A 57,671-nucleotide genomic window follows, 5' to 3' on the forward strand; every position below is an offset into this window, starting at 1 on the left:
CTTGATTGCCTTGGCTGCACCCGTCTGACGTGTCTGCGATTTCTGTCTCATCTTCGTTCCCTTCGGTCACTACGATGAGCTAAAAATCCTCTCTTATGCAATCCCGCTAATTTGTTCCATAGGCGCTGACGTTAGACAGTTGTTCGCCCTGCCCGTTTCTGCGGCGACGCTTGAGGAGGGGCAGGAAGCATTTTTTATTGGCGATTCTAAAAAGGCCGTCAAAATATTGCGGCCTCTAGCGGAAGCTGGAAATGCGGTGGCCAGCTTCAGTCTAGGAACAACTTACGCCTACGCCCTAGACAGCTTCCACAACCGAAAAGAAGCCATCAAATGGTTGCGGTTGGCAGCAGCACGGGGGCATACAGATGCGTTGACGACACTAGGAAGTATGTATCACAACAAGTACGGCGGTTCCCACGACGTTAAGACGGCATATGACTTTTATCAACGTGCAGCAAACAAAGGCGATGACCGCGCTTTCGTTGAACTTGGGGAAATGTACCTTAATGGCGATGGCCGCGCAGTGGATTACGCCCGCGCTCGCGAGTATTTTATACTGGCCAGTGATTTCGGCAATACATGGGGTGAGTACTATTTAGCGCTCATGTTCCATAAAGGTTTCGGCACCGCACCCGATTATAAAATGGCGCACGCACTTTACTTAACAGATGCCAGGGCCGAATCAGAGGCCGCAGCCGAAGGCATCGCCGAGCTTTATGAAAGTGGATTGATCCCCAGCAAAACGCCCGCCGTTGAAGGAACCGCTTGGCGCATCGCCGGATTACTCTTTATGTCATATTGCCTAGATGAAGAAATATTAGAACACCTCAGTATTTTACCCTCCAAACAAAATCGACGGATGGCAGGCGAAAGAGCACACACACTCCTAGCCCAATTGCTCGAAGACCGCCTCTTCAAGAATGTATCAGTTGATCATTTTCTATCCTTTTATGTGGATCAAAAAAACCACTCGTTCCTGAAGTCCATTGCACAGGGGAATAAATTTGTATCGCCTCCTTTACCTAACAATATTCATCCTTCTTGGCGGCTGTGCAGCAGAGACCGAGTTCCAGCGTTTGGAGCGTGGATTTAATGAAGGTCGCACGGTATTTGCTGAAGACTTGGGTGATTTGTACCGCGCAGGAACGGGAGTCAACGTCGATAAGTTGGAGGCTTATAAATTCTATACTCTTGCTGCCCGGGACGGAAATCTTTGGGTGAATACCAAGCTTGGTGAAATGAACCTATACGGCGAAGGCCGACGGATTAACCTGACCGCCGCCCGAAAATTCTTCCTTATAGCGGCAGCAAGCTCGCATGGAGGGGGCCATGGAGATGGTATGGCAATGGTTCACCTTGGACGACTTTATCATTATGGAATGGGCGTTCCCATCGACAAACAAATGGCGTTTCAATGGTATGAACGCGCCGCACACGCAAGAGCCCCCCAGTCGTACTACGCCATCGTTCAAATGTATCTCGATGGCGAATTGGAAAGCGATAGTATCCAGGCGGATGTCATGGCGTGGACGATGATTGAGCACCTGAGGGGCGCTTACACCTGCAAAGACTCCCGCGATGCGAAAAAGGTCTATTATAGCCTTTCCCGCCAGCAGCAATTAGCTGCTGCAAAAAATGCAACGACGTTCTTTTTTGCTGAGCCAGACAGACAATACCTCACCTTCAAGTCTGCGAAAGAACTCCTCGAAAATACCTTCGACGGGTTCTTCGCGCAGAACTTTGAGTGTCGGGAGTCAGATCATGAACACCCAGGCGCTTTGGATTGCTGTGTGTAGTTGCTGTAATCTGTACCACCCCGAGGCGAGATAGGTCCGCCGCGAGGCGCGTTTTTAATAGATTGATTAGCTGCTCTAAGAGGCCAATCGAATTTTCTAAGTTCCCTATTAATATTATTTTGCTCAGTAGAAGTGGCGCACCCCTTACGCAACCACCCTTTCAATCGCCTAACAATAGGATCAAGTCGTTTCTTGTTGGCTTTGTGAAACGCTAAGTCTTTCTTCTGAGTTTCGTTTAACCCAGATTTCTGAGAATACTTCGTCACCACCGTCAGTCCATTAACGTCATTCGCTCGGTCGCGGGCGTCGTCTTCTTTGGTTTGAATACGAACGAGGGGATTTGGTTTGTTTCTTTGCATGGAATTTCTCCATTTGCTCATTATGTTGAGGATCGGAGCGGGCTGCAAAGTGCCCGGACCAGTCCGATCCGAGCCTTTTAATTAGAGGTATTTTGAGTCCCGGTGCAAAGAAAATTATGTTCGCGAACATAATAGTTTTGAGTGTCTAGTTTCAGAATTTGGATAGAGCGCTGATATCAAAAAAGTAAGTCTGAATTGGAGTGTCCACCTTCACCCCCTTATTTGTTCGCGAACAAAAAAAGTGTCTAGTGTCTAGTTTCAGGGGGTGATGGTGTGCCGCTGGGGATCCTTCGAGACGCGCTCTTTGAACGCTCCTCAGGATGAGGGTGTTGGTTGTTTTATGATTACTTTCGACACCTTACTTAACATCCTCATCCTGAGGAGCGTGGGCACCACGCGTCTCGAAGGACGCTCAGCGGCACGGTCTCACCCGCCTACCCCCCAAACATCCCATGCAGCACCCGGTCGCCGACTTTGATCCTTAGCCGTGCCGCCGTGCCTGCGTTTACTTCCAGCACGCCCCGAACAGGGCGACCGGGAGAGATGTGGCGCAGCGATTGGGGTTGGGTGTTGCGAGCGATGTGGACGATGATGCCGGCACGATCAAGGAACAGCATGTCGAGCGAGATAAAGGTGTTTTTCATCCACATGGTAATCGGCTCTGTGCGCTCAAAATCGAATAACATGCCTGCCGCCAAGGGCATATCCTTTCGACCCATCAGGCCAAGCGAGCGTTGTTCGGGCGTCGTCGCCATTTCAACAGACACATTATAAGTGCCGCCTGCGGTCACAATGGAGACCCGGCTGGTCTCAAATTTGACCTGGGCCTGAGATAAATCTGGCACCAAGCCGATGACCCCGCACAGCAATGCCAATAAGATAAAACGCCGTAAAACCATGAATTTCCTCAATTCCGTCAACCTGTTAGAGTCTATCAGATTTTCCCGACAACACCATAGATTGCGCCCTAGATTGGCTTTTTAAAGGCAGCAAACAAATTATTAGGATTTTCAAATGTAAAATTTTCCCCATTGCATGCTGGACAAACCAAAAATCGTCCGCCAAAAAAGATCGCGTAAAATTAAGATTTAGGGTGTTTTTGGTTTTGATCTTAAGGGGAAGTTGGGACTCTTGTTACATTCGTTAAGTTTAGGGGTGGTGTTGGCGGCGCTGTGGTTCCTGCTATCGGGCCACACGGAACCCCTATTGCTATGGCTCGGCGGCGGATCAATCGTGGTTGTGGTGCTGATCGCCAATCGCATGGACCTGATCGACCGCGAAGGCCATCCCATTCACCTGAGCTGGCGCGCAATTGGCTATTTCCCGTGGTTGCTTATAGAAATCGCCAAAGCCAACATCGACGTCGCCAAGGTGATCATTCAGCCCGAAATGCCGATCCAGCCTAAATTCTTCCGCGTGAAGGCATCCCAGCTAGACGAACTGGGCCACGCCATCTACGCCAATTCCATTACCCTGACCCCTGGCACGGTAACCGTCGACCTACACGAAGGCATGGTCGAAGTCCACGCCCTGACCAAAGCCGCCCGCGAAGGTGTTGAGACCGGCGAGATGGATGCCAAGGTCGTCGACATGGAAGGCATCACGCCGCCTGACAACAAGGGAGACGCATAATGCTGTATTCCCTGACCACGGCGGCCCTGCTGTTCGTTATGTTCCTGACCATCATCCGCGCGCTTAAAGGCCCGACGGTGTATGACAGAATCCTGGCGGTGAATTCATTTGGCACCCTGACGGTCGCGATGATCGCAGTGCATGGTTTCCTGGCCGACCGACCTGAGTTTTTAGACATCGCCATGTTGTATGCGCTGATCAACTTCATCGGCACAATTGCCGCGGTGAAGTATGTGAAGTTCAATAATCTCGGCTTCCCCACCAGCGACGAACAGAAGGACATGTGATGGAGCTGGCGTTGGAAATCATCAGCTGGGTTTGCCTGATCAGCGGCGCGATCTTTTGCCTAATCGGCGCGATTGGCATCATTCGTTTGCCGGATGTTTATTGCCGCATGCACGGCGGCGGCATCATCGACACGTTAGGCATTGGCCTGATTTTCATCGGCCTGCTGCTGCAAGTGCCTGATTGGATCACCGGGGTAAAGCTGGTTCTGATCTTGGTCTTTATCTTCTTCACCTCCCCGGCGACGACGTATGCCCTGGCGCGGGCGGCGATTTATGGCGGGGTTGAGCCTCTACAAGAAGAAGACTTGGCTAAGGGAAAAACGGAAGGAGTGGACCCATCGAACAACTAATCCACTTCGCCTTACTTTCGTTCATGGCTGTTGCCGCAATTGCGTTGGTGCGACTGCGCAACCTGTTTGCTGTCGTCATGTTTTCCGGCATCTATAGTTTATTGGCGGCGGTACTGTACGTGGTCATGGACGCGGTTGATGTTGCCTTTACCGAAGCCGCCGTTGGCGCGGGCATCGCGACCGTGTTGATGCTCGGCACCCTGGCACTGACAACGGAGAAGAGCGAGCAGAGCCACAAACTTTCATTGAGTTCTTTAGCCGTCGTGACGATTACCGGGGCGGCGCTGATGTATGCGACGTTGGACATGCCGCGCTACGGCGAGACAACAGCCCCGATCCACCACCATGTCGCGCCGCGCTATATAGAAAAATCCAAAAAAGAAGTCGGCATGCCGAACATTGTTACGTCCGTTCTGGCGAGTTACCGAGGTTTTGATACGTTAGGCGAAGTGACGGTGATCTTCACCGCAGCGGTTGGTGTAATGGCCTTGATCGGTCGGCGCCGGGAGAAGAAGAAGTCCCGCAAGAAATCAAAAAAGGCGGCAGCGTGATGGCAAAAAAAGTTGTGCGCAAAAGACCGGAACCGCCGCGTCGTGAGATGGAACACACCTCTATCTTACGGGTGACATCGAAGCTGTTGATCCCGATGATCTTGCTGTTCGCGCTCTATGTGCAGTTCCACGGTGACTTTGGCCCCGGCGGTGGATTCCAAGCCGGCGTTATCTTTGCCAGTGCGTTTATTCTGTATGCGATGTTGTTCGGTATGAGCGCCGCGCGAAAAGTTGTCCCCGCCTGGGTGACGCGAATTGGTCTGGCAACGGGCCTGCTTTTATATGCAGGCGTCGGCGTTGTTGGAATGTTTAAAGGCGGCAACTACTTGAACTATTCGGTCCTGGCCCACGACCCTGTGCATGGCCAGCACATCGGCATCACGCTCATTGAATTCGGTGTCGGCACGACGGTGTGCTTCGCGATGATTACGATCTTCTTTGTTTACGCGAATAGGAACAGCTGAGCCATGGAATTGAGCGGCCTATTCCCCTATTGGATTGTGATCGTGCTGATGATGGTGGGTTTCTACATCGTCATCGCGCAGACGAACCTTATAAAGAAAGTCGTCGGCCTGAACGTGTTCCAAGTATCGGTGTTTGTCTTTTATATCACTATGGGCAAAGTCACCGGCGGCACTGCGCCTATTTTAGACGACAAGATCGAAATCTATTCCAACCCCCTGCCCCATGTGTTGATCCTGACCGCCATTGTGGTTGGTGTCGCGACAACGGCGCTGGCGTTGGCACTGGTAGTGCGCATTCAGGAATCCTACGGCACGATTGAGGAAGATCAGATCGAAGCCCTTGAGAATGAGATGGAGCGGGAGTCTTGATCGAACAACACCTTCCCGTGCTGCAAGTTGTTATTCCTCTGATCGCAGCCCCCATCACGATAATCCTCTGGTACCCGCGCCTCGCGTGGGCCTGGGCCACGGTGATCACCTGGATTACTTTTTTCATTGCGCACGGCTTGCTGCAACAGGTCGGCACTGACGGCACGATTACCTATTCATTAGGCGACTGGGCGGCCCCTTGGGGGATTGAATACAAAGTCGATTGGATCAGCGCTCTGGTCCTTGTGATTGTTTCCGGCATTGGCTCTGTGGTGATGCCGTTCGCCTATGAGAGCGTGCGCAAAGAAATCGCAGAGGAACGCATTTATCTTTTCTACTGCATGTACCTGCTGGCCCTTTGTGGACTGCTGGGCATTGCGATTACCGGCGATGCGTTCAACCTGTTCGTGTTCTTGGAAATCTCAAGCTTGTCCAGCTATGTCCTGATCGCGCTCGGCAGTGACAAGCGCGCCCTGACCGCGGCTTATCGTTACCTGGTCATGGGCACCATCGGGGCGACGTTCTACATCATCGGCGTAGGCCTGATGTACATGATGACCGGATCGTTGAACATCGGCGATCTCGCGACATTAATGCCAGCGGTTATTGAGACCCGCACAGTCTTAGCCGCCCTCGCCTTCCTGGTCGTCGGGCTTAGCTTGAAGCTGGCCCTGTTCCCGCTGCACATGTGGCTGCCGAATGCGTATGCGTATGCACCGTCTGTGGTAACCGCGTTCCTGGCAGCGACGGCCACCAAGGTCGCGATCTACGCATTGATCCGAATTCTGTTCACGGTGTTTGGCGGAGCCGACATTTTCGAAGCCATGCGAATTGAACAAGTGCTGATGGCCCTGGCCTTGGCGGCAATGTTCTTCGCCAGTGCCCTCGCCGTGTTCCAGAACAACGTCAAACGCATGCTGGCCTATTCTTCGTTGGCGCAAATTGGCTATATGGTCTTAGGGATCAGCTTTGTCTCGACCATTGGATTAACCGGCGGCATCATCCATCTGTTCAACCATGCCCTCGTCAAGTGCGCGTTGTTCATGGCGATGGGATGTATCTTCTTTAAAATCAATTCGGTGAACATCAACGACATGGCCGGGATCGCGAAAAAAATGCCAGTGACCATGGCGGCGTTTGTGATTGCCGGGCTGGGTTTGGTTGGTGTCCCCTTAACTGTTGGTTTTGTTTCCAAGTGGTACCTGATCCAGGCGTCTTTGGAAAAAGGCTCTTGGTTGATCGCAGCGTTGATTGTCGGCAGCTCCCTGCTGGCAGTCGTTTATATATGGCGGGTAGTCGAAGTCGCGTACTTTAAGAAACCTTTGGGTCGCCCCAAGAAAGGCATCGCCGAAGCCCCTGCCAGCATGTTGGTGCCGTTGTGGGTCATGACCGCAGCATCGGTTTATTTCGGAATTAATGCGACGACCACGGCGAATGTCGCGGGGGCTGCGGCCAAGGCGTTGTTAGGGGGCACACCGTGATGTCACCAGAAACCGCCATCCTGACCGCCGTCGCCCTGCCGCTTATCGGCAGCGCTGGAATTTTGCTAACGGGCAAAGCTCCAAACCTGCGCGAAGCGGTGACGCTGATCACCGGCGTCGTGCTTACCTACATCGTTGTTGGCGTGTTGTTGCCTGTCGTCATGGCGGGCGGACGGCCTGAAGTTAGCTTAGGTGAAATTCTGCCAGGGCTGAGCATCGCCTTTGCGTTGGAACCCTTGGGCATGATCTTCGCCTGCGTCGCCAGTTTCCTTTGGGTGGTGACATCGATCTATTCCATCGGCTACATGCGTGGCCATCACGAAACCAACCAGACGCGGTTTTATTTCTTCTTCGCCGTCGCCATTTTCGCCGCTATGGGGCTGACGTTCTCCGGCAACATGCTGACGCTGTTTATTTTCTACGAAGTGCTGACGTTGAGCACTTTCCCGCTGGTCACCCATGCGGGCACCGAAGATGCCAAGAAAGGCGGGCGGGTTTATTTAGGAATTCTCATTGGCTCCTCCATCGGCTTCTTGCTGGTCGCCATTATCTGGACCTATGTCGCGGTTGGCACCTTGGACTTCAGCAAAGGTGGCATCTTGGAAAGCCATGTCAGCGATACGGTCGCGGGCGTTCTGCTGGCGCTCTACGTCTTCGGCATTGGCAAGGCAGCCTTGATGCCGTTGCACCGTTGGTTGCCCGCCGCCATGGTCGCACCGACACCGGTCAGCGCGTTGCTACATGCGGTGGCCGTCGTGAAGGCGGGCGTGTTCACGGTTCTAAAAGTCACGATCTACATCTTCGGCATTGATTACCTGAAGGACATCGGCGTCAGTGAATGGCTGCAATATATGGCAGCGGCGACGATTATCTTGGCGTCCTTAGTCGCCATGACCAAAGACAATCTAAAAGCCCGGCTCGCCTATTCAACCGTATCGCAGCTGTCCTACATCGTGCTGGCGGCGATGTTGGTGACAGAGACCAGCATCATTGGCGGCGGCATGCACATTGTTACGCACGCATTCGGTAAGATCACCTTGTTCTTCTGTGCGGGTGCGATCTTGGTTGCTGCCCACAAATCTGAAATCAGCACGATGCGGGGACTGGGCCGGGTTATGCCGCTGACGTTTATTGCGTTCTTTATCGGCAGTCTATCGATCATCGGCCTGCCACCGTTCGGCGGACTATGGAGCAAGTGGTACATCGCCATCGGCGCGATGGAAGCGCAGCAGATTTTCTTCGTCGGCGTGCTGATGCTGAGTTCGCTATTGAATGTTGGTTATTTGCTGCCAATCCCCATCAGGGCCTTCTTTGGGCCGAAAGCGGTTATCAAGAATGCGAAGTATAAGGAAGCGCCGGTGGCGTGTTTAATTGCGATTGGAATTTCATCGATTGGGTGTGTGCTGCTGTTCTTCTACCCCAGTCAAATTTATGCCCTGTTAAAAACCATTATGGTGCCGTAGTGGAGACCGACGCATGAGCAATGCAAAAGAAAAGCACTGGCTTGTCCGACCGAAGACCATCCGTGGGTTGTGGATCGTTGGCCTCTTGGTATTGGCGGCACTGGCAATGGCGGACAAGTACATGCACGGCCACCCCAGCTTCGGGATCGACGGCACGTTTGGTTTTTATTCTTGGTACGGTCTCGTGGTTTGTGCGGCCATGGTCGTCTTCGCCAAGCTTCTCGGTTTCTTATTAAAGCGCCAGGACACTTATTATGATGAGCGGTGATTTCCCCCCTGGCATTGTTCTGATCCTCGGCGCGTTCTTGCTGCCGTTTGTGGGGAAGACTCTGCGACCTGTCCTCATCCTCGGGCTGCCGCTGATTACGCTGGCACTGGTGTGGCGTCTGACGGATGGTGCCTCGGTTGTTGTGTCCCTGTTGCAATACGAACTCATCCTGGTACGAAGTGATTCACTCAGTCGACTTTTCGCGACGATTTTTTCCATCATGGCATTCGGCGGCGGGCTGTTCGCGCTTAAGCAAGAAAAGGTCTTGGAGTTGGTGGCGGCCTTCGTTTACGCCGGGTGCGCGATCAGTGTCGCCTTGGCTGGTGACCTAATAAGCCTGTTCGTCTATTGGGAAATTATGGCGGTGGCCTCCACCATGGTTGTGATTTCAGTTGGGGCGGCGAATTCAAACCGGACCGCGATGCGCTATTTCCTCGTCCATATGTTCGGCGGTGCGCTTCTGATGACCGGCATTGTGATTCATATTGTTGATACCGGATCGACCGCGTTCGCCGCCATGGAACCAACCAGCATCGGCACCATGCTGATCTTGGCTGGGTTCTTGATCAACGCTGCAGCACCGCCGCTGTCGGCTTGGCTAGCCGACGCCTACCCTGAGGCCTCTTACAGCGGCACCGTCTTCCTTTCGGCCTTCACAACCAAGGCCGCGGTGTATGTCTTAATTCGCGGCTTCCCGGGCGCTGAGATTCTGATTTACGTTGGCGTGTTCATGATTTTCTACGGCATCATTTATGCCCTGCTGGAAAACGACATGCGGCGCATCCTCGCCTACAGCATTGTGAACCAGGTCGGCTTCATGGTGACGGCTGTAGGGATTGGGACGGAGATGGCGCTGAACGGTGCTGCCGCCCATGCCTTCACCCACATCATATATAAGGCGTTGTTGCTGATGTCGGCGGGGGCGGTGCTGTATCAAACCGGCAAGCGAAAATGTACCGACCTCGGTGGGTTGTTCCAGAGCATGCCGCTGACGATGATCTGTGGCGTCGTCGGCGCGCTTTCGATTTCATCCTTCCCGTTAACGTCCGGCTTTATCAGCAAGTCGATGATCAGTCAGGCGGCCTCCGATGAAAAGATGTTCCTCGTTTGGATGCTGTTGATGGCGGCTTCTGCAGGCGTGTTCCTGCATGCCGGCATTAAGTTTCCGTGGTTCGTCTTTTTCCAGAAAGATTCTGGATTACGTCCAAAAGACCCGCCCTGGAACATGCGCTTAGCGATGATCTTATTCTCAGGATTGTGCATCGGTCTCGGCATTTGGCCGGAGCCGCTTTATGCGATCCTGCCGTTCACGGTGAACTACGTTCCCTATACGGTGCCGCATGTGGTCAATATGTTGCAGCTCTTGCTGTTCTCAGGCTTGGCGTTCTTCCTGATGCTGCCGATGATGAAACGAACGCTGACCATTTCGCTGGATGTTGATTGGCTCTATCGGAAGCTCTTGCCGGTGACGGCGCGGGAATTCGTGCGGATTTTCTCACCCTTGGACCGCTTTCTCCGCGACACGTTCAAGGGCTGGATCAAAATCATCATCCAAGGCGTGCAACGCCAAAACGGCCCCGAAGGCCTCCTCGCCCAAACAGAACACGCCGGACACATGGCACAGTGGATGGTGGTGCTGCTGGCGGTGTATTTGGTGCTGAACTTTTTGTAGGGGCTTCCCTCCGCCGCCGTTCAATCTGGACATACCAACGTAAGTACGCTAACCGAGAAGGTGTTTCAAAGAGGCATAGTCGGGGTGGTATCTGTGAGCGACCGTTTGGCGGGGAAATCCATTGTGGTGACGGGGGGCGAAAGCGGGATTGGCCGTTCTATTGTCCTGCGTTGTCTGAGCGAAGGTGCGTCCGTTGTCATCGCGGGCCTTGATGAAGCTCAGATGTCAGAGACCTTAGCCGATTGCAAAGCAGCAGGTGCGGACGAACGCGTGCTGGGCGTGCCGACTGATGTGACGGACTCAGCACAGGTTCAAACCGCCATCGACAGCGCGGTCGAAAGCTTCGGCAGGCTAGACGCCGCAATCGCCAACGCGGGTGTATTCACCACAGAAACAGCCTTCGGGGATTGGGACATCAAGGAACTAGAGCGCGTGATCGCGGTCAACCTGACGGGCGTGTTCTATGTTCTGCAATCCGCAGCCAAAGTGCTGATCGCGCAGGGCGAAGGCGGTAGCTTGATGGCGACGGGGTCGTCGACGGCGCTTCGTCCAGTCGCTGGTTTAATGCCTTATGTCATGAGCAAAGGTGGCGTTCATAATATGCTGCGCGGACTTGCCGTCGAACTGGCCCCGCACAAAATTAAAGTCAACACCATCGTGCCTGGTCTGGCGGAAACGAAGCCGGTGACCAGCGTGGAGGGTTATGTCGAGACCATGCTAAAAGCCATCCCGATGAATAAGATCGTCCAACCCGACGAGCTGGCCGCCTTCGTTGCCTTCGCCTTAAGTGACGAGGCCCCACACATGACCGGCACGTTGCTTAAAGTCGACGCTGGCCGGACATCGGCATAAGGGGAACACAGCATGGGAACCTACGATCTTTCAGGCAAGACAGTCCTGGTCACCGGCGGCGAAACCGGGATCGGTCGGGCGATTGTTTTACGCACCCTCACCGACGGGGCTAACGTCGCTGCGGCTGGGATCAATACGGAATTGCTGGATGAGACAGTAACCTTAGCGCGTGATGTTGGTCCGGCGGATCGGATGGCGGCACTGCCCGTTGATATTCGTGATGTAGACCAAGTGCAAAAGATGATCGACGATACGGTTGCGAAATTTGGCCGTCTTGATGCGGTCATCGCCAATGCCGGTGTCATGGTGATGCGCCGCCCGTTTATCGAATTAACGCACGAGGAATGGCACAACGTCGTAGCGGTGAATCTATTGGGGACATTCCACACACTGCAGGCCGCAACCCGCGTTATGAAGGCACAAGGCGACGGCGGTGATCTGCTGGTGACAACATCATCGAACGCGGTCAGGGCGGGTCCCATGGCGTCGGCCTACGTCGCAACAAAAGGTGCCATTCAACATATGGTCCGCGCACTGGCCGTAGAGTTGGCCCCCGAGATGATCCGCGTCAACGCCATCGTCCCAGGGTTAACACAAACCCCAGGCACCCTCTCCCGCCCCGGTCATATTGAACGCAGCAAGAAGAACATACCGATGGGTGAAGTGATGATGCCGGAAGAACACGCCGCCCTGGTCGCTTTTGCCTTGAGTGGAGAAGCCCCCCACATGACCGGCACTGATTTGAAAATTGACGGTGGGCGCACGTCTGGTTGAGCGTGTGTTGAACCAAGTCAGAGCCAATAATGGAAGACAGCCCTATGCAGCCACTTCGCGGCCTGAAGGTTATTGACCTCAGCAAGATTTTTGCCGGTCCTCACTGTGCACAGTATTTAGGTGACCTCGGCGCTGATGTCATCAAGATAGAACCCGTGGTCGGCGGTGACGACATACGGCACTGGGCACCGCAGAAAGACGGACAGTCTGCAACCTTCCTGGCCTTCAACAGAAACAAGCGGTCTCTCGCGGTTGATCTGAAAACCGACGAAGGCCGCGCCATCGTGCAAGCGCTCATCAAAGATGCTGACATCGTGCTTCAAAGTTTTAAAGGCGGCACGGCCAAGAAGCTTGGCGTCGACTATGAAAGCCTAAGCGCCCTCAACCCAAAGCTGATCTATTGTGAAATTTCCGGCTTTGGTCAAGAAGGCCCCTTGGGCGGGCAGCCGGGATACGATGTCATGTTGCAAGCCTTTAGCGGCATGATCAGCACCATGGGCGAAGCCGATGGCCCCTACGCACGGGTCAGCTTTTCACCGGTCGATATGAGCACCGGCCTCATGGGTGTCATCGGCATTCTGGCTGCACTTCAAGAACGCAATTTAACCGGCAAGGGCAGCCATGTTGAGCTTTCGCTGTTGGATACGTCGATGTCGATGCTGGGGTATCTCGCGCAGAATTACTGGACCACGGGCAAGGCCCCGGAACGCATGGGCACGGCCCACCCTTCCCTCGCCCCCTATCAGGCCTTTAAGGCATCAGACGGCAGCCTGATGGTTGGCGCTGGGAATGATGCGCAATGGCGGCGGCTGTGTTCCTTGCTCGGGCTGGAGGCGTATGCGGACGATCCACGCTTTGCCACAAATCAATCCCGCGTGAAGAATCTCGGCGAAACCGCAAAGCTGGTTCAGGATGCGTTACGCGACAACCCGGTTCAGCACTGGCTGGATTTGTTCATGAAAGAGGGTATTCCCTGTGCGCCGATCCAAACGCTGGACGCTGCCCTGGCGCATCCGCAAGTCGCCGCACGCGGGATCGTCACGACCGCGCAGCACCCGACCCTGGGTGAGATAAACCAGATCGGGTTCCCCGTACGGTTCAATCATGAAGATCGCGCCAATCCTAAGTCCGCTCCATTGCATGGTCAGCACACAGCTGAAATACTCAAACAAGCGGGTTATGATCAGGACGCAATTGAGGATTTTCTCGCACGCGATATCGTGCGCGAAAGCTAGGACTGAACGGAAGTAATGATGAGCAAAACATCCTTGGTTGACTATGCGGTTTCAGATCATGTCGCGGAAATTACTCTGAACCGTGCGCCGGTCAACGCTTTCAGCATCGCTTTCCTGGATGAGATCCTTGCCGCCTTTCAACGCGCCGCGGACGATGAAAATGTGCGCGCGGTTATCCTGCGGAGTGCGCTGCCCAAAATATTCTGTGCCGGCCTTGATCTTGATATCTTGCTGGATAAGCCAATTCTTGAGGTCCGGTCCTTTCTGGAAAAACTCTACATCGACCTTTGGGACACCCAATATGCCATGGGCAAGCCCACCATCGCTGTCGTCAACGGGGCCGCGCGCGGCGGCGGCATGACACTGGCGATTTCCTGCGATGTGATCTTAGCGTCGGATAACGCCACGTTCGGCTATCCGGAAATTGACCTGGGGCTCCTGCCCGCCATTCACTTTACACATCTACCCCGCATTGTTGGTCGCTATCGTGCATTTGAATTGTTGTTTAGCGGGCGCACCTTCCCCGCCAGTGAAGCGGCAGCCCTGGGCTTGATCAGCAGGATGGTTCCGAAGGATGAACTTCTATACGAAGCGAGAGAGATGGCACAGACATTTGCTAACAAGTCCCCCACTGCCATGCGCTTGGGCCGCGCTGCCTTTATGCGCACCAATGATCTAGATTACCGGCGCGGGGTCGCCGTTGCGGTTGAAGACTTTTGTAACAGTGCGATGACCCCAGACGCCCAGGAAGGATTGAAGGCGTTCTTAGAAAAGCGCGAAGCCAACTGGCAAAATAAGAAAGAGAACCAAGGGTGACAAAAGACGACCCCGAATTTAACGTCAAACGAGATCACAAATATGGTGAAAGCCGGTATTTGGAAGACTTCACGGTTGGCGAGACTTTCTATATTCCATCCCGCACCATGACTGAGGCAATTTTCGCGGCCTTTCAGTTGGCATCCGGTGACAATGACCCGATTCACTACGATGTTGAATACTGCCAAGAGCGCGGCCACAAGAACCTATTGGCCCATGGCATGCAAATCTTTATCCAGACCGCCGCAGGTGCCGGCACCTTTCCCCATCAAGTGGCAGACAGCTTGCTCGGACTGCTTGAATTTTCAGGCAAAATGCTTGAACCGGTATACGCTGGCGACACCGTCTACCCGCTTCTGACCGTAGCCGACATCTTACCGCAAACCACGACGGGCATTCTTACGCTGAATGCCGCCGTTTGGAACCAGGACAGCGTCAAAGTGTTCGACGGCACCCACAAATACCTGATCCGCAAACGACCCTAGAATTTGGATTAATATTCCCGCTGTTTCAAAGAAAGTGGCTGCCGGGTAATTTCCCAAATAAATTACTTGAATTTTACTTAGGAAATTACACATAGATTTATGTGTCGGGGGGATGTGTGTCTGATCGACTAATAGTTGCCGGTCAATTTAGATTTCATTTGCCTCGAAGGTTGACCGGAAGACGCCGTTGGGTGGCTCATCCAAGGTTCACGAACGATTTGAGATTGGCGAATGAAAGACGACGACACAAAAAATTTTGAGATTCTAGAGAACAGCCCTATGGGCGTTGCCGTCGTCTCTCATGCGGATACAGACACCCGCCTGACCGGCGAACGATTGTTCATTAATGACGCACTCGTCAAAATGTATGGGGCAACATCACGCGAGAACTTCCAGAACGCTGAAATCGCTAAAAGTTGGGTTGACCTCAAACAGTTACGCGCTGTTGAGGAGGTTATGAAAAGGCGCGAAGACCTCGTTGATTTCGAGGCACGTCAGCGGCGGATCGATGGAACGGAGTGGTGGGTTTCAATGAATTCGCGCCCGATCCAATTTGGTGGCCGCGATTGCACCATGATCTGGCATTTCGATATCACGCGTCGAAAGCAGGCGGAGTTAGACTTACAAAAATCACGCGACGAAGTGCAGATGCGTGTGGAGAAACGTTTCAGCTCCCTCTTGGATGGCTCAAACCAAGGTATTCTTATCCATCGCAATCGGGTCCCCTTATACGCCAATCCAATGTTGGCGGAAATGTATGGGTATTCGTCTCCAGAAGAAATTATGGCATTGGAGTCTACGGAAGTATTGACCCACCCATCGTATGAACGGGGCACTCACGAACTCAGAATTAACGGAGAGGACGTCGCAGCGGACTTCCAAACCAAAGGTCTGCGAAAAGACGGTTCGGAGTTTTGGGAGGAGCGCCGGTCATTTACCTTGGATTGGGAAGGTGAACCTGCTGTTTGTTCTATGCGATTAGACATCACCAAAAAGAAAGAGACCGAAGATCAGTTTTATAATGCGGTTCAAAGTTTATCGGAAGGCTTCGCATATTTTAATTCGGACGATCACCTGGTTATCTGGAACGAACAGTTTAGAAAGCGTCACTTCGGGCAAAACAAAACCCTTGAACCTGGAATCAGCTTTGAGGATTTATTCCGCGACAGGGTTGCTTCAGGGCTCGTTCCCAGCGCAGCCGGACGAGAAGAAGACTTTATCAAAGAGCGCATGGAACACCACAACAACCCCGGAGAACCGTTCATTAATATGCACGCCGACGGCACATGCATTTTGATTAATGAAGAAAAAACACCAGATGGGGGAACCGTCTTTACATCACACGACATAACCGATCAGAGAAATACCGAAGAGGCCATGCGGGTAAGTGAGGCGCGCCTCAAAAACATTCTCGATAATTCTCCAACACCTATATATTTCAAAGATACAGAAAGCCGAATCCAACTCGTTAATCGACAATTTGAAGAAACTTACGGTGTTCGCTGGGAAGATATTAAGGGAAAATCACCGGTGGATATGTATCCAGGTGAAAAAGGAGAACGGTTCCTCGAATTTGATATGGAGGTCCTAAAACAACAAGAAACAATTAAGCAGGAAGAAGAAATTGACGGCAAAACATACGCCACTTCAAAGTTTCCAGTCTTTGACATTGATGGCGAACTCATTGGATTGGGCGGTGTTGAAATGGACATCACCGAACGCAAGCAAGCAGAGAAAAAAGTTCAAGACAGTGAGGCGCAATTTAGGGCGTTCATCGAGAACAGTCCGGCGCGGATCATCTTAAAAGATACAAACCAGCGATATCTTCTCGCTAACAAAGCCTACACCGACGTTTTTGGTCGCAACGAAGAAGAGTTTGTCGGGAAAAAGTCAAGTGAACTTTCCTGGGTTTCAAAGGAAGCCGTCGAAACCAATGAACAAGCTGATGGTAAGGTACTTGAACACGGGGAAACTATTAGACTTGAAAGAGTAAACGACCCCGGAGAGATCACAGAGAGTCACTGGAATATCACGAAGTTTCCGGTTGCAAATGAGTTAGGTGAGATTACCGGTATCGGCGGGATCGCGATCGATGTTACGGAAAAGAAAAAGGCCGAGCTATTACTTCAGCTTAGTGAAAATCGCTTTCGGGACTATGGCACGATTGCCTCTGACTGGTTCTGGGAAATGGATAAGAACCTGCGGTTTAGCTATTTTTCGAATCGGTTTGCCGACATCAGCGGCATTTCGCCCAACGATCTTCTTGGCAAAACCCGTCGCGACTCGGGTCTTGATGGGAATGATGACGCCGTTATGCAGAATATAGCGGACTTGAAAGCGCATCGCCCCTTTAGGGACTTTGAACATTCCAGAACCTTACCCGACGGACACACTGTCTATATGTCGACGTCAGGCGTGCCTGTTTTTGATGCCGACGGTGAATTTCAAGGGTACAGAGGAACAGGACGAGATGTCACGGAGCAGAAGGTTGCTGAAATCGTGCTCGATCAAGCGAAGCAAGAGGCCGATGAAGCCAACCGCGCGAAGTCTGACTTTTTATCCTCCATGAGCCACGAACTCCGCACACCCCTAAATGCAATTTTAGGCTTTAGTCAGTTGTTGGCAACAGACCCAGACTCGCCCTTGTCAGAAGCCCAGAAAATATCCTTGAATTATATTTCCAAGGGCGGTCATCACCTTTTAGTTTTGATCGATGATGTGCTCGACCTGGCGAAGATCGAGTCAGGAAAGGTAGAGTATTCAATTGAGGATGTAGTCGTAGATCGTGTTTATAAAGACTGCCTGCCCCTTGTCGACGTAAAAGCCAAGGAACGAGGCATCACAATTACTTCCAATTCATCGGCCTCGGAAAAATTGGTTGTCCGCGCCGATCACACCCGCTTCAAGCAAATTTTTCTAAACCTTCTGTCGAACGCGGTTAAATACAATAAAAAGAATGGCACGGTATCGGTCTCTTTTGATCGCACGCCCGAAGGCATGTTGCGCACGAGCATCCAAGATACAGGCATTGGCATTTCGAAAAAGAACCACAAGGAATTATTCAAACCGTTCAATCGCCTCGGCCAAGAAACAACGGAAACCGAAGGAACCGGAATTGGCTTGGTTGTAACCAAACAGCTGGTCACGGAAATGGGCGGCAACATTGGCTTCGAAAGCAAAGCCCACAAGGGAAGCACCTTTTGGTTTGAACTCCCCCTATCTGAAGACGCAATGTCCAAGGTAAAAACAAGTGACCAAGAGAATGAAGCAATCAAAATTAAGGAACTCTCAGGAAAAGTCCTCTACGTAGAAGACAATCCGGCAAACCTGGACCTCATGGAAATGATCATTTCCCGCGTTGAGGACCTAAGCATGATTTCCACCCACACTGCCGAATTGGGCTTGGATTTGGCCAAATTGGAGAACCCCGACGTCATCATCATGGACATTAATCTGCCGGGAATGGACGGATTCGAAGCACTTGCGAAGCTCCGGGTTATGAACTGCACTCTCAAAACACCGGTTATCGCCCTGTCCGCCAACGCGACCAAGCGCGATATAGCGGTCGGGCACGAAGCCGGGTTTTATGACTACCTAACAAAACCCGTCGATATTAATGCTGTCCTTGGCGCAATTAAGTCAGCTTTGGGTACGCCTGCGTGATTAATTCTAGGCTTGAATTTACAGCCTGAGAACACACCCAGTATTCCTCCCTAACTTAAATCCTCCAACACCTCGTCCGGATGCTGCTCCGGATCAGGCTTGGTGTAAGTCTTTACCACCTTCCCATCCGGCCCGATGAGCACAGATGCCCGTGTGGCCTTTTCCTGATCCGCCGTTTCAGCCGCACCATAGGCCATGGCAATAGATCGGTCAGCGTCACATAGAAGCTCCGCCGTCACGTCCATTTCATCTGCCCAGGTTTTCAGGTCTTCGGGCGTACTGAAGGTAATGCCGACGACTTCTGTGTTCTTGTCTTTAAGGTCTTGGATTCTATCACGGAACCCTTTTACTTCCTTCGTTCACCCGCCGCCAAAGGCACGGGGGAAGAACCAGACCAGCACGTTTTTTCCTGCGTAATCAGCTAAGCTTACGTTTTCCCCATCCTGGTTGGGCAAATTAAAGCCAAGCGCGTCACTTCCAATTTCCGGTAGAGCCATCGAATCCTCCTAACTATTTTGCCTTGAATACTAGGCACTGGACCTAAGTGAAACCAGCCCAAATGTTTTTTGGGAAAAAGGCCCTAAACAGGACCCACTCATCCTTTTTTTCTATCCATCCTTGTTCTAGAATGTCCTGGCAATGACTTCTTTCCCTGAAAAATTATTGAACGGTTACCGGACGTTTAAGGACGGGCGCTTTGCCCAAGAGCAACCGCTTTATCGTTCCTTGGCGCAACAGGGCCAAACCCCGGAAACCATGATCATCGCGTGCTGTGATTCACGGGCGGCACCGGACATTATCTTTGGCTCAACGCCGGGGGAGATTTTTGTCGTCCGCAATGTCGCCAATCTGGTGCCACCGTATGAGCCTGATGATACCTATCATTCAACCTCGGCCGCCTTGGAATTCGCGGTCCAGAGCCTGCGGGTTAAAAACATCGTGGTGCTGGGCCATGGGCGCTGTGGCGGTATCAACGCTGCCCTGAACCCCGCGTCCGAGCCCCTGTCGCCGGGTGACTTCATCGGCAAATGGATGGACCTGATCATGCCGGCGGTCTCTGCCATCGCAGCTAACGACCTCAGCCCGCAAGAGAAACAATTGGAACTGGAACGCGCCGCGGTGCGCCATTCCCTGGCGAATCTCAGAACCTTCCCCTGCGTCAAAATCCTTGAAGACAAAGACCGCTTGACCCTGCACGGCGCTTGGTTCGATATCGCCGACGGCGATCTATGGGTAATGGATTCTGAGACTGGCGAATTTTCGCCAACGAGCTAGGGGTATGAAACTAGCTGAAACGCAATGGCCCGTTGTCTGGGTCGCCTTTGGGGCAGGCATCATTGCCGCGTCGCACATTGGCAAGCTGCCCCCTGCCCTGCCACAAATCAGCACCGAACTGGAAACAGGCCTGGTCCTTTCTGGCTGGATTGCGTCGATGATTTCAACCATGGGATTTGCCCTGGGCCTCGTCGCCGGAGCCCTTGCCGACCGGCTGGGTCAACGGCGGGTCCTGATTTTTGGGCTGATGATGCTAACGGCGGGAAGCCTCCTCGGTGCTTTCGCCGAATCCAGCACAATGATGCTGGTGGCGCGGTTTATCGAAGGGCTTGGGTTTACCGCGACCACCATTACCGGCGGCGCGATCATCGCACGGGCCACCATCGACCAAGACCGAAAATTTGCACTGGGCGTCTGGGCGGCCTATATGCCGATTGGTTTTGCCTGCATGATGATGTTCGCAGCGCTTATTCTGGATAGCTATGGCTGGCGGGTGTTATGGGGCGTCAGTGCCGCCCTGTCGTTAATTTGGACCGTCATTGTTCTGCGCTCGACGGCGACATGGCAGTTGAGCCAAATCCGCGCCGTTAATCGAGATTCGATCCTTGGTAATGTGAAGCGCTGTCTGTCCAAGGGTGGTGGCGTCTTGGTGGCTTTGTGCTTTGGGGTCTATGCGAGCCAGCATATTTCAATGATGAATTGGCTGCCCACCTATATGCTGGAAGTCTACGGCGTCAGCACCCTGATTGCCGCAACCGTGCCAGCCCTGGTGCTGGCCTTTAACGCGGTTGGAAGCCTCGTCGCCGCCCGCGCCATGGGTCGCGGTTGTCCCATCTGGTTGCTGCTGAGCATCGGTGCCAGCGGCATGGCGGTGACAGAGATCGGTATTTTCTCCGGCGTGTTACCGGATAGCGTCCGACTCGGCTTGGCATTTATATTTGGCATCTGCGGTGGATTGATTCCCGCGTCCGCCCTTGCCGCCCCGCCAGTCTACGCACCGACCCCGGCGCTGATTGGGACCATGGGTGGGTTGATGGTCACGGGCACCAACACCGGCCAGTTGTTTGGCCCCCCTGCCCTCGCCGCCGTCCGCGAAGCCGCCGGTAATTGGGACGGCACACTCTGGCTTCTACTTAGTTTAGCGATTGCGGGGATCGTCATGGCGTTGCTCTCCCGCCCTCTGGAAAAGCGTGCGTCCTAGGTTAGTTTCCGCGCGTGCGCCAACAAACGATCAACATCGTCTTCATCATTATAAAGGTGAAGTGCCAGTCGGATCATGCCGCGGCGGATGGTGTGGATGAAGCCACCTTGAGACAGGTGATCTGATAAACGGCTGATCATCGGGTCTTCGGCTGTATCGTGACCTTCGGCACCAAGGTTGCCAATACAAACGATGCTGGCAGTTTGTGGTCCGGCAGGGCCGCCTGGCACCGGCAGACCGAGTCCCAAAAGCCCATCGATCAATCGGGCAGCGAGTCCCCCAACATGGGTTTCGATGGTCTGCGTGCCGACACGGTTGAGGATGTCCAAGGTCTTTTCTGCGACAACGACGCCGGGGTAGTTATAGTTGCCGAGATCAAACCGCCCGGCCGCCGGCATTAAGCGATAGTCCTCTGCTCCAAAGGCGGCTTCATGGGCACCGCCGCCCAGATCGACACCGAACCGTGCGAGGTATGCGGGTGTCAGGCGCTCCGCCCATTCGGCACGGCAATACAAAAAACCCATGCCATAGAGCCCGCAGAGGCCTTTTTGAGTCGATACCGCAAGGCCATCAACACCAAGCGCCATTACGTCGGTATCCAATATGCCTAACGATTGCACTGCATCGACAAGCAGAAAGATTCCGCGTTCGCGACAGATCTTTCCGACGGCGGCAACATCGGCGCGAAAGCCCGGCGAGAAGGTCACCGTCGGCATTGTTACAAGCCGCGTTTTCTCATCAATGGCATCGATCAAAAGTTCTGCATCAATGTGCCCTTCCCGGTGTGGCACGGAACGGACTGAAATGTCCTCGCGCTTGCGTTGGTTAAGCCAGGGATAGACGTTATTGGGGTGTTCCATCTCCAGGCAAACGACGGCGTTTTCGCCGGCCTGCCAATCAAACGCTGCCGCGATCATGTTCAGCCCTTCGGAAACGTTCTTCGTAAAGGCCACTTCATTGGCATCGCTGTTGATCAATTTGGCGAAGGCGCGGCGCGTATCCTCTACAGTTGCGAACAACGCATCCTTATCTGTCAGCCCTGATTGCAGTCCCTCTAGATGCACGTCCAACGCCGCGCGCGCTGGGCTCGGCAACAGCCCCCGTGTACACGTGCTAAAATACGTCGTCGCTTCGTCCTTGAGGAACAGGGCCTGAGCGTCCTTCAGGGAGAGTTTTTCCGATGGAAGTGAAATTTTATTCATGATCCGACCGCACTTTTGGGATGGTTTCAATACTGGAGGCGACAAATTTACACGAGATATCGCCTCAGCAAAAGTCAGAATACCTCCTCCCGGCAAGGCGTGACGGACATCACATACCGTCCCCTCTAAATTATGCATACTCGCTGCCACGGTGGGAAATCTTAAGCCATATCGTAAGTCTCACATTTTTTGCTTCACCGATTTTACGGTTTGCAAACGTGTTAAATTTTTGATTTTTTACTCCCATCCAATTTATCGAAGACAAAATTTGAATTAAGCATTTTAGAGGACCCAATGAACGTAAATACACCCAAGCAAAACGGAATCGCAGATGAACTCGCCGCTCAAGAAGCCATGGAGCGCGAAGAAAGAGACCGCAAGCGCCGCATGCAAATTCGCCGACGACAGAAGCTGGCGGAAGAACATAACAATAGAGAGAAAAATCGAACCCTTTCCGCCGTCACCAAGGCTTCCTTCTGGCTTCTTATCATCGGCGGTGGCGTTATCGGGATCGGTTGGACGATCGCGTCGCTTTAATCGCAACAACACGTGTCGTTGTCTATCTACGACGCCCCCAAGAATACTGAGTGCACGAAAGCGTTCCCGCCAACTCAACACCGCGGACGCACTTAGATCCGTGACATTCTTATCGAACAATCGTTCCTGATAACAATAAGACGCGACCAAGCACCCTGGATGCCCTGTGGGCAGGTCAGCCATCATTTCCGGCAGCAGCTTCAGCCAAATGAGAAAGCCGTGTAGCGGGTCCTCGTTCAGTTCGTTGGCGCGATCAAAACGCCGCAGCAGATTCTCGGCCAACTCCCCCTTTATCTTTGAAATGATAGAAGAAGCCGCTAAGGATCAAGTTTGGGAGTTTTTCATAAAACTTCTAACTTGATCTGCGCTGCGCTCTGACGGAAGTCATAACGAAAGACATAAGACATGTGCACAAAGGACAGGTTATTGGTATCGAATTTCATTTTTAGACTCTAGCAACCTAAATCACCGCTAAAAATCGTTTGTATTTTCGTTTTGTGGACTCACATGGAGTCATTAACAATTCAAAAAGAATGAATGCCGGGCAACGCCCCGGTCCTGGAGTGTGAATAATAATATTTGCATAAGGTGAGGCAACGAAATTGAAGAAATTTCGAAAAACTGCCAAAGACCGAGTGCTCTGCGTGGAAGACGAGCCTGAAATCGCCGACCTGATTGGCGAAGTACTTCGCGCGAGGGGATACCAAGTCGAAATCGCCGCAACCGGAAAGGCGGCCATAAGCGCATTCTCCAAGGGCGACTTTGCCTTGGTGACGATAGATTACAGACTGCCTGACGTTACCGGGCTTGAGATTGCACAAGAATTCATAGCCCTTAAGCCCGACGTTCCGTTGGTTATGGTAACCGGGCGCGGAAACGAGAGCATCGCCGCCAAGGCGTTGCGCCTGGGTGTGTCCGACTACATTATCAAAGACAATCTGAAGACCTTTCTTGAGCTATTGCCTACCATCATCGAGCAGGTTCTTAAAAGACAGGAAGTTCTTACCAAGAGCCGTACTTACGACAAAAAATTGAACAAACAAAAGATTCAGTTGCAGAGCATTCTGGATACTGTCGTTGATGGCGTCATCACCATTAGCGAGACAGGGAAAATCCAGTCCTTCAACTTGGCGGCGGAAACGATCTTCGGCTACAAGGAAGACGAAGTAATAGGCAAGAACGTCAACGTTCTGATGCCCAACCCCCATAAGCGTAAGCACAATTCTTACCTAAAAAACTTTCTTAAATCGGGCGAGGTCAAGGTCATTGGCGTTGAACGCGAGGTAGTGGGATTAAGAAAAGACGGCGCAACCTTTCCCATGTCGGTCGCCGTAAGCGAACTCATGCAGGATGATTCATTCGTGTTCACTGGGATCGTTCGGGACATTACAAAACAAAAGAAAGCCGAAGAGGCGCTTCTGTTAAGCGAAGGCGCCACGGCGGAAGAACGCAAGACTCTCCAAGACGCAGTGGAATGTTTCACCGATGGATTCATTCTTTTTGATGCTGAGGAAAGATACGTCCTTTGCAACCAAGACTTCCAGAATTCTATTTCTGATTTCGATAAAATATTTAAGCCCGGTCTTACGTTTGAAGAAATAACACGAACACGTGTTAAAGCGAAAAATTTTCGAGCAGAAATTGTTCGTGATGAGAACTGGATACAACAGCGTTTGAAAGAATACCGTACATGCCGAACCATCGAACGCCAAATAAGAGATGGCCGCTACATAGAACTCCGCCATCTAAAAACACCGAATGGCGGGACAGCCATGGTTCGGAGGGATATTACCGACCTCAAACATTCAGAAATAACGCTGCTCAAGAATACTGATACGATTAACTTGATGCAGAAAACTGCGGTGGCAGTCAATGAAGCGCCCACGGTTGAGAAAGCAATTCAGACCTGTCTCCGTTTGGTCTGCGCCTATGCCGGGTGGCCCGTGGGCCACGCCTACATGGTAGACGGGGAAGAAAGCGATAAACTGACCTCCACGCGCATTTGGCATTTCGACGAGCCCCAAAAGTTTAAGAATTTCCGTCGGACCACCGAGAAAACCAACTTCACCTCTGGCATTGGACTTCCGGGCCGTGTTTTCTCCAGCGGCCAGCCGGCCTGGATTGTCGACGTCACCACGAACAGCAACTTCCCCCGCGCCAAGCTGGCTAAGGACGCCGGCGTCAAAGGTGCCTTCGCCTTTCCCATACTGGTCGGCCAAAAAGTTGTTGCTGTCTTCGAATTTTTCGCAAGTGAGAAATATTTGCCCCGGGCTGAAATTCTCGAAATCATGCGCCACGTTGGTACGCAAGTGGGCCGCATCATTGAACGGAGGCGTGCCGAGGAAAACTTGGTTGAGGCCAGGGAGCAGGCTGACCAAGCGAACCGTGCGAAATCCGACTTCCTGTCCTCCATGAGCCACGAACTTCGCACCCCCTTGAATGCGATTCTCGGATTTAGCCAGTTGCTGAACAACGATCCAAAGGAAGCTCTGACGATCACTCAGGAAAAATCAGTAGGCTACATCATAAATGGCGGACATCATCTGCTGAAACTGATCGACGAAGTTCTCGACTTGGCGAGAATCGAATCCGGAAAACTGGATCTTTCCATGGAGAACGTGGTGGCGTCACCCCTGATTGAAGAGTGCCTCACCACGATAGAAGTCAAGGCGCTGGAACGTAATATTCGCACACCTGACCATTCCATGTACATCGCCGACTCCGTAATTCGCACAGACATTACACGATTTAAACAGATCCTCTTGAACCTGCTTTCCAATGCCGTCAAATACAATCGGGAAGGAGGCGCATTGATTGTCGCCACGTATGAAACGCCAAAAGGCATGTTGAGGATAAGTGTCACCGATACCGGAGAGGGTATTCCTGAAGATAGACAATCAGAACTGTTTCAGCCGTTTAGCCGCCTCGGTCATGAAACGACGAGCACGGAAGGGACGGGCATCGGTCTCGTCGTGACGAAACGCCTGGTCGAGGAAATGGGCGGAAACATCGGTTTCGAGAGCGACGTTGGCAAGGGCACAACATTCTGGATTGAACTTCCATTATCTCAGAACGTAATGGGCGCCAACAAGATTGAGGCCCACAGCAAGAATGATGTCATCCTCAAAGAACTCTCAGGCAAGGTACTTTATGTGGAAGATAACCCAGCGAACTTGGATCTGATGAAATTGATCATATCTCGGGTTGATGGCCTGAACATGATATCCACCAACACGGCGGAGTCAGGTTTGGACCTGGCCCGTGACGAGAACCCAGATATTATCATCATGGATATTAACCTGCCGGGAATGAATGGTTTTGAGGCTCTCAAACAACTTAAGAAAATGAATAGCACCCGCTCAACACCAATCATCGCGCTTTCAGCCAATGCGAGCCCGCAAGATATTGAGTCGGGACGGAAGGCCGGATTTTACGACTACCAGACAAAACCAATTGATATCGGAAATTTTCTTCAGGTCGTTGAGACGGCTTTAGGTTTAGACGTGTAAGAGCACTTAATTAAATACGATAAAGCTCACGGTTCCATTATCAGCGTCGCCATTCTCGTTTTGGGTTTGAATAACCAACCGGAATATTCCTAATTTTGGGTTTTATTTCAAACCACAAATGTCCCACGCATCATCTTGCGCCGCGCTTTTCTCTGACGGTGGGATTAAATACAAAATTCGGAATCTTAGACGCGCACTGCAACAGTGTTTGACGAAGGGTCTTGGGTATTGGAAGGTTGAATTTATGACGTGTCCACGAGCCGACACGGTCTGGCAACACACAGATGCGGAGAAAAGGAAACTTAGATGAGAGTGGGATTTTTAGGTCTTGGTGACATGGGGGAGATCATCGTCCCACGTTTAATCGATGCAGGGTATCAGGTAACAGGTTGGAACCGAACCCTTGAAAAGGCGAAGCCCCTTGCGGACAAAGGCATGGCCGTGGGGGATAGCCCGGCGGATGTCGCGGCAAAATCTGACGTAATTTTTTCCATCGTTACCGATGCGGCGGCGGTTGAGGCTGTTGCGCTGGGCGAAAATGGCGTGCTTTCCGGCATCGCCAAGGACAGTGTCTACATTGACATGAGCACGATTTCACCGGGCCGGTCGCGGGCAATTTCCACGGCATTCAGGGACGCCGGGCGGATCATGCTGGATGGCCCCCTATCAGGCAGCCCGGTATCAATTGTACAAAACAAAGCATCGATCATGATTGGCGGTGACAAGGCGGCGTTTGAGCGCGTGAAGGATGTTCTGCTGGCGATCGGTCCCAATGCGACTTACATCGGCGAAAGCGGCACGGCGGCAACCCTAAAGGTTTCCATCAACCTGACACTCGTCGCCGAAATGGTGGCGTTTTGCGAAGGCATGGCGCTCGCCGAAAAAGGCGGCGTTGACCCAGAGATCGCCTATGACGGCTTCATGAAAAGTGTCGCCGCATCCCCTGTCATGGGATACCGCGGCTTGTTCGTGCTGGATGGCAAGATGCCTGAAAAGCCCTTGGCCAATGTTCGCTTGCAGCAGAAAGATGTTTTACTGGCGTTGGAATTCGCCCGCGAAATGGGCATGCCGGCACCGCTGATCGCCGCGACCAATCAAATGCTGAATGCCTGTCATAGCCTCGGCATCGGCCATCGTGACTTTGTCACTGTGATTGATGTGTATCGGTTGATGGGCGGAATCATCAAGCAATCTGATTTAGAGAAAATTTCCCAGAACTAGAGGGAATAAATTTACACGGAGGCATTTAAGAATGACTGGGACAAAACCCTATCGCACGAACATCAAAGACGTGCCGCTGGTCGGTGGATTAAAAAAAGAAGATGGCTGGATCGACATGCAGGTTCAGTTCTTGATCGATGAGAAATCAGCTGATTCCAAACGCACCGTCGTTGGCTGGACTGTTCTCAAACCAGGTGCGGCCCACGAACGGCATAAGCATTCCAATGTTGATGAATTTTGGATTGTGCTCAAAGGATCTGGAACCATGTACACGACCGATGGCGAAGAATCATCCGTCGAAGGCGATGTCGTGTTCACCCCTTCGGGACACTGGCATGGGTTCAAGAACACGTCTGATGAAGACGTTGTCTTGGTCTGGGGCTGGAGCGGTGCCGGATCGCTAGAAGATGCAGGCTACGCCATTCCCGAAGGCGATAGCCATTAGATGAATACTCCTGATATGAGCAGCGCCATTCAGCGCGGCATGCAAAAGCAATTTTCCCTGCGTCAGAAACAGATTAACCAAGGCGAAAGAAGGGTGGGTTGGAAGGCCGCATTTGGCGCGCCACAAGCACTCGAAAAATTCGGTATATCTGCGCCGCTTGTTGGGTTTTTGACAGACAAGACCCTGATGCAGGACGGCACAACGCTGGTGCAGGCCGACTACGCGAAGCCAGCGCTTGAGCCTGAAATCGCAATCCATATGGGAGCTGGCGTTTCACCGGGTGCCAGCCTGGCCGAAGCCAAGGCAGCCATTCGCGGGTTGGGTCCAGCTATTGAGTTGGCAGATGTCACCTTCCCACCCGATGACCCAGAAGAAATTCTAGCCCACAATATTTATCACCGCGGCCTGATCTTAGGTGATTGCGATACACGCTTTGCCGGTGGTGAAGTTTCGGGCCTAACCGGAATTTTGACCTGTAATGGAAACATCGTCATCGATACGTCTGATGTCGAAGCGATGACCGGGCGGCTTGGTGAAATCGTGCGCCATTTCGCAAATTTTCTCGCACCATTTGGCGGTACGATTGAAACAGGCGATGTCATTATCGCGGGTTCGTTGATCCCACCCTACTGGGTCGATCAGCCATTGGAATTTTCCTATGAACTGACTCCCATTGGACGACTTCAGGTGCTGTTCGACGCGGAGCAAGAAATCTAACGCGTTAGAATGCCGTCCCTGGCGTATTTATAAACTCTTCTTCCTCTGCCGTGTTCTCCCGCCCCAACACTTCATTTCGGTGCGGGAAGCGACCGAAGCGGGCAATGACGTCACGGTGCTTGATCGCATAGTCCAGTGTGCTGGCGTTGCCGTATTTTTCAAACAATGGGATACCTGCTTCTTGGTCTCTCAAATCTTCAGAATGCATCATCGGGGTGATCAGGAACCTTGCGTGCTCCACGGGTAGATCGTCCAGCCACCCCTGCTCTATCGCGTGCTTGGTTAGGGCTAGGGCTTTCGCGTCAGACTCAAATGCGCGGGCATCCCCCCGGAACATATTTCGCGGGAATTGATCCAGCACGATGACCAAGGCCGCACACCCTTCTGGTGTCTCCGCCCATCCGTCATGAGTCCCTGCAACTGCGGCTTCATAGGTCGCACCGAAACGTTTCTGAATCTTGGCATCAAACGCGGCATTTTTTACAAACCACTGCTTTGGCTCAGTCTCTTCAAACCAAAAAGAAAGAATGTCAGCGATTTCTACGCTCATGATTACGCCCCTGAGAATAAGACTTACTTTATCTAACGACCTACACCGGGAAGGACCCTGTAAAATGTACTGTTCTCTTAGCAATAATACAGGTTATGGTTTCTACGAAAAAATAATTCTCTGGGAGAGATTGAGATGTCAGGTTCAGCTGCAAGGGCTCACGTACATTTTGCATTGAGTATGGAGCATGCGGTTCGGGTATCGAATCGCGAAGTTATGGTTGCCGAAATGGAACCCTTGACCGAGGAGCAGCTTTTATTGGTCTCCGTCCAGGTCGCAAAGGCACGCGCGGCCTATATGATTGCGGCAGTGAAAGTTGGCTTAACGGACGGCTCGGAGCCCTCTGCTTCTGAACTGCGGATACTACGTGAAACATTCGAGGAAAAACGCGACGCTTTTGCCGCCCTTATGACCGCGATTGAACGGGGCTATGTTGATGGACCAGGAGACAATGACGACTGGGAAAATGACACCTAACTTCCAATGCAACAGTTGCGGTAAATGCTGTCTTGAAGGTGCCGCAGAATTACAAGCCGTCGAAGAAGATATCGCGTACTGGGAAAGAAACGCCCCGGAACTTCTGCAATACGTCACGCTCCACGGTGAACCCGGCGCACGTACGGGCGATCTTTGGCGGACCAAGAAAACCACGCCGCGCTGCAAGTGGATAAAAAAATATCCAGGGCGGGATAAATACTATTGCCGCATCTACGACCACCGCCCGCAAGTCTGCCGCCGCTATCCCATCTCAAAAGAACATGGACTGTTTACCGGGTGTGAGGGGTATTCCTGAAATTTATCGTTCTTGCTGATAAAGCGCCGCCTCGCCTTCTTTCTTCACCGCCGCAAGCAACTCAGGAATAATCACCCCTCCAACCCCATCGCCTTTGCCCCCTTCATTTGACTATTCTCACCCAGCATGCCAAATATTTCTCCCCCTTCGTTGACAGGATTTCAAATGTTAGAACGTGATTATTTCTCTCCTGGGCGCTCCACGGCTGTTGCTGAAAATGGGATGGCGGCGACGTCGCAGCCGATGGCGACGATGGCGGCTGTTGACGTGTTGAAAATGGGGGGCAATGCCATAGATGCAGCCCTTGCAGCCGTCGCGGTGCAGTGTGTTGTTGAACCCCAGATGACTGGCATCGGAGGCGATTGTTTTGCCCTGGTTGCCCCTGGTGATGGGTCCCCTGTCGCGTCGTTCAACGGATCAGGATTTGCGCCCGCCGGGATGACACCAGATACTTTAAGGGATGCGGGACATTCAGTTGTGCCGCCAACGTCGCCCCACGCGGTGACTGTTCCAGGCGCGATTGATACGTGGTGCAGGCTGCATGAAAAATATGGAACGATTGAGTTCGAACGCATTCTGGCCCCGGCCATTGACGCCGCTGAAAACGGCTACCGCGTTACCGGCAGGATCGGTTATGACTGGGCGATGAGCCGACCCCGGCTTGAAAGCAATGCGGAAGCCACCAAATACTTTTTGCCAAACGGTGTGACGCCGAAGACCGGCGATAGAATGGTGAACCCGGCCCTCGCCAAGACTCTGAAGGCCGTCGCAAAAAACGGACGCAATGCCTTTTACCAGGGCGAAGTCGCAGAAGAAATCGTCACGGTACTAAACAGCTTCGGTGGCACCCATACGCTTGAAGACTTTGCCGAGTTCTCAGGCTTTGAGACAACGCCAATCTCCGCCCCCTTCCGCGACCATGTACTGACCGAATGCCCGCCCAATGGCCAAGGCCTCGCTGCCTTGATCATTGCACGTATCTTGGATGGTTTTGATTTGTCCGACGACGCGGTCAGCGAAGCCGACCGGATTCATCTTTTGGCAGAGGCAACAAAGGCAGGCTATCGCCAGCGCGATTTGTTGGTTGCTGATCCTGACCACGTGACATTTGATATGGATGAGGTCTTGGGTGATGCCTTCATTGGTGATTTACGAAACCGTATAAAACTTGATGTCGCCTCTGGTCCCGCAGTATGGGACGGCCCTGTGCACAAGGATACAGTCTACCTGACCGTGGTCGATAAGGACCGAAATGCGGTGTCGCTGATCAATTCGATCTTCGACGGTTTTGGCAGCGGCATTTTTGCGCCAGGGTGCGGTGTGCTCCTGCACAATCGCGGCCAAGGGTTTTGCCTCATCCCTGATCACCCGAACGAAATCGGCCCGCGCAAGCGCCCGATGCACACAATCATTCCGGCGATGCTGTCCAAGGGCGACAAAGTTGTCATGCCCTTCGGCGTCATGGGTGGACAGTTCCAGGCAACCGGCCACGCACATTTTATCTCTCACGTGCTTGATCGCGGCTACGATATCCAACGCGCCAATGAAGCGCCGCGTAGTTTTTGGTTTAATGACGTCTTGTCTCTTGAGCCCGCGTTTGGAAATGGCATCCGCGCGGACCTGGAAGCCAGGGGCCATACTGTCGATTGGGCAGAAAAACCGACTGGCGGCTGTCAGGCGATTTACATTGATCATGACCGCGGCGTGTTAATTGGCGGCTCTGATCACCGAAAAGATGGCATGGCGTTAGGATATTAGAGTACAGTCAGTTCTTCGAAGTATTTATCCATTGTCAATGCTTTAACTGCCGCCATATTGTTACTGTGCGGCGGTAAAAAGGTGCAGTTACATTATTTTGCTACTTCTAGGGAAAAGAAAATGAATTTTGGTGGACTTAAGTCAAAAATTCTCGTTGGGGTGGGCGTCCCGGTCTTAATGCTGTTTATCCTTTGTGTCGTCACCATAACCAGTATCAATTCTATTAAAAATACAGAGGCTTGGGTTGAGCATACGAACGAGGTAATCACCACAGCGGACAAAATACTGGTCAGTGCGATTAATATGGAAACCGGTATGCGCGGCTATCTTCTCGCTGGAAAAGACAATTTTCTGGCTCCCCTAATTAAAGGGGAGAAAAATATCGCCCAATTGATCGGCCCTTTGCAGAAGAAAGTCAGTGACAATCCCAAACAAGTCCAGCGTCTGGTAACGCTAGAAAAACTATTAGGCCAATGGAAGAACAACGTCGTTGACTCGAATGTTTCTCTCCGCCGTGAAATCAGCGGTGCAACGACGGTTAATGATTTGGCTAGTATTGTCGGACAGGCAAAAGGCAAACGCTATTTCGACAAGTTCCGCAGCCAGATCGACACCTTTATCAACCGCGAAAGGAATCTTTTAGATAAACGAAAATCCGATTACAAGGTATCCCAAGAGAAAAACAAACAAATCGATTCGGCCATCGATTGGATCACCCATACCTACAGTGTGATCAATGAGGCCCAAGGCCTTCTGGCAAACGGCATTGATATGGAAACCGGCATGCGCGGTTACCTATTGACTGGAAAAATGGAATTTTTGGAGCCTTACAATCGTAGCTCTGGCATATTTTCTGATAAAGCATCGGCACTCGCTAAAACGGTCGGCGACAACCCGGCTCAAGTAAAGCTATTAGACGACATTCAGGCCACAATTGGGACTTGGCGAAAAGATGTTGTCGATCCCTTGATTGCCCTTCGTGGCGAAGTACAAAGTGGCAAGTCTATGGATGATCTGGCCATTTTGATCGGGCAGGAAAAGGGCAAAGTCTACTTTGACAAAATTCGTAAAACCCTATTAGCCTTCGTCAGTGAAGAAACCGAATTATCGGCCCTGAGAAAAACTGAGAATCATTCCGTCACAAGTAATACCATTTTAACGACATTGATTATCTTCATCTCAGGCTTTTTACTGAGTGTGTTAATCGGCCTATACCTTGCCAACCATGTGCTTAGGCAAGTTGGCGGTGAACCAAATGAGATCGCAGTTCTTGCAACAAAAATATCCGATGGTGACCTGACAACGAAATTTGACTCAAATCAGAAAGTAGAAGGCATTAATCACGCTGTCCAAGTTATGTCGGAGAATCTGAAGCAGCTTACCGGCAATATTCGGGAAGCCAGCATCAAAGTTTCCACCACAGTCAGGCAAATTACAGGGGCGATTTCATCGCTGACATCAGCGGCCGCTGAGCAGGCAGCCGCCATCAATCAAACAACCTCAACTCTGGAGGAAATTAAGGCGACCTCCAATCAAACCTTGCTGAAAGCACAGGCGTTGGGCGAAACCGCAGATCGCACTAGCGAAGAAGGCGACAGAGGCGAAGAGAAATTGCAGCAGACCGTTGGCGCCATGCAATCCATCCGCGAGAAAGTACAGGCGATTGCCGATACCAATCTGGAACTGAGCGAACAAACCAAGCAGATCGGCCAAATTACCGCCGCCGTTAATAATATTTCCCATCAATCGAAAATGCTTTCCATCAACGCGTCGATTGAGGCCGCCAAGGCTGGGGAAGCCGGCAAAGGGTTTTCGGTCGTTGCCGAAGAAATTGGAAACCTGGCCGAACAATCCGAGGAATCCACAGGCCAGGTAGAGAAAATCTTGGAAAGCATCCAAGCCGCCACAAGTCGCGCCCTGATGGCGACAGAGGAAGGCACAAATGAAGTCGACCAGGGTGTCGAATTGGTCGAACAGACCAGTGAAATTATGGTCACCCTGAGCGAAGCAATCCATGAAACCGGAACGTCATGTCAGCAAATCGTCGCCGCCGTCCGTCAGGAATCGGTTGGTATTGAACAAATTGCAACGGCAATGAATGATATCAACGAGGCAACGACACAATCGCTCACAACTGCCAATGATACCAAACAGGCAACCGAGAATTTGGGTGAAGCCGTTGAAGATTTGGAATCCAACATTAACGCTTATAAGATTTAGCAAGCGCGCTTCGCCTGCCTACTTCGGCAAAAATGGCTTGAATTGACTTCTTGTGCGACCGCCTTTCCCGAGGCCGCCCGGTCGGTCCAGACTGGGTCGGTCTAGGCTGGGTCGATCTAGGCTGGGTCGGTCCACGCTGGGTCGGTCTAGGGGACGGGCAATGGGGCTGGGCTTCTCTTCGGTTCGTTGACCTGGCGCAAGATGCACCGTCCCAATTGGGGAAGCTTCTGCAGAAACCTTCTTCGAAGGGTTCCAGGAGGCGACGGTGACGGCTTTGCCTTCTTGGGTGCGCATGAGCTTAGGCTTCACGACTTGGTCTACGGCAGGGGTATTGTCGGCGCGGGTAAACGACAACATCATCTCATCCAAGGTGATCTCACTCCGCTTACCGACTTTAATCGCCTTCTTAAACGCCAGCGTTCCGTTGCAGAGTTTATTCAATCGGTCTGCTGACATGTTGCCGAAACGCCGCCAAATGTTCTCAAGAAAGCTTTCCACATCAATCGGCAGGAACAATTCGGCTTCTATATTGGGCCGTCCACGGGTGAAGGCGCGATAGATGTTAGGCTCCAACGGCCCGACTTCTTCGGCAATAAACACGGCAGGCATTAATTTTTGGCCCTCATAAGCCACAGCAAAATAGGCCTGCGCCAAAAACAAAAGCCGGTGCAGCTTTTGGGGTTGCAGGTACTCGTTATTTTCCAGCGCCGTGTCGCTGAACCAAAACGCAATATCAAAACTGGAATCAACAGCAGACCGCATCAAAACTCCTCAGAGGCAACGAATTAGGTTAATTACCCAATCTAAATCCGAGAGTTCAAAAATATCATTAACAGGACGGAGAAAATAGAGAAAATTTTGGAATTGTATCCAAACTGGGTGTATCGCCTAATCGAATATGAAATTTATAATGTTAAAAGAAGAGAGACCTCGCATGTAGACAAACAAATCTTTTTAGGATCAATTGTATGAGAACTTAGCTTTCTAATAATTGAAGAATGGTAGTTGTGCTGGTAAATCGCATGCGAGAATATTTCCGGAACCGGTACAAAGCTACAACGACTGCTATTCGCAGTTGGACCAAGATAGCAAAAAGGAAGATTCGGGTTGGGTACGCACACCTATGGCATAGGTTTTATTTCATTCGGAGCTGGTTAACTCGCCTGTTATTACGCCACAGCGGGATTGCAATTTTTTCTTTACTGATCGTTCTTTTCACAATCTCAGCCTTCTGGCTTCCTGAAACTCAAGTGGCGCTTCAACCTAACTTCGCTACAACCGAAAGTCTGGGAAGTTTTAGATCCTTGATACTCACCATTGGGGGGGCGTTAATAGGAGCGACTGCTATCGCGTTCACTCTCGTCATGTTTGCTATTCAAGTAAATATCGAACGCATGCCTCATGGATTATTTCGCAAACTAAGCTCAGACCGTTACTTACTCGGTGCATTCGGCATCACATTTTTACTCGCCATCACAATTGCAACACTATCTATGATTCCCGACAAGTCTTGGGTCGCCGTCGCTGTTTATGGAACAGTCTGGGGAACCTTTTTGGTTCTGGGCCTGTTCCTTTATGCTTATCGTCGCGCCCTGTCCCTTATTAATCCCATTCAGCAACTAAACTTCATCGTAGAAGCCACCCAAAAAGATTTTCGGCGCTGGGTACGTAACGCGCAACATGCTGCGCCAATTCTTGAAGAAATTAGTAATGAGCACGCCGACCCGACATTAGAGACTCAATCTACTTACGACTTAGAGCGGTTTAAGTATTTTCAAATTAACCCGCACTGGAGCAATCAGGCGCAAAACGCCATTTTACATGCTATTACTTTTGCTCGACGTTATGCGGAAGATGGTGACTATGAAGTCTCTGGTGCTGCGTTGACGGCAATAGTGGGTATTAATGCTGGGTATATCGAAGCGAAGGGAAAAACCTTTGTTGCCCAAAACCCTTTGATCAATAATTCACTCTCCACTGACGGATTTATCAACGTAACATTAGAGCATTTACGACAAAACTTGCACATTGGAGTTGAGCGCGGTGATGAAAACCAAATAGAGCAAACGTTACAGACCATAGCACAACTTGCTAAATTGTATCTGAGAATTGACTACTCTCAAGAATTCGAAACTAAAACACACGCAAATCTTGCCGCTAGCTACCTTTCCGGGTCAGCAAAATCAATATTGCCAAAGGTCATGCCTGATGTGCTAATGGAATGGATGCGTCTTATGGGCCAAACTGCGCAACTTTTCATTCTTCAGGCAGATCACAATGATATTAGAACACTGACCGAAAGGATTGGCATGATCGCAGGAGCCTGCGCAACCAAAGATGACTACCGCCCAGTTACCCAAGTTGGCGTTGAGCAGTTGACGAATTTAACGAAAAACTTAATCTATAGTGAGCACCACGACGTTAGATATGCTTTGGAAGACGTAAAAAGAAACATCAATTTTATTGCAGAATTTTTATTCGCCGTACCTGAGACGCTACTCAATAAAGTCCTCAGCACAAATATGGGTCCGTATTATTCAGGAACTACTCCTGATAGTTTTCTTCAATGGCTTACCGACCTTGCCCATGCGCTTTCTGAAAATTCAACAAGCGATGAACGCTGCCAAAACATTATCCGAAAAATTGAGGAATGGGCTCAGAGTTTATCTAAAACAGAAAAAGAATTATTTCTGTTATCCATCAAGAATAAATCATTTTTTACATTTGATATCATTCACTGGATTTCCAGTATCACAAAACTTCTTTTGTTTATTTCAAATACTAAGTCTTGTCCTGAGCACACTCGTGAGGAACTTAAAAAGCACGCACTCTGGCTTGTATCAGTATTGACCTGGATTCCAGATAACAATGAATCCGTGAGGCACGTGGAAAATTTTTCGGTGACAGAAATACTTTTTGATGTAGCGTTAGATTCTAACCAACGAGAATTTGAGGAATTTTCCCTGCAAGTTGGCAAAATTCTTTTATCATGGGGCTTCAAGGGTGGAAAATACGGGTCGGGCTGGGGAACACTAGATAAATCAATATATGGGCTTGCTGCTCTCGCTATTATCAGAAAAGAAAAGGTATTTGGAGAACAACTAAAAAAAGAAATTTCAAATCGGCAAAACAGTAAGGACGCAGTGGGACAGGAGATATGTGACATCGCCGCTCGAAATATTCGAGATAAGGCTGCAACACTTTACCAGCAGGGATATAGCCACTCACGCATTGATAATGTAATGCACTCAATTGACCATGAGCAGTTGGCCCCATTACTCAATGAAATCGCAGATATTCTCTCGCCGCCCGTCGCGGAATAGACAATTTTAGCAACCGTAGGATTTTGGTTAGGCCTGATACGTCCCTACCCCTGCGGCGTCAAATTCAGTGTCCGAATAAAAACCTGCATGCCGTAGTTGATGGTCATGTAGTTGCCGAGTTCCATGATTTGGGCTTCGGAGAAGTGGGTCTTACCTTCGTCGTAGAACGCCTTATCGACCTTTGCGGGTTCCCGGTACATCAGGTAGCCGTAGCGGAACGCCCATTTGTGGGCGTCGCTAAACTGGGGTTCGTTTTCAAAGTCGCCACAGGCAGCCTCAATCAATTCTTCAGTCAGGCCCCGTTTCATGGCCTTCTTCGATCTGAGGGAGGCGAAGTACTTGTCCCCTGCCAGCCTGGCCAACTGAATGCGAATGGCTTCTTTCAGGCGCACGTCCAAGCCACCGTTTTCATACGCCTGGCGCATGGCGTTGAACAGGGCCTCGGCATAATTGGGCGCGTGAGCCAACACCTCAAAGAACTGCTTATCGGCAATCCCCAGGTCTTCGGCCAAGGCCATGTATTCCTTAATCTTCGGCTTCTCTAAGTTTTCAGCCGGCGCGGAGTCAATGTAAGCCATAGAGTCTCTATCTTCCTATTCAGCAGCCGAGTCGGGCGCTAAATCTAAAGCGCGCTCCATCGCCCCTTCGGTGTGGGATATTGGCGTCGTGCCATAGATTTCTTTTGATTCTTCCTGGCTGACCAGCCGTCCGTCCGGCGAGAACATCGGATAGAAATCCAATGTCCCAAAGAACGTGTGGAAACCAATGTTAACGCCAATGTAGGTGCCGAGCTCGACAATTTCTTCCGACGAATAATACTTTTTCAAGTCGTCGTAGAACGCTTCGTCGATCTTGTCTAAATCCGACGCCATGTATTCGCTATAACGCAGCGCTGCCTTTTCGGCATCGGTAAACCGGTCGCTGGCTTCATAGTTATTGATGCCTTCGTCGATGTCTTCTTCCGTCAATCCTTGCTGCTTCGCCGAAGCAGACCGCACGTTGCCTCAATAATTACAGACGGCGTGCCGGGACAGTTGGATTCGAATGATCTCTTTTAGCTTGTGATCGACCACGCCGGAATTAAACACCGTGCCCCACGCCACATACATGGCTTCGGACAGGTCCGGGTTGTGGCCCTGCATGGCATGGAACGCCGGGTCCGGCGCACGGTGCTTCAGGGCCTTCTTAATATAAGGCGCAAGCTTGGTCTTATTCAGCTCATCGATATCAAGCATCGAAATATTAGGCATTCAAGTTCCCCCCAGAATGCGGGTTAAGTATGCGGTGTTAGGCATCCAAATCTATATACAACAGTATGGTTAATGCCCCGTATTTAGCAGAAGGAACTGTCCCCACACTGTCGTGAATCGCCGGGATGGTAACCGAAGTGGATGATCGGGGGAAGAGGTTCTTTTTCACAAAGTCTTGAGGTGGAGTTTGAGACAAGATGGAGACTTTACTCAGGCCCTTCGAGACGCGCTCAAGTGAGCGCTCCTCAGGATGAAGTAATATTTAGGTCCATTGATACAAAGAAATTTTATTTAACTTCATCCTGAAGAGCGCGAAAATCGCGCGTCTCGAAGGACGCGTCGCAAAGTTATCCCGAAACACCACCCCACCAGCGCTCAAGCGCTTCCACTTCCACCGGCAACACACCGCCCATGCCACCTGTCCGCTCCTTCCAAATCTCCAACGCCGTTTCAGGAACGCTGATCAGAAAGGGGATTCCGTCGCTAATCGCCAACATAATTTCATCAGACAAGCCGCGCCCTTTTTGCTCTTCAACACCGAATTTATCAAATACGATCAATTCGGCTTTGCTCTTAATCGCATCGCGCAGCACGCCGCTTGTCCCGACCAATACAGACGCATCAAGCGCGCAGGCGTTCTTATCGTAGTCATGCTTTGGAACTCTTTTAATAGGGCTGCGCGCGCCTGTCACAACATCAACCGCATCGATCCCAGCGTAAGTACCATCATCATTAAGCACCTTTTCCTGCACCAACCCGGCGACCCGGACGCCGTGCTTTTTACGTTCCTCAGCAAATGCCGCCAAGAAGCCGACGCCGTTGGACCGCGGCGTGTAGACGACGGCAGCAAATGAGGGCCGCATTAAGGTTCTCTCCTCCGGGCTCGCGCGAATTGCATACTTATAACTTATTCATTCAGGGAACAGTATCACCGAGTTGAAATCTGACTTCCTTGACCTACGTCACATGGGCGGTCAATTTCTCTGTTAAGTACATGGATGAAAGAAGGATACCCCCCATGAGCGACAGCCAGATCATACTCCACCACTACCCGCAATCCCCGGTCAGTGAAAAAGTCCGGGTGGTGCTTGGTATCAAGGGGCTGGACTGGAAATCTGTGGAAATTCCAAGGCTGCCGCCGAAACCGAATTTGATGCCGCTGACCGGCGGTTATCGTTTAACCCCGGTGATGCAAATCGGTGCCGACATCTTTTGTGACAGCTTGGCGATTATCCGCGAAATTGACCGCCGCCACCCGACCCCCACACTATTTCCCGGCGGCGCGGAAGGCATGGCCTGGGGTGTGGCGCGGTGGACCGATGGGCCGATGTGCAAGGATGTAACGACCATCGCCATGGTTGAGATGAGCGACACCATGCCAACAGAATTTTTGGCTGATCGTGGTCCGCTCTACTTCGGCGCGGATTTCACCCTCGATGGACTCAAAGCCAAATACACGGAATCCTTGGTGAATGTTCGGGCACAACTTGGTTGGCTGAACGAACGGGTCGCGATCCGTCAATTTATGCTGGGGTCAGAGCCCGGCCTGCCGGATGCACTGTGTTATTATCTGGTCTGGTTCCTGCGCGATCGCATGGCCGAAGCCGAGCCGTTCTTATCACAATTCAAAAATATCATTGCTTGGGAACAACGCATGAAAGATATCGGCCACGGCACTCCGGACGATATAAGCGATCTCGATGCCCTCGCTATCGCTAAGAATTCTACTCACCAGACACCCGAACGCGCCGACCCTGGCGATCCGCAAGGCCTGAACGTTGGCGATAAGATTACGATTGAACCCGCCGACGGCGGCGTGCCGGTCGAGGGAATTCTTCGAAATCTATCGGCCAGCACCATCGCCATTCTGCGCGAAGATGACCAAGTAGGCCAAGTCTGCGTTCACCTCCCCAGGCTGGGGTACCGGGCTACTCGCGTTAGTTAATGGCCGATTTAGTTAAAATCCGTGTTAGTTAAATGCGGAACTTAAGCGGTTAAAATTAGTTTCCATTTTATTCATCTCAGCCCTCAATTCACTCAGCACGATTTGTAACGCATCGACCGAATTGGATTGGCCATCAAGCGAGGATATCATCTGGCCAATCGGCCGGTTGAGCGTTGAAATACGAGAGGGAACGGAAAATTTAATAACTTCATTCATAATCTTAATCCAATAAACAATTAAAGCACTTCGTTCATTAATCATTTGGATTCTATACCCCCCTGTTACTTGAAAATAGCTGTCTAGAAGCATCAGGCGAACATGACAAAAGATATGAATACCCCCCTTTCGATATAAAATAAGATTAGTGTCTGAAAGCGCCAAGAGTTACTGTATTTACACTCGACGTTTTGATAAAAGAACTACCTGACTGTTTTGTCAGTTTTAGCTACATATAATCTCATTCATATAGATAATTATAAAATCCTTTTAGGATGGCGATAAGCCGGTCGATAAAAATTTAAAATGAAGCGAATTAACTCCCTTGTTCTCATCATGGCTGCCATTGCCATTATTGTCGGTGGTATTTCCATTGTTGTGCTCTACAACACCGCCTATGAGGTTAAGCGCCAGGACCTGATTCAAATGGCGCAGAGCCAAGCGCGCTTGATTGAAGCCATCGCTCGGTTCGATCAAAAATATAGCGCTAAAGATCATCCACTGGGAGCCGCGGCAGCGACGATTTCTCAAGTCAACGATGCAATTTCGGCCTACAAAGGGTTTGGGGAAACCGGTGAATTTGTGCTGGGGAATCGTAAGGCTGATAAAATTATCTTCCTACTAAGTTTTCGCCACCCCACGCCCAACAAACAAGGTCGCCCCACAGAAGAGGGGGCACGGTACGTTCCTTATAATTCTAGTCTAGCTGAGCCCATGCGGCGTGCCCTTTCCGGGCAGTCGGGAACTGTCGTCGGATCTGACTATCGCGGCGAAGAGGTATTGGCGGCTCATGAACCGATCAAAGAGCTCGGCCTTGGCATTGTCGCGAAGATCGACCTTGCAGAGATCCGCGCCCCTTATTTGAAAGCCGCCTTAATTGTCATCGGTTTTGGCCTATTGATTATCTTTTTTGGGTCCCTGTTGTTCTTCCGAATAAGCAGCCTCATCGCCACACAAATCATTAAAGGCGAAGAAACATTGGCCGCCACGACCAGCGAGCTTGAATTTCAAAAATTGGCTCTTGATGAACACGCCATCGTTAGCATTACAGACGTTGACGGCAACATCACCTACGTCAACGACAGGTTCTGCGCAATAAGTGGACATACCCGTGACGAATTAATCGGCCAGAATCATCGTATTCTTAAATCCGGCGAACACGACCAGGCGTTCTATCAAGATTTATGGCAGACCATCACCAGCGGTAAAACCTGGGAAGGTGAGATTAAGAATCAGAAGAAAAACGGCGACTACTATTGGGTAAGAGCCACCATCGTTCCGTTCCTGGATGAACAAGGAACGCCGTTCCAATATGTTGCGATCCGAACCGACGAAACAGAGCGCCTTGAGACCGTCACCAAGTTAGCCGAGAGCCAAATCATGATTTCTGCAGTTTTGGAAAATTCACCATCTGCCATCAGTGTGAAAGGTTTGGATGGTCTATATTTGATCGTCAATAAGGTTTGGAACGACTGGTTCAACCCAACACATAAAGAAGCCGTCGGAAAAGCCGTTGGTGATTTTTTTGAGCCCGCCCATGTGTCAGGAATTGACGCCCAAGACACCGAAGTCTTGGAATCAGGAAACGCCGTCAGCACGGAAACTCAGACACCACATTCGGACGGAACCATCAGAACATCCATCCTACAAAAATTCCCCGTAAGAGATGCCAATAACAAAATATTTGGGATCGGCTCCATGAACACTGATATCTCTGACCGAGTTCGCGCAGAGAAAGAAGTTACACAATTTAGAACGACCCTCGACCATACCCAGGACTGCATCTTTATGTTTTGGCCTGATCCGTTGCGGTTCTTTTACGTCAACCAGGGCGGCATGACTCAAGTCGGATACACCCAGGACGAGCTTTATAAAATGGCCCCGTTCCAAATTAAACCTGAGTTCACGGAAGCGGAGTTCCGTAACATGATCCAGGGACTGATGGAGGGGCCAGAACACGCGACGACATTCGAAACAATTCATCAGCATAAAAACGGCAATCAAGTCCCGGTCGAAATATTTTTGCAGTATATCTTCCCCCTCAACGAAAATCCGCGCTTTGTCGCTATCGTGCGCGACATAACCGAGCGCAAGGAAGTCGACCGCATGAAAAGCGAATTCGTCTCCACCGTCAGCCACGAACTTAGAACCCCCCTGACATCCATCAAGGGGGCTCTCGGGATGGTCAAAAGCGGTGCCCTGGGTGACATCTCGGAAAGTGCGTTGGACATGGTGGATGTTGCCCACAAGAACAGCGACCGCCTGATCCAATTGGTCAATGATATCTTGGATATGGAAAAGCTTCAGTCCGGCAATATGGAACTCGATCTCGAAAACCTTGACCTCACAGCTCTTGTGCGGGAGGCGGTTGAGACCAATCAAGGCTACGCCCAAGAGCAGAATTCAAAATTCGTTTTTGGGGACCTGGCGTCTGGGGTGACGCTGCAGGCAGATGCGGGTCGCCTGACCCAAGTGATCGCCAACCTGCTTTCCAATGCCGCCAAGTTTTCACCAGATGGTGGGATCGTCAAAATTTCGATCACCCATGATGAGAGGGAAGCAACCGTTTCGGTCACTGATTCAGGACCCGGCATAGATGAAGAAATGACGGATCTTATATTCGGAAGATTTACTCAGGTGGATTCTTCCGACACTCGAGAAAAGGGCGGTACCGGTTTGGGCCTGAATATCTCCAAATCAATCGTCGAGCTGCACGGCGGCACAATCGGATTTAAGTCCGAAGTTGGTACTGGCAGCACGTTCTTCTTCACGTTACCGGTCACACCCGCCGGACGACTCCAAACATAAAACTTCAATAAACAGGGGAATCTTTTGATCATTGCCCCCCAATTGTCCCCCAATTGTCCCCCAATTGTCCCTATGAATAAGATTTTCTTAGGTCAGGTCTTTGGGCTGGCGGCGGCCTATGCTCTGTTCGGCTGGCTGGGATTGTTATCAGCGTTGGAGTTCAACTCACCTGTAACTCGAGGGGACCGAGCAGAGCCTAAAGAATAAGGCTGAGCGAAGAGCCAAGTTTTTCGAAGCTGCCGGTAATGACGCGGACGGTGTCTTCGTAGACGGCGATGGCTTTCTTGAAATCGCCGGGTCCACCCTTGAACCCATTTCCGGTGTCGCTTTTTTCCCCGCGTTCGTTGATTTCCAGCAACGACACGAACAAATCCGTCGGCGCGTTAAAGCTGCCAGGGTTTTCGGCCCGAGGCCGATTGTTTCTACGGTCTTGATTGGTGTTATCGGCGAGCGCCCGCTCCTGCTCCTGGAAAATCAGCGCTGTATTATCAAACGAGATAGAGCCGGAGGTGTTGATCTCCTCAACCTGTCCCCGATCACTGGCATTTCCCCGAACAGACGCAACCGTACGCCCCGCCGTTGGGGCGGTGGGTGCTGTCGCTACCGGTTGTTGCACTCTTGCAATCAGGGCCATTCTGGCTCTTTCCTCGTCTCATTTTCAGGCTGCCAACCCCATCGAAAACCCCACGCAAACACACATGCGCAGACCCATCGCGGGCTAACATACACTTCTCTACGTCCTAATATATCAAAAAACCGAAAGAAGTCAATAGCTTAGGGTGAATTTAGGCGCGCAAAATCCACCGCTGTCCAAGTTATTGAATCCATTCACTGATTCGATTTGCTATTTCAGCTACCGGGCCGCCAAAGCCCGGGCTAAAAAGCCATCAATGACTTCGGCGGCAGGGGAATCGTAAAGGTTGTTGTGGCCCGCCAGTTTAATCCAGTGGGCGGTTTTAGGCTCGGAAGCGGCGTTAAAAAGAGCCTGACCAAACTTGACGGGGACGGTCCCGTCCAGGGTACCGTGCACGATGATCAAGGGGGTATTGATCTCACTGATAATCGCCGCTGAATTGAAACGATCTCGAACCAGCCACTGGGCCGGTACAATCGGGTAATGATGCTGTGCGACATCTGCCAGGGTCGTGTAGGGCGCTTCCAAGACCAGCGCTGCCACTGGGGTATTCTGTTTTGCGAATTCCCAAGCCATCCGAACCGCCGGACCGGAGCCCAGAGATTCGCCGTAGATCACCAAATTGTCTGGCCCAAGACCTTGGTCATCAGCAAATTTCAGCCACGCCCTGGCATCCGCATATAAGCCCTCCTCGCTCGGGTTGCCGGGGTTGCCGCCAAAGCCTCTGTATTCGGCCAGCAACACCCCATAGCCCCAATCCATATAACGCCGAGCCTTAAAGGCGCGGTCCGCTACCGATCCCGCATTGCCATGGAACAGCACGATCAGCGGCTTTTCGGGTTTGGGTGGGGCGAACCAACCTGACAGTTCCAACCCATCCGCTGTCGACGCACTCACGACCTTCATCTCAGGCACACGCATCTGAGTTGGAGATGGCGGTGCACTGCCTGGGTGATAAATCATGGAGCGCTGCAACGCGAACAAGGCGATCACAAAGACCAAATACGCGCCCAGAAGGCTACTAACGATGCTGATCATTTTTCCCCTCACAACAGCCCCTTCACAGTAACCACAACTTCTTCATCAGTCGCGCCAGTTCTGGGTCATGTTTTTCCAAATCGCGGCGGTTGTAGGGGTAGTGGTCGTTTTGTCCGAAGTAGGCTTCGGTGCCTTCGGCAAAGTACTCACGGACGTTGCGCATCGCATAGTGCTTGGCCTTCTTTCCATCAATGCGATCGACATTATCATAGCTGCCATTGGCGCTGGCCTTTTTATATGCAGCGATAAGTTCCGGATGGTCGTATCCCAGAACCTGTTCGTGGTAGGCATGGGACAATTCGTGCAGCAACAACAATGGCGCGCCGTCCTCCGATTGTAAAAAGTAACCACCATCACTGATGGAAATGCCGCCGGCCTTATCCTTGTTGATGCCGTTCTTGATCAGCCACGGCCCGGCCTGGGTGTGAAAATAATGAAACTTGAATTCATCAAACTTTTCCCAGCGTGCATCGTGCTGCACCCAGATCGGAATCAGGCGCAAGAATGTCGTGACATTTGGCGGTACAAGTTTGCTGATTCGAATGAGATCGCGGCGCAATTTCTGCCGCACTCTGGTTGCTAATCTTTTTCGCTGATAGTGCAGTTCCTTGTTCACCCGAAGGGTCCAACCGGCGATGTTCTCGCTGAGATAGCTGGCGGTCGGTTGAACGCCTTTCGCTTGAGCAAACACCGACGATGGCAAGGCTAAAACCGCCACCATGAAAAGCCATAAAATGATTAAGAGCCGCGCCACCTTACTCCACCGGACGAGCATTGGTGACCTTGGTTAGGGGCGCTTTATTGTTACTCTGGATGACATCGAAAGCATAACGCCAAGAGACGCCGGGGCCGGTCACGGTCGCTTGGCAGGTGCGAAGTACCTTGATCGCATCAAAACTAAGATCCTTATATCCGGAGACGCTAAAACGGCTGATGGTGGTTTTGTCTGGCACCCGGTCGCGGACCGCGATGCGCAGCAACAATCCCGCCTGCTCGCGGACAATATCATCGGTGCAGGTCGGCAATTCAACAGCACTCCCCTGCCACAACCGCATCCATTGTGCCTGCGCCTCACCCTCGCCCCTAGGGATCAACCCCCACCCAAGGGCGGCGATAAAGCCCGCCACCGCGTAGGCGCTCCACGATGTGCCGCCGCGCCTCAGGATCGCGTCTTCGCGTTGCATCTGGGAAATTGTATCGCCATAGATCTCCTCCAGTTTCTCAACGCTACGAGTCACATAGACATAATTGGCAACCATCGCCAATACGGCAAAGACCAGCGGCGTGCCGATGATTGCCACCCGGGGCGAGATCAGCCACAACACCGCCGGCACAAACATCAAACACGCACCGATGGTCGCCATGCGGCGGTAGAAATACCAAGGAACAGACAACAAAAACGCCGACCAATTCCATGAAATAAGGCCGCCCAGAAACGCTCCACCGCCGGCAGAAATCTTTTGATATTGGGAGAAATAATAAGTGTCGTTGCGGCCAAAAAATTGCCGTAGATCTTCTTCGTCCGGCGGGTTCTTTCCCAATCCGCCAACACCATTCGATCTACCGTTCGCACTCACTTCCGCCATCATCCCCCCCAGGACAAATCAATGGAAATATTCAATCGGATAAATCAATGGGATTTATCGATTTACAATCTTGAGCAACACCATCCTGCCGCGAACCCGTTTAAAGGGCAATATGTTAGAAATTTCGCCCGTATTCAATCGTATTGAATCATTTGCAGCATAACGTTCTCTGCATTAAAACTAATACAAATTGCATAGACCAATAAATAAATGTTATGCTTAAAGTAATACTTCTCAAATAAATATAGATTTTTCTTAAAATTAATAATGATTATCATTGTATTTTATGCGAAGAACATCAAATAGCTTGATTAATTATCAACGCCTAAGGCCCTAAAGATTTTAAAAATTGGATAAATGCGCTGCTCCATTAGGGGGAGAGTGCCGATTGTTTATCATATAACGCGATTTATTTTAAGGAGTGCGCCATGCTTAGAAAAACCCCAACCCATGCTAAAATGCAGGGACAGATGCTGGAAAATATGCCGGTCAACATCATGATGTTGGAGATTCAGGATTACCGCATCACTTACATGAACAAAACCAGCGAAAACACCTTGAAAAGTCTAGAACACTTGTTGCCGTGCAGAATCGACGACTTGGTCGGGCAATGTGTTGATATTTTCCACAAAAACCCAGCCCACCAACGCCAGATGTTGGCTGATCCCAGCAATCTTCCGCATCAGGCGATTATTCAACTTGGCGATGAGTACCTAGACCTTTTGGTCACGGCGATGAATGACAGTTCCGGCAACTATGTCTCTGCAATGCTGACATGGAGCGTGGTCACCGATAAAATTAAATCGGAAGAAAGCAGCAACCGGCAACTCCAGGTCATCAACCAAATTCCAGTTGGCGTGATGCTGGCCGATCCAGAATCCTTGGAAATTACCTATATTAACGAATTCACCAAGACCACACTGAAATCGCTGGAACATCTTATTCCGTGCACGGTGGATAGCTTAATCGGGCAATGCATCGATATATTCCATAAAAATCCCGCCCATCAGCGGCAAATGTTGAAAGATCCTGCCAACCTCCCGCATGTGGCAAAAATCAACCTCGGCGGAGAAACTCTGGATCTTCGGGTTTCGGCAATCACCGGTGCAGACGGTGGCTATGAAGGTATTCTGTTGGTCTGGAGCGTTGTCACTGGCCAAGTCAAAATGGCCGACGACTTTGAGTCGAATGTTAAGTCGGTTGTAGAAACCCTGGCGGCTGCGGCCACTGAAATGCAGGCGACGTCTGAATCCATGGCCGCAACGGCGGAGGAAACCACCAATCAGGCGAGTACTGTTGCAGCAGCGACAGAACAATTAAGTGCCTCGGTCAATGAGATTTCCTCACAGGTGTCCGTATCAGCGACCGCTGCTTCCAACGCGGTCGAGGAAGCCGAACGCTCAAATCAAATGGTCCAAGGTCTGGCCGATGCGGCAGACAAGATCGGACAAGTGGTGAACCTGATTAAGGACGTCGCTGATCAGACCAACCTTCTGGCCTTGAATGCAACAATTGAAGCTGCCCGCGCCGGTGATGCTGGTAAAGGCTTTGCGGTTGTCGCGTCTGAAGTTAAGAACTTGGCCAATCAGACCGCCAAGGCAACTGAGGAAATTGCGGCCCAGATCAGTTCGATCCAAGGGGCAACGAAAGAGTCGGTAGACGCCATTCAGACCATCAGCAAAACCATCAACGAGATCAGCGAAATTCAAACCACGATCTCATCGGCGGTGGAAGAACAAAGCGCCTCTACCCAGGAAGTTAACGTCACGATTAACGGCGTTAGCCAAGCATCCCAGGAAACAGGTATTGCCGCCTCCAACGTTATGGAATCAGCTGGCGACTTGGCCAAACAGGGCGAAATTCTGGCCCAGGAAGTTGAGAAATTCCTGGTTGAAGTCCGCGCAATGTAAAATTAGAACGAAGTCTTCGAGTGACGAGAAAGGGGCCCTTCGTGGGCCCCTTTTTATTGCGTGTAATTCCTGAAGACGTGGTGCCAATGAGTGTCCTTCGAGACGCGCCTAAGCAAGCGCTCCTCAGGATGAAGAGTTTTCATAAGCAATTGATAATAAACTTAATTTTAATATATCTTCATCCTGAGGAGCCGCGCCAGCGGCATCTCGAAGGACGCTCAGCGGTACAAACTCACCTTATATACAGACCAATCTAATGAATAATAAACTCACCATCTGCCAAGCGAACTTCGGCCGGTTTGATCAGCTGGGCATTGGCGACGCGCACTGAATGCAATTTGCCATCAAGCCGCTGTTCCCAAAAATCCAGGAACTTTTTTAATTCAGGAAATTGCGGGGCTAGGTCCAGCTTCTGCCACACGAAACTTTGCAGCAAACTAGGAAGATCCGGCATGTGGTACAGGATTTCCGCTGTCGTCAGGCGGTAGTCTTTAAGTTGGCGTTTCAGATCAGACATGATGCATCTCCTTATCCACTGGGCAGTGTGCAGGAAACGCCATAAGAGTTCAACAATTATGTAATAATTCCAAGGGATTAGCAGCCGCCGCACGAGAGTGCTGCCAATCCCTTGAGAGGCGTTTTAAAGCCCGTTGTCGGTGATATGAGTCTTGTATCCCGGGCGTGCCTTCAGACGGTCATGCCAAGCGTCCAAGTTCGCCAATGCGGGATGATCCAGGTCCAACAGCTTCCAGCGATTAATAAAAAAGCCGACGGGAATATCGCCCATGGTGAGGTTCTCACCGGCGACGAAGGGTCTATCAGCCAAATGTGCATCCAACATTTTTATGTACACAATGGCGGCTTGCTTGGCTTCGGCGATGGCGTCTTGGTCCCAGTCCGCTTCTTCCTTGCGGGTGGTTTCACGGAAAATAAAGCCAACCGTGGAATTCAGCGCAAATAACTGCCAGTCCATCCACCGGTCTGCCTCAGACCGTTCTGCCGGGTCTTCCGGCCACAAGGTGCCCTTGCCGTGAATGGAGCTGAGGTAGCGAATAATAGAATTAGATTCCCAGATGATTGTGTCGCCGTCTTCCAGGGTCGGGACGAGTCCATTTGGGTTTATCGCCCGGTACGCCGGATCATCGTTGCCGCCAAACGGGCCCCCAAGATCCACTCGGTCAAATTCCAAGTTTAATTCTGCCAGACACCACAAAACCTTGCGCACGTTGCTGGATGTTTTTCGTCCCCAAACTTTTAACATTTTTTCGCCTCAATCTTTAAATACCATACGATAGGATGCGAAGGTGCGTCCTTGCGGGTAAAAGCGCAACATATAAGTTAACTTTATCGTACTCATTTGACCGTCTGACATGATTTTGACTTGATTTTTGGGTCTTCTTTGGCAGTATAGAGGATACCGGTCCGAATTTCAGGGAGGATTGGTGGAAAGATCGCTATCTCGGTTCTGAAAACGAGGATAGACTTGATCTAAATAGCCTGGGAACGTCACTCGGAGTTTCACCCGAATGACTCTTCCAGCTTGCGATAGGGATTGACGATGCGAAGACTTTTTTCTGCCGGTGTTTTTGCTTTATTCATGGCCGTGGTTTGGAGCCCGGACAACGCGCGCGCTGACGCGTTTTCTGATGGCGCCCTGAAATTCATCGAAAACCTGGCCCATAAATCACTGACGACCCTGACCGGGGATAACATAAATGTAAAAGAGCGGCGGCGTCGCTTTAAAATTCTCCTGCACAAAAATTTTGCCGTGAAAACCATCGGACGCTGGGTGCTGGGGCGCTATTGGCGGAAGGCCAAGCAACCCCAGAAAGACGAGTATTTCGACCTGTTCGAAAGCCTTATTATCAAGACCTACGCCGACCGCTTTGCAAAACTATCTGGCTCCAGTTTGATTGTGAAGAAAGCCATCTCCAAGGGCAGCAAGGACACGGTGGTTTATTCGGAATTTCGGGAAGGCAAAAAAGTAGCGGCTAAAATCAACTGGCGGCTGCGCGCCAAGGAAGGCCAGTTCCGGATCATCGACGTGATGGTCGAAGGCATCAGCATGGGTATGACCCAGCGCGACGAGTTCGCTTCGGTCATTCGCAAAAGCGGCCGCGGTGTTGAGGGCTTGCTCAGGGAACTCCGCAAGAAGAAGACTCTCTAACTCGAGGTCATGAACACCCCATTGGCGACACAGGATTCGGTCGAAACTCCTTCAGGTAAAGACGCCGCCTACGAGAACTTTCCGGTGGGCTCATGGCTGTTGCCAGCGCATCTCCGCCCACATATCGCTGTGTATTATAACTTTGCCCGTGCGATTGATGACATCGCCGATAATCCTGACACCCAGCCCGACGAAAAAATTAAACGCCTCAGTGAATTTGAACGCGCCGTGCTGGGCGAAGGCGACCCCGACCCGCTCTATGCGACCGGCCACCGTATGCGCGACAGCCTGAATGAAACCGGCACCACGCCCCAGCACTGCCTGGACTTGGTCGATGCTTTTAAACAAGACGCGGTCAAAGGGCGCTACGACGACTGGGACGATCTGATGCACTACTGCATTCGCTCAGCAGCCCCCGTTGGACGCTACCTATTGGATATTCACGGCGGATCAGTCGATGGCTATGGCCCGTCGGATGCGCTGTGTAATGCGCTGCAAGTGATCAATCATCTTCAGGACTGCCAGGACGATTATCAGACCATGGACCGGGTGTATCTGCCGGGCGACTGGATGGCGGCACATGGTGGCACGGTCGAACAATTGGATCAGGACAAGGCATCCCCCGGGATCAGAAAAGTCATTGATCAGTGCCTAGACGCAACAGACGAACTCATGATCGAAGCGCGGCGTTTGCCCGCGGGATTAAAGTCCAAACGTCTGGCCATGGAATCCGCCTTCATCGTCCGTATTGCCGATGCCTTGATTAAGCGCTTGCGGAATGAAGACCCGGTGGCGGGGCGGGTGCAGTTAAGTAAGCCCCAGTTTGTCTGGTGTGGCATTCGGGGCGTTGGTTCGGTTTTATTTTGAGGGAGATGTTGGAGCTTAACAATGCGTCCTTCGAGACGCCGCTTTGCGGCTCCTCAGGATGAAGAATATTATTGAATAAAAAATCTTCATCCTGAGGAGCGCGAGAATTGCGCGTCTCGAAGGGTCTGAGCGAAACTCACTAGATATATCATGATACAACGCCTCCTCCCCTTCCTCCCCTTCGCCATCTGGATCGGTCTCATCCTGTTCAGAGGCAACTTTTGGCGCTCGGATCAAATTACGTCCGGAGAAGCCAAAGACTTGGACTCATGGCCCAACGTCACCGCTGTCATACCGGCGCGCAACGAGGCCCCTTCCATCGGGGCGACGGTCGAGACCTTGTTGGCGCAGGATTATCCGGGCTCCCTCTCAGTCGTAGTCGTTGACGACAACAGCGACGATGGCACGGCAGACGTCGCACGTGCCGCCGCAGGAGATCGGGCAGACAAACTCACGGTCGTCAGCGGCAAGCCCTTGGAAGCTGGATGGAGCGGTAAGCTGTGGGCCGTAAGCCAAGGCATCGAAGGCGCCACCACGTCCGACTACATTTGGCTGACCGATGCCGACATCACGCACACGCCGGGAAACCTGCGCTGGCTGGTGGCCAAGGCGGAGGTAGAAAAACTCGATCTGGTTTCCGAAATGGTCATGCTGCGCTGTGAAAGCTTTTGGGAGCGCTTGCTGATCCCGGCCTTTATTTTCTTTTTCCAAAAGCTGTATCCCTTCCCCCAGGTTAACAACCCGGACCATGCTGTCGCCGCAGCCGCCGGCGGTTGTGTATTGGTCAAGCGGAAGGCCTTGGCAGATGCGGGCGGCATTGCCGCGATTAAGGACAAGTTGATCGACGATTGCGCCCTGGCGGCGATCATCAAGGCTCGCGGGCCGATTTGGTTGGGCCTGACCGAACGCGCGCACAGTTTGCGAGTCTATAATCATTTGAGCGAAATCTGGCACATGGTCGCCCGCACCGCGTTCGTGCAGTTGGATCATTCGGTCCTGCAACTGATCGGCACCGTCGTCGGCATGGCAATCATTTATCTGGCGGCACCGATCATGGCGATCTGGAGCGGCATCACGGGAGATGAACTTTTAGGGCTTGCCGGCGGTGGTGCTTGGCTGGTGATGGCGATCACATTTTTGCCAACGCTGAGACTGTATAAAATGAACCCAGCCTGGGCGATGGCGTTGCCGCTGGCCGGGTTGATTTATACAGCCATGACCGTTGATTCCGCTCGCCAACATTGGGCCGGGCGCGGCGGGGCCTGGAAGGGGCGGAGTTATAGTTCTTGACCCGTGACGTTCAGTAAAAGGTGGTGTATCCATACTCGTCATGAATGAGATAGCGACAAATACTGAGATCGAGACTGATCCAGCAGCCCATGCAGAAGAAGTCGTGCGCCGATCTGGCTCATCATTCTTCTGGGCGATGCGGCGCTTACCGACGGAAAAGCGTCAGGCGATGTATGCCATCTATGCGTTCTGCCGCGAAGTCGATGACATTGCCGATGATCCGGGCGAGGAAGAAACCAAGCGCTTCCAACTTGGTCAATGGCGCGGTGAAGTCACCCGCATATTCGCCGAAAGTGCCCGCCTCCCCACGGCCAAAGCCTTGATCCAACCCGTGGAACGCTACAACCTGCCGCAGCAAGATTTCCATGCCATGATCGACGGCATGGAGATGGATGCTGGCAACTCTGTGCGCATTGCCAATATGGCTGAGCTGGAACTTTATTGTGACCGGGTCGCGTGCTCGGTTGGGCGCATGTCGAACATGGTTTTCGGTATTGAAAAAGAATTGGGAGACAAGGTCGCCTTCTCCCTCGGTCAAGCACTGCAACTCACGAACATCCTCCGCGATGTTGCCGAAGACGCCGAACGCGACCGGCTGTACCTGCCCCAGGATTTGCTCATCGCCCACGGCATCGACAGCACGAACATTGATGAAGTGCTGACCCATCCGCGCCTGTCGGATGTGTGTGAGCTGTTGGCTGAAGTCGCCAAACGCCGGTTCACGGAATCTCGCGAGCTCTTAGCACAGTGCAACCGCGTTCAAATGCGCCCGGCGATCATGATGATGGAAGTCTATGATGCGATCATGAAACAGTTGTTTGTGCGTGGCTGGAAAAATATCGATATCCCCGTCAAGCTGAGCAAAGTCAAGAAGCTGTGGGTCGCCTTCCGCTACGGCATGTTGTAGCACGGTGGCTGGCCATATTCATATCATCGGGGCTGGGGTGGCAGGGCTTTCGTGCGCTGTATCCCTCACCGAACGAGGCGAGTCTGTAACGCTGTATGAAGCCGCCGGCCACGCCGGTGGGCGGTGTCGTTCCTATGAAGATGCGGCTCTGGGTCGGCGCATCGACAACGGCAATCACTTGTTGCTGAGTGGTAACAGCTCAGCCATGGCCTACCTGAAAATAATTGGTGCGTCCGATAGCCTGACAGGACCAGAGACGGCAAGCTATCCTTTCGTCGATTTAAAGTCCGGCGAACGCTGGACCGTGCGCCCCAACAAGGGGGTGCTGCCGTGGTGGGTGTTTTGTGAAAACCGCCGGGTGCCAGGAACGAATGCCTGGGATTACCTGAAGGCACTGCGTCTGGCACTTGCCGGCAAGAACGACACACTCGCCAAATGCCTCGGCAACAGCGGCCCGCTGTTCGAGCGGTTTTGGGAACCGTTAGGAGTTGCTGTCCTGAACACCGATGCGAACGAAGCGGCGGCGGCGCTCTTGTGGCCCGTCATGAAAGAAGCTTTTGGCAAAGGCGAAGACTTCTGCCGCCCGCGCATTGCCCGCGAAGGCTTGAGCGAAAGCTTTGTTGACCCTGCCCTCGCCTATTTGAAGGGGCACGACGCGGACGTTAATCTCAACACCCGGGTCCGGACAATCACGTTAGACAACGAACGGACAACATCCTTAGACTTGGGCGACAAAACGGTGAGCTTGGACGAAGATGATGTCTTGGTGCTTGCGGTACCGCCTGCAGTCGCGTCTTCGTTACTGCCCGACCTTACCGTTCCTCTGGAAACCCGGGCGATTGTGAACGGGCATTTTATTTTGGACGCGCCCAGAAGTGACGAGCTCAGTTTCATGGGCCTTGTCGGCAGCGTCAGTCAGTGGCTGTTCGTGCGCGGTGAAGTCGCCTCGGTCACGGTCAGCGCCGCAGATAAGCTGGCCGAACAACCCGCCGAAGAAATTGCCGAGACTCTCTGGAAAGAGGTTGCGAAAGCCCTGGAACTGGGCGATAAGCCCCTTCCGGCGCACCGCATTGTTAAGGAAAAGCGCGCGACTTTTGCGCAAACGCCGGAAGACGTTTCGAGACGACCAGGCCCTGTTACTGCCTGGTCGAATTTGTTTCTGGCAGGAGATTGGACCAACACAGGCCTGCCCGCTACCCTTGAAGGGGCGATTAGGTCGGGCCGAATCGCTGCAAATAGAATCACTCAATAAGGCACTAGACTCTTGACAAACATGGACCTTTTTGGCCATTTTGAGAGCTTGGGACCAAGTGTTAAACGGGATTTACGGGGTCGACGTGAATTTATTAGACTCAGCACTGCAATCCGATCGTTCTTCGGTCGTAGAGCAACTGCGCCCGGATCACGTCCAAAACCCCCAGCAAAACCCCCAGCAAAACCCCCAAAAAAACCCTCAGCAAAGCCCTCGGAATAACCAAGATCAAAATCAAAAAATCGACGCGATTATCGCCAAGGCCAAGGCCTGGATGGAAGACCAACAGGCCGAAGATGGGTCCTGGTCGTTTGAGCTGGAAGCCGACGTCACCATCCCCGCTGAATACATTCTTCTGAACCATTTCCTAGGCACAATCGACGACGAAATTGAAGCCAAGCTGGCAGAATACATCCGCCGCACCCAAGGCTCACACGGCGGCTGGCCGCTGTATCACGACGGTGATCTCAACATGAGCGCGTCGGTAAAGGCTTATCTGGCACTGAAATTAACCGGCGAAGACCCTGAAGCCCCGCACATGACCTGGGCGCTGAACGCCATTCGTAATCACGGTGGTGCTGAAAGGGTCAATGTCTTCACGTTGTTTGCCCTGGCGTTGTTTGGGCAAGTCCCCTGGAGTGCGGTACCGGTGATGCGGGTCGAGGCGATGCTGCTGCCGAAATGGGCGCTGTTCCATATCGATAAAGTTTCGTATTGGTCGCGGACCGTGATGGTGCCGTTGTTGGTCTTGGCGGCGTTGCGTCCCGAAGCCAAGAACCCGCGCAATGTCGATATCAAGGAATTGTTCCTAACGCCGCCGGATGAGGTGAAAACCTTTCTGACAAACCCGACCGGCAGCTGGCTCGGCCGGGTGATGTTGGGGGTTGATAAGCTTGCTCGGTATGTCGAGCCCTTCGTGCCGCAATCTTGGCAGCAGAAAGGCATCGATAAGGCCCTGGTATTTATCGAAGAACGCTTGAACGGTGAAGACGGTCTGGGCGGTATCTTCCCGGCGATGGCCAATGCGCTGATGATGTACGATACGTTGGGCCACGATAAAAACGACGAAAAATGCAAAATCATCCGTAAATCCATCGACAACCTTTTAATTCTGCATGACGACTGGGGCTACTGCCAGCCGTGTCTGTCGCCGGTCTGGGATACAGGTCTTGGCGCGTTAGCGATGCAGGAAGCCGGCGTCACCCACGACGATGAGCGCCTGCGTAAAGCCTGCGAGTGGTTGGTCAACCGACAGATCACCGAAGTTGAAGGCGACTGGACTGCCAACCGTGGTAATATCCGCCCTGGCGGCTGGGCGTTCCAATATTGGAACGACTATTACCCTGATGTTGATGACACGGCAGTCGTGGTGATGGCACTGCATCGCGCTGATCCTGAAAAATATAAGGACGCCATTGACCGTGGTACGGAATGGATCATCGGCATGCAGTCCAAAAATGGTGGCTGGGGTGCCTTCGATGCGGACAACGAACATTACTTCTTACAGAACATCCCGTTCGCCGATCATGGCGCGTTGCTGGACCCACCAACAGCAGATGTGAGTGCGCGCTGCATCTGCATGCTGGCGCAATTGGGCTATGACAAAAATCACCCGGTGGTTAAAAAAGCTCTTAAGTATCTTCGCGCTGAACAGGAAGACAACGGCTCCTGGTTCGGACGCTGGGGCAATAACTATGTGTACGGGACTTGGTCGGTATTGAACGCCTATTGCGCACTCGGCAAAGACATGTCGGCACCGCACATCCAAAAAGCCAAAGACTGGTTGATCTCTTGCCAGCGGCCCGATGGCGGCTGGGGCGAAGACTGCGCCACTTATTGGCAGCACCGCCGCGATGAAGTTAAGACCAGCACGCCGTCACAAACATCCTGGGCAATGTTGGGCCTGATGGCGGTCGGCGAAGTCGACAATGACGCCGTGCACCGCGGTGTTGAATATCTACTGGAAGCACCGCGCAACGGCAAATGGGTCGAAGAATATTTCAACGCCGTCGGCTTCCCGCGGATCTTCTATCTCCGCTACCACGGATACAGTGGCTATTTCCCGCTGTGGACCCTGGCACGCTACCGCAATCTGATGGACAGCAACGATAAGTTCCCTAAGTTTGGGATGTAATTGACGGGTTTGGTTTCTCCCGTTCTCTCCTCTTTTCGTTTCGCCCAATCAAATATAAATAGTTTTGTTGATCGTCGACCATATATGTAAGATTGAGGCGAAATTTTAGATGAGCACATTCCTAATTGCAGTGGGGAAAAATGCGTTTCTTAGTGTTAGCAGTTTTCATAATTTTCTCATTTGGCCAGCAAGCGATCTCAGCGGAGTCGGTTGTTCTGGTAACGCCGGTGAATTCCGTCGACACAGTGACGAGCGAGGTCATCCTAAGAGAAGCCTACCGTCGTATCGGAATAAATCTGGTCATAAAAAAGTATCCAGCCGAACGCGCCCTTAAACTCGCCAACCAGGGTAAAGTGGACGGAGAAGTTCAGCGCATTAATGGCATTGCCGCTAAATATC

General features: G+C 51.8%; 56 protein-coding genes and 1 pseudogene (1 of these 57 running past the window's edge). 39 read left to right on the top strand and 18 right to left on the bottom strand.

From position 1 onward, the window contains the following. Positions 1 to 139: 139 nt before the first annotated feature. Together HOM51_06770 and HOM51_06775 are read left to right on the top strand one after the other, a co-directional pair. Positions 140 to 1,093 (top strand): sel1 repeat family protein, encoded by a 954-nt coding sequence (locus HOM51_06770; GenBank protein MBT5034208.1) that lies wholly within the window; start codon positions 140 to 142, stop codon positions 1,091 to 1,093. Continuing rightward, a complete protein-coding gene (locus tag HOM51_06775; protein MBT5034209.1) occupies positions 1,077 to 1,796 on the top strand; it encodes a sel1 repeat family protein in 720 nt (239 codons plus the stop codon). Before HOM51_06770 ends, HOM51_06775 begins: the two co-directional genes overlap by 17 nt. On the opposite strand, the gene HOM51_06780 is transcribed toward HOM51_06775, so the two are convergent. Continuing rightward, complete coding sequence (locus HOM51_06780) at positions 1,760 to 2,155, bottom strand: hypothetical protein (protein ID MBT5034210.1); 396 nt, start codon at positions 2,153 to 2,155, stop codon at positions 1,760 to 1,762. The genes HOM51_06775 and HOM51_06780 overlap by 37 nt on opposite strands. A 434-nt stretch (positions 2,156 to 2,589) precedes the next feature. Then, the gene (locus tag HOM51_06785) at positions 2,590 to 3,054 is read right to left on the bottom strand and encodes a DUF192 domain-containing protein (GenBank protein MBT5034211.1); all 465 of its coding nucleotides are present in this window, start codon (positions 3,052 to 3,054) and stop codon (positions 2,590 to 2,592) included. A 232-nt stretch (positions 3,055 to 3,286) separates the two neighbouring features. Here HOM51_06785 and HOM51_06790 point away from each other — a divergent pair, with 232 nt between their 5' ends. From HOM51_06790 to HOM51_06865, 16 genes are all read left to right on the top strand, one after another. Further along, positions 3,287 to 3,787, top strand: a complete 501-nt coding sequence (locus HOM51_06790) for a Na+/H+ antiporter subunit E (GenBank protein ID MBT5034212.1) — start codon at positions 3,287 to 3,289, stop codon at positions 3,785 to 3,787. Positions 3,788 to 3,789: 2 nt separating this feature from the next. After that, on the top strand, positions 3,790 to 4,074 hold the full coding sequence (locus HOM51_06795) for a pH regulation protein F (protein MBT5034213.1): 285 nt from the start codon (positions 3,790 to 3,792) through the stop codon (positions 4,072 to 4,074). Further along, positions 4,074 to 4,424: a monovalent cation/H(+) antiporter subunit G gene (locus HOM51_06800; protein ID MBT5034214.1), complete on the top strand. Its 351-nt coding sequence runs from the start codon at positions 4,074 to 4,076 to the stop codon at positions 4,422 to 4,424. The genes HOM51_06795 and HOM51_06800 overlap by 1 nt, the downstream gene beginning before the upstream one ends. Beyond that, positions 4,412 to 4,975: a DUF4040 domain-containing protein gene (locus HOM51_06805; protein MBT5034215.1), complete on the top strand. Its 564-nt coding sequence runs from the start codon at positions 4,412 to 4,414 to the stop codon at positions 4,973 to 4,975. The genes HOM51_06800 and HOM51_06805 overlap by 13 nt, the downstream gene beginning before the upstream one ends. A 47-nt stretch (positions 4,976 to 5,022) precedes the next feature. Then, the gene (locus tag HOM51_06810) at positions 5,023 to 5,439 is read left to right on the top strand and encodes a Na(+)/H(+) antiporter subunit B (GenBank protein MBT5034216.1); all 417 of its coding nucleotides are present in this window, start codon (positions 5,023 to 5,025) and stop codon (positions 5,437 to 5,439) included. A gap of 3 nt (positions 5,440 to 5,442) precedes the next feature. After that, positions 5,443 to 5,808, top strand: coding sequence for a cation:proton antiporter subunit C (locus HOM51_06815; GenBank protein ID MBT5034217.1), 366 nt, complete (start codon positions 5,443 to 5,445; stop codon positions 5,806 to 5,808). Then, a complete protein-coding gene (locus HOM51_06820; GenBank protein MBT5034218.1) occupies positions 5,808 to 7,289 on the top strand; it encodes a monovalent cation/H+ antiporter subunit D family protein in 1,482 nt (493 codons plus the stop codon). Before HOM51_06815 ends, HOM51_06820 begins: the two co-directional genes overlap by 1 nt. After that, the gene (locus HOM51_06825; GenBank protein MBT5034219.1) at positions 7,289 to 8,752 is read left to right on the top strand and encodes a monovalent cation/H+ antiporter subunit D family protein; all 1,464 of its coding nucleotides are present in this window, start codon (positions 7,289 to 7,291) and stop codon (positions 8,750 to 8,752) included. The genes HOM51_06820 and HOM51_06825 overlap by 1 nt, the downstream gene beginning before the upstream one ends. 13 nt (positions 8,753 to 8,765) lie before the next feature. Then, entirely contained in the window at positions 8,766 to 9,020 is a 255-nt protein-coding gene (locus tag HOM51_06830) for a hypothetical protein (GenBank protein ID MBT5034220.1), read from the top strand. Continuing rightward, a complete protein-coding gene (locus HOM51_06835) occupies positions 9,007 to 10,692 on the top strand; it encodes a Na(+)/H(+) antiporter subunit D (protein MBT5034221.1) in 1,686 nt (561 codons plus the stop codon). Before HOM51_06830 ends, HOM51_06835 begins: the two co-directional genes overlap by 14 nt. A 93-nt stretch (positions 10,693 to 10,785) precedes the next feature. Then, positions 10,786 to 11,544, top strand: coding sequence for an SDR family oxidoreductase (locus HOM51_06840; GenBank protein ID MBT5034222.1), 759 nt, complete (start codon positions 10,786 to 10,788; stop codon positions 11,542 to 11,544). A 12-nt stretch (positions 11,545 to 11,556) separates the two neighbouring features. Beyond that, positions 11,557 to 12,318 carry an SDR family oxidoreductase gene (locus tag HOM51_06845; protein ID MBT5034223.1) on the top strand — a complete coding sequence of 254 codons (762 nt, stop codon included), beginning with the start codon at positions 11,557 to 11,559 and terminating at the stop codon, positions 12,316 to 12,318. 44 nt (positions 12,319 to 12,362) lie between these two features. Then, entirely contained in the window at positions 12,363 to 13,553 is a 1,191-nt protein-coding gene (locus HOM51_06850) for a CoA transferase (GenBank protein MBT5034224.1), read from the top strand. An 18-nt stretch (positions 13,554 to 13,571) separates the two neighbouring features. Continuing rightward, complete coding sequence (locus HOM51_06855; protein MBT5034225.1) at positions 13,572 to 14,369, top strand: enoyl-CoA hydratase/isomerase family protein; 798 nt, start codon at positions 13,572 to 13,574, stop codon at positions 14,367 to 14,369. 107 nt (positions 14,370 to 14,476) lie between these two features. Beyond that, positions 14,477 to 14,854 carry a MaoC family dehydratase gene (locus tag HOM51_06860; protein ID MBT5034226.1) on the top strand — a complete coding sequence of 126 codons (378 nt, stop codon included), beginning with the start codon at positions 14,477 to 14,479 and terminating at the stop codon, positions 14,852 to 14,854. Between the two features lie 231 nt (positions 14,855 to 15,085). Further along, the gene (locus tag HOM51_06865) at positions 15,086 to 18,517 is read left to right on the top strand and encodes a PAS domain S-box protein (GenBank protein ID MBT5034227.1); all 3,432 of its coding nucleotides are present in this window, start codon (positions 15,086 to 15,088) and stop codon (positions 18,515 to 18,517) included. Between the two features lie 50 nt (positions 18,518 to 18,567). Here HOM51_06865 and HOM51_06870 read toward each other — a convergent pair whose 3' ends face one another. Both HOM51_06870 and HOM51_06875 read right to left on the bottom strand, forming a co-directional pair. After that, the gene (locus tag HOM51_06870; protein ID MBT5034228.1) at positions 18,568 to 18,846 is read right to left on the bottom strand and encodes a redoxin domain-containing protein; all 279 of its coding nucleotides are present in this window, start codon (positions 18,844 to 18,846) and stop codon (positions 18,568 to 18,570) included. Between the two features lie 30 nt (positions 18,847 to 18,876). Next, positions 18,877 to 19,014 carry a redoxin domain-containing protein gene (locus HOM51_06875; protein ID MBT5034229.1) on the bottom strand — a complete coding sequence of 46 codons (138 nt, stop codon included), beginning with the start codon at positions 19,012 to 19,014 and terminating at the stop codon, positions 18,877 to 18,879. Positions 19,015 to 19,156: 142 nt separating this feature from the next. On the opposite strand from HOM51_06875, the gene HOM51_06880 reads away from it, so the two are divergent. Then, positions 19,157 to 19,792: a carbonic anhydrase gene (locus HOM51_06880; GenBank protein MBT5034230.1), complete on the top strand. Its 636-nt coding sequence runs from the start codon at positions 19,157 to 19,159 to the stop codon at positions 19,790 to 19,792. Positions 19,793 to 19,796: 4 nt separating this feature from the next. Next, positions 19,797 to 20,993: an MFS transporter gene (locus HOM51_06885; protein MBT5034231.1), complete on the top strand. Its 1,197-nt coding sequence runs from the start codon at positions 19,797 to 19,799 to the stop codon at positions 20,991 to 20,993. Here HOM51_06885 and HOM51_06890 read toward each other — a convergent pair. Then, the gene (locus HOM51_06890; GenBank protein MBT5034232.1) at positions 20,990 to 22,195 is read right to left on the bottom strand and encodes an aminotransferase class V-fold PLP-dependent enzyme; all 1,206 of its coding nucleotides are present in this window, start codon (positions 22,193 to 22,195) and stop codon (positions 20,990 to 20,992) included. The genes HOM51_06885 and HOM51_06890 overlap by 4 nt on opposite strands. A 282-nt stretch (positions 22,196 to 22,477) precedes the next feature. Then, entirely contained in the window at positions 22,478 to 23,014 is a 537-nt protein-coding gene (locus HOM51_06895; GenBank protein MBT5034233.1) for a hypothetical protein, read from the bottom strand. A gap of 320 nt (positions 23,015 to 23,334) precedes the next feature. Here HOM51_06895 and HOM51_06900 point away from each other — a divergent pair, with 320 nt between their 5' ends. From HOM51_06900 to HOM51_06915, 4 genes are all read left to right on the top strand, one after another. Then, the gene (locus HOM51_06900) at positions 23,335 to 26,241 is read left to right on the top strand and encodes a response regulator (protein ID MBT5034234.1); all 2,907 of its coding nucleotides are present in this window, start codon (positions 23,335 to 23,337) and stop codon (positions 26,239 to 26,241) included. A 306-nt stretch (positions 26,242 to 26,547) separates the two neighbouring features. Continuing rightward, the gene (locus HOM51_06905) at positions 26,548 to 27,462 is read left to right on the top strand and encodes an NAD(P)-dependent oxidoreductase (protein ID MBT5034235.1); all 915 of its coding nucleotides are present in this window, start codon (positions 26,548 to 26,550) and stop codon (positions 27,460 to 27,462) included. 31 nt (positions 27,463 to 27,493) lie between these two features. Next, positions 27,494 to 27,907, top strand: coding sequence for a cupin domain-containing protein (locus HOM51_06910; GenBank protein ID MBT5034236.1), 414 nt, complete (start codon positions 27,494 to 27,496; stop codon positions 27,905 to 27,907). Further along, a complete protein-coding gene (locus tag HOM51_06915) occupies positions 27,908 to 28,624 on the top strand; it encodes a hypothetical protein (GenBank protein ID MBT5034237.1) in 717 nt (238 codons plus the stop codon). It begins immediately after the preceding gene. A 4-nt stretch (positions 28,625 to 28,628) separates the two neighbouring features. Here the strand turns inward: HOM51_06915 and HOM51_06920 are convergent, their stop codons facing one another. Continuing rightward, positions 28,629 to 29,174: a DUF924 domain-containing protein gene (locus HOM51_06920; protein ID MBT5034238.1), complete on the bottom strand. Its 546-nt coding sequence runs from the start codon at positions 29,172 to 29,174 to the stop codon at positions 28,629 to 28,631. Between the two features lie 135 nt (positions 29,175 to 29,309). Here HOM51_06920 and HOM51_06925 point away from each other — a divergent pair, with 135 nt between their 5' ends. The 4 genes from HOM51_06925 (at position 29,310) to HOM51_06940 (ending at position 33,945) form a co-directional block, all read left to right on the top strand. Further along, positions 29,310 to 29,651: a hypothetical protein gene (locus HOM51_06925; GenBank protein MBT5034239.1), complete on the top strand. Its 342-nt coding sequence runs from the start codon at positions 29,310 to 29,312 to the stop codon at positions 29,649 to 29,651. Then, positions 29,626 to 29,967 (top strand): YkgJ family cysteine cluster protein, encoded by a 342-nt coding sequence (locus tag HOM51_06930; GenBank protein ID MBT5034240.1) that lies wholly within the window; start codon positions 29,626 to 29,628, stop codon positions 29,965 to 29,967. Before HOM51_06925 ends, HOM51_06930 begins: the two co-directional genes overlap by 26 nt. Positions 29,968 to 30,132: 165 nt before the next feature. Then, the gene (gene ggt, locus HOM51_06935) at positions 30,133 to 31,725 is read left to right on the top strand and encodes a gamma-glutamyltransferase (GenBank protein MBT5034241.1); all 1,593 of its coding nucleotides are present in this window, start codon (positions 30,133 to 30,135) and stop codon (positions 31,723 to 31,725) included. A gap of 120 nt (positions 31,726 to 31,845) precedes the next feature. Then, the gene (locus HOM51_06940; GenBank protein MBT5034242.1) at positions 31,846 to 33,945 is read left to right on the top strand and encodes a methyl-accepting chemotaxis protein; all 2,100 of its coding nucleotides are present in this window, start codon (positions 31,846 to 31,848) and stop codon (positions 33,943 to 33,945) included. Between the two features lie 246 nt (positions 33,946 to 34,191). On the opposite strand, the pseudogene HOM51_06945 reads toward HOM51_06940, so the two are convergent. Next, positions 34,192 to 34,707, bottom strand: a pseudogene (locus HOM51_06945) (hypothetical protein). A gap of 542 nt (positions 34,708 to 35,249) precedes the next feature. Between HOM51_06945 and HOM51_06950 the strand changes: the two are divergent. Next, entirely contained in the window at positions 35,250 to 37,268 is a 2,019-nt protein-coding gene (locus HOM51_06950) for a hypothetical protein (GenBank protein ID MBT5034243.1), read from the top strand. A 44-nt stretch (positions 37,269 to 37,312) separates the two neighbouring features. On the opposite strand, the gene HOM51_06955 is transcribed toward HOM51_06950, so the two are convergent. The 4 genes from HOM51_06955 to HOM51_06970 form a co-directional block, all read right to left on the bottom strand. After that, complete coding sequence (locus HOM51_06955; GenBank protein MBT5034244.1) at positions 37,313 to 37,846, bottom strand: hypothetical protein; 534 nt, start codon at positions 37,844 to 37,846, stop codon at positions 37,313 to 37,315. Between the two features lie 15 nt (positions 37,847 to 37,861). Further along, complete coding sequence (locus tag HOM51_06960; protein ID MBT5034245.1) at positions 37,862 to 38,266, bottom strand: hypothetical protein; 405 nt, start codon at positions 38,264 to 38,266, stop codon at positions 37,862 to 37,864. 6 nt (positions 38,267 to 38,272) lie between these two features. Further along, a complete protein-coding gene (locus HOM51_06965; protein MBT5034246.1) occupies positions 38,273 to 38,518 on the bottom strand; it encodes a hypothetical protein in 246 nt (81 codons plus the stop codon). Between the two features lie 347 nt (positions 38,519 to 38,865). Beyond that, on the bottom strand, positions 38,866 to 39,381 hold the full coding sequence (locus HOM51_06970) for a DUF2478 domain-containing protein (protein MBT5034247.1): 516 nt from the start codon (positions 39,379 to 39,381) through the stop codon (positions 38,866 to 38,868). Between the two features lie 155 nt (positions 39,382 to 39,536). Here HOM51_06970 and HOM51_06975 point away from each other — a divergent pair, with 155 nt between their 5' ends. Continuing rightward, positions 39,537 to 40,463: a glutathione S-transferase family protein gene (locus HOM51_06975; protein MBT5034248.1), complete on the top strand. Its 927-nt coding sequence runs from the start codon at positions 39,537 to 39,539 to the stop codon at positions 40,461 to 40,463. Positions 40,464 to 40,985: 522 nt separating this feature from the next. Next, entirely contained in the window at positions 40,986 to 43,487 is a 2,502-nt protein-coding gene (locus HOM51_06980) for a PAS domain S-box protein (protein ID MBT5034249.1), read from the top strand. 196 nt (positions 43,488 to 43,683) lie between these two features. Here the strand turns inward: HOM51_06980 and HOM51_06985 are convergent, their stop codons facing one another. The 4 genes from HOM51_06985 to HOM51_07000 form a co-directional block, all read right to left on the bottom strand. Then, positions 43,684 to 44,121: a hypothetical protein gene (locus HOM51_06985; GenBank protein ID MBT5034250.1), complete on the bottom strand. Its 438-nt coding sequence runs from the start codon at positions 44,119 to 44,121 to the stop codon at positions 43,684 to 43,686. Between the two features lie 219 nt (positions 44,122 to 44,340). Beyond that, complete coding sequence (locus HOM51_06990; GenBank protein ID MBT5034251.1) at positions 44,341 to 45,159, bottom strand: alpha/beta hydrolase; 819 nt, start codon at positions 45,157 to 45,159, stop codon at positions 44,341 to 44,343. Positions 45,160 to 45,181: 22 nt separating this feature from the next. Beyond that, a complete protein-coding gene (locus HOM51_06995) occupies positions 45,182 to 45,913 on the bottom strand; it encodes a hypothetical protein (GenBank protein MBT5034252.1) in 732 nt (243 codons plus the stop codon). Between the two features lies 1 nt (position 45,914). Next, entirely contained in the window at positions 45,915 to 46,745 is an 831-nt protein-coding gene (locus HOM51_07000; GenBank protein ID MBT5034253.1) for a hypothetical protein, read from the bottom strand. A 428-nt stretch (positions 46,746 to 47,173) separates the two neighbouring features. On the opposite strand from HOM51_07000, the gene HOM51_07005 reads away from it, so the two are divergent. Further along, complete coding sequence (locus HOM51_07005; protein MBT5034254.1) at positions 47,174 to 48,655, top strand: PAS domain-containing protein; 1,482 nt, start codon at positions 47,174 to 47,176, stop codon at positions 48,653 to 48,655. Positions 48,656 to 48,908: 253 nt separating this feature from the next. Here HOM51_07005 and HOM51_07010 read toward each other — a convergent pair whose 3' ends face one another. Continuing rightward, positions 48,909 to 49,172, bottom strand: coding sequence for a Usg family protein (locus HOM51_07010; GenBank protein ID MBT5034255.1), 264 nt, complete (start codon positions 49,170 to 49,172; stop codon positions 48,909 to 48,911). A 123-nt stretch (positions 49,173 to 49,295) separates the two neighbouring features. Continuing rightward, on the bottom strand, positions 49,296 to 49,916 hold the full coding sequence (locus HOM51_07015) for a glutathione S-transferase family protein (GenBank protein MBT5034256.1): 621 nt from the start codon (positions 49,914 to 49,916) through the stop codon (positions 49,296 to 49,298). Positions 49,917 to 50,213: 297 nt separating this feature from the next. Between HOM51_07015 and HOM51_07020 the strand changes: the two genes are divergently transcribed. The 7 genes from HOM51_07020 to HOM51_07050 all read left to right on the top strand — a co-directional run. Beyond that, a complete protein-coding gene (locus HOM51_07020; GenBank protein MBT5034257.1) occupies positions 50,214 to 50,822 on the top strand; it encodes an ABC transporter substrate-binding protein in 609 nt (202 codons plus the stop codon). Between the two features lie 9 nt (positions 50,823 to 50,831). After that, positions 50,832 to 51,689 (top strand): squalene synthase HpnC, encoded by an 858-nt coding sequence (gene hpnC, locus HOM51_07025; protein MBT5034258.1) that lies wholly within the window; start codon positions 50,832 to 50,834, stop codon positions 51,687 to 51,689. A gap of 150 nt (positions 51,690 to 51,839) precedes the next feature. Further along, positions 51,840 to 52,979: a glycosyltransferase gene (locus HOM51_07030; protein MBT5034259.1), complete on the top strand. Its 1,140-nt coding sequence runs from the start codon at positions 51,840 to 51,842 to the stop codon at positions 52,977 to 52,979. Positions 52,980 to 53,019: 40 nt separating this feature from the next. Then, positions 53,020 to 53,886, top strand: a complete 867-nt coding sequence (gene hpnD / locus HOM51_07035) for a presqualene diphosphate synthase HpnD (protein MBT5034260.1) — start codon at positions 53,020 to 53,022, stop codon at positions 53,884 to 53,886. A 4-nt stretch (positions 53,887 to 53,890) separates the two neighbouring features. Next, complete coding sequence (locus HOM51_07040; protein ID MBT5034261.1) at positions 53,891 to 55,138, top strand: NAD(P)-binding protein; 1,248 nt, start codon at positions 53,891 to 53,893, stop codon at positions 55,136 to 55,138. 274 nt (positions 55,139 to 55,412) lie between these two features. Further along, entirely contained in the window at positions 55,413 to 57,272 is a 1,860-nt protein-coding gene (shc, locus tag HOM51_07045; GenBank protein ID MBT5034262.1) for a squalene--hopene cyclase, read from the top strand. A 125-nt stretch (positions 57,273 to 57,397) separates the two neighbouring features. Next, on the top strand, positions 57,398 to 57,671 hold the 5' end (the start) of the coding sequence (locus tag HOM51_07050; protein MBT5034263.1) for a transporter substrate-binding domain-containing protein. 509 nt of this gene lie beyond the right edge of the window; 274 of the gene's 783 nt are visible here — the first part of the coding sequence; the start codon lies at positions 57,398 to 57,400; its stop codon lies beyond the right edge, outside the window.

This window comes from Rhodospirillaceae bacterium (assembly GCA_018660465.1).
In the GTDB taxonomy this organism is placed as follows: Bacteria; Pseudomonadota; Alphaproteobacteria; order Rhodospirillales; family JABJKH01; genus JABJKH01.

Excerpts from the sequence above, each read along its gene's own strand:
- HOM51_06925 (MBT5034239.1), top strand. The coding sequence starts at position 29,310 with ATGTCAGGTTCAGCTGCAAGGGCTCACGTACATTTTGCATTGAGTATG.
- HOM51_06880 (MBT5034230.1), top strand. The coding sequence starts at position 19,157 with ATGACTTCTTTCCCTGAAAAATTATTGAACGGTTACCGGACGTTTAAG.
- HOM51_06910 (MBT5034236.1), top strand. The coding sequence starts at position 27,494 with ATGACTGGGACAAAACCCTATCGCACGAACATCAAAGACGTGCCGCTG.
- HOM51_07030 (MBT5034259.1), top strand. The coding sequence starts at position 51,840 with ATGATACAACGCCTCCTCCCCTTCCTCCCCTTCGCCATCTGGATCGGT.
- HOM51_06970 (MBT5034247.1), bottom strand. The coding sequence starts at position 39,381 with ATGCGGCCCTCATTTGCTGCCGTCGTCTACACGCCGCGGTCCAACGGC.
- ggt (MBT5034241.1), top strand. The coding sequence starts at position 30,133 with ATGTTAGAACGTGATTATTTCTCTCCTGGGCGCTCCACGGCTGTTGCT.
- HOM51_07010 (MBT5034255.1), bottom strand. The coding sequence starts at position 49,172 with ATGTCTGATCTGAAACGCCAACTTAAAGACTACCGCCTGACGACAGCG.
- HOM51_06810 (MBT5034216.1), top strand. The coding sequence starts at position 5,023 with ATGGAACACACCTCTATCTTACGGGTGACATCGAAGCTGTTGATCCCG.
- HOM51_06915 (MBT5034237.1), top strand. The coding sequence starts at position 27,908 with ATGAATACTCCTGATATGAGCAGCGCCATTCAGCGCGGCATGCAAAAG.
- HOM51_06985 (MBT5034250.1), bottom strand. The coding sequence starts at position 44,121 with ATGGCCCTGATTGCAAGAGTGCAACAACCGGTAGCGACAGCACCCACC.
- HOM51_06860 (MBT5034226.1), top strand. The coding sequence starts at position 14,477 with ATGACTGAGGCAATTTTCGCGGCCTTTCAGTTGGCATCCGGTGACAAT.
- HOM51_06955 (MBT5034244.1), bottom strand. The coding sequence starts at position 37,846 with ATGGCTTACATTGACTCCGCGCCGGCTGAAAACTTAGAGAAGCCGAAG.
- HOM51_06890 (MBT5034232.1), bottom strand. The coding sequence starts at position 22,195 with ATGAATAAAATTTCACTTCCATCGGAAAAACTCTCCCTGAAGGACGCT.
- HOM51_06875 (MBT5034229.1), bottom strand. The coding sequence starts at position 19,014 with ATGGCTCTACCGGAAATTGGAAGTGACGCGCTTGGCTTTAATTTGCCC.
- HOM51_07005 (MBT5034254.1), top strand. The coding sequence starts at position 47,174 with ATGCTTAGAAAAACCCCAACCCATGCTAAAATGCAGGGACAGATGCTG.
- HOM51_06865 (MBT5034227.1), top strand. The coding sequence starts at position 15,086 with ATGAAAGACGACGACACAAAAAATTTTGAGATTCTAGAGAACAGCCCT.
- HOM51_06930 (MBT5034240.1), top strand. The coding sequence starts at position 29,626 with ATGACGACTGGGAAAATGACACCTAACTTCCAATGCAACAGTTGCGGT.
- HOM51_06785 (MBT5034211.1), bottom strand. The coding sequence starts at position 3,054 with ATGGTTTTACGGCGTTTTATCTTATTGGCATTGCTGTGCGGGGTCATC.
- HOM51_07020 (MBT5034257.1), top strand. The coding sequence starts at position 50,214 with ATGCGAAGACTTTTTTCTGCCGGTGTTTTTGCTTTATTCATGGCCGTG.
- HOM51_06965 (MBT5034246.1), bottom strand. The coding sequence starts at position 38,518 with ATGCCTAATATTTCGATGCTTGATATCGATGAGCTGAATAAGACCAAG.
- HOM51_06990 (MBT5034251.1), bottom strand. The coding sequence starts at position 45,159 with ATGATCAGCATCGTTAGTAGCCTTCTGGGCGCGTATTTGGTCTTTGTG.
- HOM51_06850 (MBT5034224.1), top strand. The coding sequence starts at position 12,363 with ATGCAGCCACTTCGCGGCCTGAAGGTTATTGACCTCAGCAAGATTTTT.
- HOM51_06825 (MBT5034219.1), top strand. The coding sequence starts at position 7,289 with ATGTCACCAGAAACCGCCATCCTGACCGCCGTCGCCCTGCCGCTTATC.
- HOM51_06905 (MBT5034235.1), top strand. The coding sequence starts at position 26,548 with ATGAGAGTGGGATTTTTAGGTCTTGGTGACATGGGGGAGATCATCGTC.
- hpnC (MBT5034258.1), top strand. The coding sequence starts at position 50,832 with ATGAACACCCCATTGGCGACACAGGATTCGGTCGAAACTCCTTCAGGT.
- HOM51_06845 (MBT5034223.1), top strand. The coding sequence starts at position 11,557 with ATGGGAACCTACGATCTTTCAGGCAAGACAGTCCTGGTCACCGGCGGC.
- HOM51_06830 (MBT5034220.1), top strand. The coding sequence starts at position 8,766 with ATGAGCAATGCAAAAGAAAAGCACTGGCTTGTCCGACCGAAGACCATC.
- HOM51_06940 (MBT5034242.1), top strand. The coding sequence starts at position 31,846 with ATGAATTTTGGTGGACTTAAGTCAAAAATTCTCGTTGGGGTGGGCGTC.
- shc (MBT5034262.1), top strand. The coding sequence starts at position 55,413 with ATGGAAGACCAACAGGCCGAAGATGGGTCCTGGTCGTTTGAGCTGGAA.
- HOM51_06885 (MBT5034231.1), top strand. The coding sequence starts at position 19,797 with ATGAAACTAGCTGAAACGCAATGGCCCGTTGTCTGGGTCGCCTTTGGG.
- HOM51_06800 (MBT5034214.1), top strand. The coding sequence starts at position 4,074 with ATGGAGCTGGCGTTGGAAATCATCAGCTGGGTTTGCCTGATCAGCGGC.
- HOM51_06815 (MBT5034217.1), top strand. The coding sequence starts at position 5,443 with ATGGAATTGAGCGGCCTATTCCCCTATTGGATTGTGATCGTGCTGATG.
- HOM51_06920 (MBT5034238.1), bottom strand. The coding sequence starts at position 29,174 with ATGAGCGTAGAAATCGCTGACATTCTTTCTTTTTGGTTTGAAGAGACT.
- HOM51_06980 (MBT5034249.1), top strand. The coding sequence starts at position 40,986 with ATGAAGCGAATTAACTCCCTTGTTCTCATCATGGCTGCCATTGCCATT.
- HOM51_06835 (MBT5034221.1), top strand. The coding sequence starts at position 9,007 with ATGATGAGCGGTGATTTCCCCCCTGGCATTGTTCTGATCCTCGGCGCG.
- HOM51_07015 (MBT5034256.1), bottom strand. The coding sequence starts at position 49,916 with ATGTTAAAAGTTTGGGGACGAAAAACATCCAGCAACGTGCGCAAGGTT.
- HOM51_06975 (MBT5034248.1), top strand. The coding sequence starts at position 39,537 with ATGAGCGACAGCCAGATCATACTCCACCACTACCCGCAATCCCCGGTC.
- HOM51_07000 (MBT5034253.1), bottom strand. The coding sequence starts at position 46,745 with ATGGCGGAAGTGAGTGCGAACGGTAGATCGAATGGTGTTGGCGGATTG.
- HOM51_06855 (MBT5034225.1), top strand. The coding sequence starts at position 13,572 with ATGAGCAAAACATCCTTGGTTGACTATGCGGTTTCAGATCATGTCGCG.
- hpnD (MBT5034260.1), top strand. The coding sequence starts at position 53,020 with ATGAATGAGATAGCGACAAATACTGAGATCGAGACTGATCCAGCAGCC.
- HOM51_06780 (MBT5034210.1), bottom strand. The coding sequence starts at position 2,155 with ATGCAAAGAAACAAACCAAATCCCCTCGTTCGTATTCAAACCAAAGAA.